56 protein-coding genes and 1 pseudogene (2 of these 57 cut by a window edge) are annotated in these 57,671 nt (G+C 33.8%); 24 read left to right on the forward strand and 33 right to left on the reverse strand.

Features of this window, described 5'->3' with window-relative positions:
* From ACVFVN_RS01245 to ACVFVN_RS01260, 4 genes are all read right to left on the reverse strand, one after another.
* Positions 1 to 18: the beginning of an aspartate aminotransferase family protein gene (locus ACVFVN_RS01245; protein ID WP_165137551.1), read on the reverse strand. 1,179 nt of this gene lie to the left of the window's left edge; only the first 18 of its 1,197 coding nucleotides appear in the window; it begins with the start codon at positions 16 to 18; its stop codon lies off the left edge, out of view.
* 409 nt (positions 19 to 427) lie between these two features.
* Positions 428 to 2,161: an OstA-like protein gene (locus ACVFVN_RS01250; protein WP_456233832.1), complete on the reverse strand. Its 1,734-nt coding sequence runs from the start codon at positions 2,159 to 2,161 to the stop codon at positions 428 to 430.
* Between the two features lie 3 nt (positions 2,162 to 2,164).
* On the reverse strand, positions 2,165 to 2,638 hold the full coding sequence (locus ACVFVN_RS01255; protein ID WP_165133037.1) for a Fur family transcriptional regulator: 474 nt from the start codon (positions 2,636 to 2,638) through the stop codon (positions 2,165 to 2,167).
* A 60-nt stretch (positions 2,639 to 2,698) separates the two neighbouring features.
* A complete protein-coding gene (locus tag ACVFVN_RS01260; protein WP_165133039.1) occupies positions 2,699 to 4,660 on the reverse strand; it encodes a KUP/HAK/KT family potassium transporter in 1,962 nt (653 codons plus the stop codon).
* A 452-nt stretch (positions 4,661 to 5,112) separates the two neighbouring features.
* On the opposite strand from ACVFVN_RS01260, the gene ACVFVN_RS01265 reads away from it, so the two are divergent.
* Positions 5,113 to 5,301 (forward strand): DUF5522 domain-containing protein, encoded by a 189-nt coding sequence (locus tag ACVFVN_RS01265; protein WP_165133041.1) that lies wholly within the window; start codon positions 5,113 to 5,115, stop codon positions 5,299 to 5,301.
* Complete coding sequence (locus tag ACVFVN_RS01270; RefSeq protein WP_456233833.1) at positions 5,298 to 5,828, forward strand: DUF4136 domain-containing protein; 531 nt, start codon at positions 5,298 to 5,300, stop codon at positions 5,826 to 5,828. The genes ACVFVN_RS01265 and ACVFVN_RS01270 overlap by 4 nt, the downstream gene beginning before the upstream one ends.
* Before the next feature lie 41 nt (positions 5,829 to 5,869).
* Here the strand turns inward: ACVFVN_RS01270 and ACVFVN_RS01275 are convergent, their stop codons facing one another.
* A complete protein-coding gene (locus ACVFVN_RS01275) occupies positions 5,870 to 6,709 on the reverse strand; it encodes a restriction endonuclease (RefSeq protein WP_456233834.1) in 840 nt (279 codons plus the stop codon).
* 115 nt (positions 6,710 to 6,824) lie between these two features.
* Here ACVFVN_RS01275 and fabV point away from each other — a divergent pair, with 115 nt between their 5' ends.
* Together fabV and ACVFVN_RS01285 are read left to right on the forward strand one after the other, a co-directional pair.
* Complete coding sequence (gene fabV, locus ACVFVN_RS01280; RefSeq protein WP_456233835.1) at positions 6,825 to 8,027, forward strand: enoyl-ACP reductase FabV; 1,203 nt, start codon at positions 6,825 to 6,827, stop codon at positions 8,025 to 8,027.
* Between the two features lie 117 nt (positions 8,028 to 8,144).
* Complete coding sequence (locus ACVFVN_RS01285) at positions 8,145 to 9,053, forward strand: endonuclease/exonuclease/phosphatase family protein (protein WP_456233836.1); 909 nt, start codon at positions 8,145 to 8,147, stop codon at positions 9,051 to 9,053.
* A 114-nt stretch (positions 9,054 to 9,167) separates the two neighbouring features.
* Here the strand turns inward: ACVFVN_RS01285 and ACVFVN_RS01290 are convergent, their stop codons facing one another.
* From ACVFVN_RS01290 to ACVFVN_RS01325, 8 genes are all read right to left on the reverse strand, one after another.
* On the reverse strand, positions 9,168 to 9,362 hold the full coding sequence (locus ACVFVN_RS01290; RefSeq protein WP_165133052.1) for a cold-shock protein: 195 nt from the start codon (positions 9,360 to 9,362) through the stop codon (positions 9,168 to 9,170).
* Positions 9,363 to 9,383: 21 nt separating this feature from the next.
* Positions 9,384 to 9,812 (reverse strand): cold-shock protein, encoded by a 429-nt coding sequence (locus ACVFVN_RS01295; RefSeq protein WP_165133055.1) that lies wholly within the window; start codon positions 9,810 to 9,812, stop codon positions 9,384 to 9,386.
* A gap of 908 nt (positions 9,813 to 10,720) precedes the next feature.
* Positions 10,721 to 11,020, reverse strand: coding sequence for a hypothetical protein (locus ACVFVN_RS01300; RefSeq protein ID WP_456233837.1), 300 nt, complete (start codon positions 11,018 to 11,020; stop codon positions 10,721 to 10,723).
* Entirely contained in the window at positions 10,987 to 11,412 is a 426-nt protein-coding gene (locus ACVFVN_RS01305; RefSeq protein WP_456233838.1) for a transposase, read from the reverse strand. Before ACVFVN_RS01305 ends, ACVFVN_RS01300 begins: the two co-directional genes overlap by 34 nt.
* A gap of 127 nt (positions 11,413 to 11,539) precedes the next feature.
* Positions 11,540 to 13,030 (reverse strand): tetratricopeptide repeat protein, encoded by a 1,491-nt coding sequence (locus tag ACVFVN_RS01310; RefSeq protein WP_456233839.1) that lies wholly within the window; start codon positions 13,028 to 13,030, stop codon positions 11,540 to 11,542.
* A 124-nt stretch (positions 13,031 to 13,154) separates the two neighbouring features.
* On the reverse strand, positions 13,155 to 15,206 hold the full coding sequence (locus tag ACVFVN_RS01315) for a hypothetical protein (RefSeq protein ID WP_456233840.1): 2,052 nt from the start codon (positions 15,204 to 15,206) through the stop codon (positions 13,155 to 13,157).
* Complete coding sequence (locus tag ACVFVN_RS01320; RefSeq protein ID WP_456233841.1) at positions 15,184 to 15,714, reverse strand: hypothetical protein; 531 nt, start codon at positions 15,712 to 15,714, stop codon at positions 15,184 to 15,186. The genes ACVFVN_RS01315 and ACVFVN_RS01320 overlap by 23 nt, the downstream gene beginning before the upstream one ends.
* A gap of 79 nt (positions 15,715 to 15,793) precedes the next feature.
* The gene (locus ACVFVN_RS01325) at positions 15,794 to 17,875 is read right to left on the reverse strand and encodes a hypothetical protein (RefSeq protein WP_456233842.1); all 2,082 of its coding nucleotides are present in this window, start codon (positions 17,873 to 17,875) and stop codon (positions 15,794 to 15,796) included.
* On the opposite strand from ACVFVN_RS01325, the gene ACVFVN_RS01330 reads away from it, so the two are divergent.
* On the forward strand, positions 17,868 to 18,248 hold the full coding sequence (locus ACVFVN_RS01330) for a hypothetical protein (protein WP_456233843.1): 381 nt from the start codon (positions 17,868 to 17,870) through the stop codon (positions 18,246 to 18,248). The two genes, ACVFVN_RS01325 and ACVFVN_RS01330, sit on opposite strands and share 8 nt — an antisense overlap.
* 219 nt (positions 18,249 to 18,467) lie before the next feature.
* On the opposite strand, the gene ACVFVN_RS01335 is transcribed toward ACVFVN_RS01330, so the two are convergent.
* On the reverse strand, positions 18,468 to 18,998 hold the full coding sequence (locus ACVFVN_RS01335; RefSeq protein WP_456233844.1) for a hypothetical protein: 531 nt from the start codon (positions 18,996 to 18,998) through the stop codon (positions 18,468 to 18,470).
* Positions 18,999 to 19,217: 219 nt separating this feature from the next.
* Positions 19,218 to 19,844, reverse strand: a complete 627-nt coding sequence (locus ACVFVN_RS01340) for a hypothetical protein (protein WP_456233845.1) — start codon at positions 19,842 to 19,844, stop codon at positions 19,218 to 19,220.
* A 399-nt stretch (positions 19,845 to 20,243) separates the two neighbouring features.
* Here ACVFVN_RS01340 and ACVFVN_RS01345 point away from each other — a divergent pair.
* Positions 20,244 to 21,576 (forward strand): annotated as a pseudogene (locus ACVFVN_RS01345) (IS1182 family transposase).
* A gap of 142 nt (positions 21,577 to 21,718) precedes the next feature.
* On the opposite strand, the gene ACVFVN_RS01350 reads toward ACVFVN_RS01345, so the two are convergent.
* The 4 genes from ACVFVN_RS01350 to ACVFVN_RS01365 form a co-directional block, all read right to left on the reverse strand.
* A complete protein-coding gene (locus ACVFVN_RS01350; RefSeq protein WP_456233846.1) occupies positions 21,719 to 21,985 on the reverse strand; it encodes a hypothetical protein in 267 nt (88 codons plus the stop codon).
* A gap of 99 nt (positions 21,986 to 22,084) precedes the next feature.
* Entirely contained in the window at positions 22,085 to 22,450 is a 366-nt protein-coding gene (locus ACVFVN_RS01355; protein WP_456233847.1) for a hypothetical protein, read from the reverse strand.
* A 141-nt stretch (positions 22,451 to 22,591) separates the two neighbouring features.
* Entirely contained in the window at positions 22,592 to 22,987 is a 396-nt protein-coding gene (locus ACVFVN_RS01360) for a hypothetical protein (protein WP_456233848.1), read from the reverse strand.
* 1 nt (position 22,988) lies between these two features.
* Positions 22,989 to 23,528, reverse strand: coding sequence for a hypothetical protein (locus tag ACVFVN_RS01365; protein WP_456233849.1), 540 nt, complete (start codon positions 23,526 to 23,528; stop codon positions 22,989 to 22,991).
* A 231-nt stretch (positions 23,529 to 23,759) separates the two neighbouring features.
* Here ACVFVN_RS01365 and ACVFVN_RS01370 point away from each other — a divergent pair, with 231 nt between their 5' ends.
* From ACVFVN_RS01370 to ACVFVN_RS01400, 7 genes are read left to right on the forward strand one after another with little or no spacing between them, the layout of a single operon-like run.
* Positions 23,760 to 24,416: a MarR family winged helix-turn-helix transcriptional regulator gene (locus ACVFVN_RS01370; RefSeq protein ID WP_456233850.1), complete on the forward strand. Its 657-nt coding sequence runs from the start codon at positions 23,760 to 23,762 to the stop codon at positions 24,414 to 24,416.
* Entirely contained in the window at positions 24,413 to 25,885 is a 1,473-nt protein-coding gene (locus tag ACVFVN_RS01375; RefSeq protein WP_456233851.1) for a phytoene desaturase family protein, read from the forward strand. The genes ACVFVN_RS01370 and ACVFVN_RS01375 overlap by 4 nt, the downstream gene beginning before the upstream one ends.
* A gap of 5 nt (positions 25,886 to 25,890) precedes the next feature.
* Entirely contained in the window at positions 25,891 to 26,727 is an 837-nt protein-coding gene (locus ACVFVN_RS01380; RefSeq protein WP_456233852.1) for a phytoene/squalene synthase family protein, read from the forward strand.
* Positions 26,727 to 27,179, forward strand: a complete 453-nt coding sequence (locus tag ACVFVN_RS01385; RefSeq protein ID WP_456233853.1) for a hypothetical protein — start codon at positions 26,727 to 26,729, stop codon at positions 27,177 to 27,179. Before ACVFVN_RS01380 ends, ACVFVN_RS01385 begins: the two co-directional genes overlap by 1 nt.
* A 7-nt stretch (positions 27,180 to 27,186) precedes the next feature.
* A complete protein-coding gene (locus tag ACVFVN_RS01390) occupies positions 27,187 to 27,648 on the forward strand; it encodes an SRPBCC family protein (RefSeq protein ID WP_456233854.1) in 462 nt (153 codons plus the stop codon).
* A gap of 1 nt (position 27,649) precedes the next feature.
* A complete protein-coding gene (locus tag ACVFVN_RS01395) occupies positions 27,650 to 28,108 on the forward strand; it encodes a beta-carotene hydroxylase (protein ID WP_456233855.1) in 459 nt (152 codons plus the stop codon).
* Complete coding sequence (locus tag ACVFVN_RS01400) at positions 28,105 to 28,803, forward strand: lycopene cyclase domain-containing protein (RefSeq protein ID WP_456233856.1); 699 nt, start codon at positions 28,105 to 28,107, stop codon at positions 28,801 to 28,803. The genes ACVFVN_RS01395 and ACVFVN_RS01400 overlap by 4 nt, the downstream gene beginning before the upstream one ends.
* Positions 28,804 to 29,779: 976 nt before the next feature.
* Here the strand turns inward: ACVFVN_RS01400 and ACVFVN_RS01405 are convergent.
* Both ACVFVN_RS01405 and ACVFVN_RS01410 read right to left on the reverse strand, forming a co-directional pair.
* Positions 29,780 to 31,897, reverse strand: a complete 2,118-nt coding sequence (locus tag ACVFVN_RS01405; RefSeq protein ID WP_456233857.1) for a catalase — start codon at positions 31,895 to 31,897, stop codon at positions 29,780 to 29,782.
* A 33-nt stretch (positions 31,898 to 31,930) separates the two neighbouring features.
* A complete protein-coding gene (locus tag ACVFVN_RS01410) occupies positions 31,931 to 32,500 on the reverse strand; it encodes a YciE/YciF ferroxidase family protein (protein ID WP_456233858.1) in 570 nt (189 codons plus the stop codon).
* Between the two features lie 190 nt (positions 32,501 to 32,690).
* Here ACVFVN_RS01410 and ACVFVN_RS01415 point away from each other — a divergent pair, with 190 nt between their 5' ends.
* The 8 genes from ACVFVN_RS01415 (at position 32,691) to ACVFVN_RS01450 (ending at position 41,657) form a co-directional block, all read left to right on the forward strand.
* Entirely contained in the window at positions 32,691 to 33,221 is a 531-nt protein-coding gene (locus tag ACVFVN_RS01415; RefSeq protein WP_165133318.1) for a pyridoxamine 5'-phosphate oxidase family protein, read from the forward strand.
* Between the two features lie 3 nt (positions 33,222 to 33,224).
* Positions 33,225 to 34,229 carry a ligase-associated DNA damage response exonuclease gene (locus tag ACVFVN_RS01420; protein WP_456233859.1) on the forward strand — a complete coding sequence of 335 codons (1,005 nt, stop codon included), beginning with the start codon at positions 33,225 to 33,227 and terminating at the stop codon, positions 34,227 to 34,229.
* On the forward strand, positions 34,226 to 35,806 hold the full coding sequence (locus tag ACVFVN_RS01425; protein WP_456233860.1) for an ATP-dependent DNA ligase: 1,581 nt from the start codon (positions 34,226 to 34,228) through the stop codon (positions 35,804 to 35,806). Before ACVFVN_RS01420 ends, ACVFVN_RS01425 begins: the two co-directional genes overlap by 4 nt.
* Positions 35,803 to 38,265 (forward strand): ligase-associated DNA damage response DEXH box helicase, encoded by a 2,463-nt coding sequence (locus ACVFVN_RS01430; RefSeq protein ID WP_456233861.1) that lies wholly within the window; start codon positions 35,803 to 35,805, stop codon positions 38,263 to 38,265. Before ACVFVN_RS01425 ends, ACVFVN_RS01430 begins: the two co-directional genes overlap by 4 nt.
* Complete coding sequence (gene pdeM, locus ACVFVN_RS01435; protein WP_456233862.1) at positions 38,262 to 38,909, forward strand: ligase-associated DNA damage response endonuclease PdeM; 648 nt, start codon at positions 38,262 to 38,264, stop codon at positions 38,907 to 38,909. The genes ACVFVN_RS01430 and pdeM overlap by 4 nt, the downstream gene beginning before the upstream one ends.
* A gap of 158 nt (positions 38,910 to 39,067) precedes the next feature.
* Positions 39,068 to 40,324, forward strand: a complete 1,257-nt coding sequence (locus ACVFVN_RS01440) for a putative DNA modification/repair radical SAM protein (protein ID WP_456233863.1) — start codon at positions 39,068 to 39,070, stop codon at positions 40,322 to 40,324.
* An 18-nt stretch (positions 40,325 to 40,342) separates the two neighbouring features.
* Entirely contained in the window at positions 40,343 to 40,894 is a 552-nt protein-coding gene (locus ACVFVN_RS01445; protein WP_456233864.1) for a lipocalin family protein, read from the forward strand.
* Between the two features lies 1 nt (position 40,895).
* Positions 40,896 to 41,657, forward strand: coding sequence for a TIGR03915 family putative DNA repair protein (locus tag ACVFVN_RS01450; RefSeq protein WP_456233865.1), 762 nt, complete (start codon positions 40,896 to 40,898; stop codon positions 41,655 to 41,657).
* A gap of 372 nt (positions 41,658 to 42,029) precedes the next feature.
* Here the strand turns inward: ACVFVN_RS01450 and ACVFVN_RS01455 are convergent, their stop codons facing one another.
* The 9 genes from ACVFVN_RS01455 to ACVFVN_RS01495 form a co-directional block, all read right to left on the reverse strand.
* Positions 42,030 to 42,152, reverse strand: coding sequence for a phage integrase SAM-like domain-containing protein (locus ACVFVN_RS01455; RefSeq protein ID WP_456233866.1), 123 nt, complete (start codon positions 42,150 to 42,152; stop codon positions 42,030 to 42,032).
* Positions 42,153 to 42,432: 280 nt separating this feature from the next.
* Entirely contained in the window at positions 42,433 to 43,104 is a 672-nt protein-coding gene (locus ACVFVN_RS01460) for a hypothetical protein (protein ID WP_456233867.1), read from the reverse strand.
* Positions 43,105 to 43,171: 67 nt separating this feature from the next.
* Positions 43,172 to 47,209 carry a hypothetical protein gene (locus tag ACVFVN_RS01465; protein WP_456233868.1) on the reverse strand — a complete coding sequence of 1,346 codons (4,038 nt, stop codon included), beginning with the start codon at positions 47,207 to 47,209 and terminating at the stop codon, positions 43,172 to 43,174.
* A gap of 334 nt (positions 47,210 to 47,543) precedes the next feature.
* On the reverse strand, positions 47,544 to 48,140 hold the full coding sequence (locus ACVFVN_RS01470) for a hypothetical protein (protein ID WP_456233869.1): 597 nt from the start codon (positions 48,138 to 48,140) through the stop codon (positions 47,544 to 47,546).
* A 572-nt stretch (positions 48,141 to 48,712) separates the two neighbouring features.
* Positions 48,713 to 50,164 carry a hypothetical protein gene (locus ACVFVN_RS01475; RefSeq protein WP_456233870.1) on the reverse strand — a complete coding sequence of 484 codons (1,452 nt, stop codon included), beginning with the start codon at positions 50,162 to 50,164 and terminating at the stop codon, positions 48,713 to 48,715.
* A gap of 596 nt (positions 50,165 to 50,760) precedes the next feature.
* Positions 50,761 to 51,027, reverse strand: a complete 267-nt coding sequence (locus ACVFVN_RS01480) for a heme oxygenase (protein ID WP_456233871.1) — start codon at positions 51,025 to 51,027, stop codon at positions 50,761 to 50,763.
* A complete protein-coding gene (locus ACVFVN_RS01485; protein WP_456233872.1) occupies positions 51,014 to 51,241 on the reverse strand; it encodes a hypothetical protein in 228 nt (75 codons plus the stop codon). Before ACVFVN_RS01485 ends, ACVFVN_RS01480 begins: the two co-directional genes overlap by 14 nt.
* Positions 51,242 to 51,378: 137 nt before the next feature.
* Positions 51,379 to 51,597 carry a hypothetical protein gene (locus tag ACVFVN_RS01490; protein WP_456233873.1) on the reverse strand — a complete coding sequence of 73 codons (219 nt, stop codon included), beginning with the start codon at positions 51,595 to 51,597 and terminating at the stop codon, positions 51,379 to 51,381.
* A 104-nt stretch (positions 51,598 to 51,701) separates the two neighbouring features.
* Positions 51,702 to 52,262 carry a helix-turn-helix domain-containing protein gene (locus ACVFVN_RS01495; protein ID WP_456233874.1) on the reverse strand — a complete coding sequence of 187 codons (561 nt, stop codon included), beginning with the start codon at positions 52,260 to 52,262 and terminating at the stop codon, positions 51,702 to 51,704.
* A 165-nt stretch (positions 52,263 to 52,427) separates the two neighbouring features.
* Here ACVFVN_RS01495 and ACVFVN_RS01500 point away from each other — a divergent pair, with 165 nt between their 5' ends.
* Genes ACVFVN_RS01500 through ACVFVN_RS01510 form a run of 3 tightly spaced genes read left to right on the forward strand, consistent with a single transcriptional unit; the run spans position 52,428 to position 55,888 of the window.
* Positions 52,428 to 52,559, forward strand: a complete 132-nt coding sequence (locus ACVFVN_RS01500) for a hypothetical protein (protein WP_456233875.1) — start codon at positions 52,428 to 52,430, stop codon at positions 52,557 to 52,559.
* Positions 52,560 to 53,579, forward strand: a complete 1,020-nt coding sequence (locus tag ACVFVN_RS01505; protein WP_456233876.1) for a glycoside hydrolase family 130 protein — start codon at positions 52,560 to 52,562, stop codon at positions 53,577 to 53,579.
* Between the two features lie 47 nt (positions 53,580 to 53,626).
* Positions 53,627 to 55,888, forward strand: a complete 2,262-nt coding sequence (locus ACVFVN_RS01510; protein WP_456233877.1) for a glycosyltransferase — start codon at positions 53,627 to 53,629, stop codon at positions 55,886 to 55,888.
* 86 nt (positions 55,889 to 55,974) lie between these two features.
* Here the strand turns inward: ACVFVN_RS01510 and ACVFVN_RS01515 are convergent, their stop codons facing one another.
* The 3 genes from ACVFVN_RS01515 to ACVFVN_RS01525 all read right to left on the reverse strand — a co-directional run.
* Entirely contained in the window at positions 55,975 to 56,169 is a 195-nt protein-coding gene (locus ACVFVN_RS01515) for a cold-shock protein (protein ID WP_456233878.1), read from the reverse strand.
* A gap of 82 nt (positions 56,170 to 56,251) precedes the next feature.
* The gene (locus tag ACVFVN_RS01520; protein WP_456233879.1) at positions 56,252 to 56,515 is read right to left on the reverse strand and encodes an RNA recognition motif domain-containing protein; all 264 of its coding nucleotides are present in this window, start codon (positions 56,513 to 56,515) and stop codon (positions 56,252 to 56,254) included.
* 249 nt (positions 56,516 to 56,764) lie between these two features.
* On the reverse strand, positions 56,765 to 57,671 hold the 3' portion of the coding sequence (locus ACVFVN_RS01525) for a calcium:proton antiporter (protein ID WP_456233880.1). Its footprint extends 191 nt past the window's final position; only the last 907 of its 1,098 coding nucleotides appear in the window; its start codon lies beyond the right edge, outside the window — the gene reads right to left on this strand; the stop codon is at positions 56,765 to 56,767.

Consider the following 57,671-nt stretch of genomic DNA (forward strand, 5'->3'; position numbering starts at 1 on the left):
GAAGAAATTATTTTTGATATCCATTTTAAAATTCTAAAACTTTATGAAGATGCAAATTTACGACCTAGAAATTGAACTAAAAACCAAGTCAAAGCTTTTATCAAAATAATCTTTAAAATTTAGGAGAATTTTTCATTTAATCTTTATGCTGTATGTTTTTAAATCTAAACATTTTTTGTCATTAACGTTACCGAACCTTAGATTCCTCAACTTGCTTTGCTACTTTCGGAGTGACAATATTGAAGTATTATGATTACTAATTGACAATTATAAAATAGAAATCCTAATCTGCGCCCCGGCGTAGGTGTAACTCCTTTTGCGAGAGGCTATGCCGAGCAAAAGAGTGGGAGCCGAAGACGGAAATGGCGCCCAAATAAAAGCCTCATAAATTTTGAAAACTTATGAGGCCAAAGTATGTTTTAAAATATTATCGTTTCTCGCGAACGGGCGTTTTGGGTTTGTTTTTTTCGGCTTGTTTTTGACGTTCTGCTTCTGCCAAGTCGTAAAGTTTGTTGTCGGACTCATAGACAATTTCTTCATAATTGGGCGTATCGAGGAAGATATCTTCCCATTTTTTCGGTCGGTCTTTGGTATTCCAGTTGAAGTCTGGAAAAAATCGTTTTTCGCGTGGCAACATACTCATGGGATAGATGTCGGATTGCGCGCCAATACGGCAAGTCACCGTCTCCAGGCGTTTTTCGATAAAGTCCGCCTCGATCTGTCCGCACACAGCAATGGCCACACCAATGCGGCTCATCTCTTTTGTTTTTTCGTTTTCTTCGTCGGCGTAAGCGATGGATTCGGCATTTTCGACAGCTACGGCTTTTTTGATTTGACCTTTTTCGAAATAAATTCCCATCCATTTGCTTTTGATTTGATGGAACTCGTCTTTCATATTCAGAGAGTCCACTTTGCTAATAGCAAAGGCATTTCCAAGGACTTTTACCGAGTCGATATCTTGCGTCGTGGTGTTCATAAAAACCTTGACCTCATCACCTGTAATCTGCTTGGTTCCTGACCAAAGTATTGGATTTTTCATCAAATGCAAAATGCCATCGGTCTCATTATAAGACATCGAATCGGCGCGTGCTTGCATATTGGTTTTGAAAACGCGAACCTTGTGATAAGCGCGTAGATAGCTTTTTTTCTGATTGGTAGAATCGGGTTTTTGAAAACTTAAAAATCGATCTGCAGAAATATACATGGAGTCTTTTTCGAAAATCTTAACGGCGTAAGGCTTGTTGGTTATCATCGCAGAATCTTTTAGCTCATAGATTTCTGCGTAACCCCCTTTGATAAAACGTTTTTCTTTGGGATCGTCCAGCATGACATTTCCTGTTCCTTTTCCAAAGCCTGTATTTCTGTTATAAACGAGCTCGTCTCCTGTAAGAATTTTTCCGTTGTAGTGAATTCTTGAGTTTTTTCTAAGGTGCGAAATACCTGTTTTCCCATCGTGCTCGCCCAATTCTGTGTAGACATAATTTCCGTAATTCGTTTTACTACGAATGGTTGTAGGTCCAAAGAATTTTGAAAGTTTTGTTGTTTGATTGGTTTTGATATTATCACTTTCTATCGTGTAATCTTTAGCATCAATGGTAGAGTGTCCGACAAAATCGATGTCTTTTGTATTGACATAATAGGTTGCTGACTTGGTGTACATGATGTTTTGTCCATCAGAAATTGTTCCTCCTGTATTAAAATAGGCTGTATTAGGAACACGGTCGTAATATAAAATTTCGGTTTTGATGCTTTGCTTGGGATCGGTCAATACAACATTTCGGCGTGCGATACCACGTTGCGAATTTCCGTCATATTCCATTTCCTCAGCCGTAATTTTGGTACCATCGGCGTTTAGCAATGCAACATTTCCGATGGCTTTCAGGAAATTTTCTTTTTGATATAAAACGACTTTGTCAGCTGTAAGAACCGAACCTTGATGTTCAAATTTAACATTTCCCGAAAAGACAAGATTTCCTTCGTACTGATCGGGTTTTACGCCAGACTCATCGGAGTGTATGTGCTGAACTTTTGACGCTTGTTCCTGTTGGGGCTTGGGCGCAAAAAAAGGATCTCTCGGGTTGTTATTATCAGGTGTCTGCGCGACAATCCGAAACAATCCCGATAGGCTGAATATTAAAAATAATAGAAAAAATTTGTTCATTCCTTATGACTTCTTATGGCCATAAAAATAAAGCGAATGCGTGTCTATTTTAACACCAAAAGCTTGTTCAATAGATTCTTTGATACCTTGAATTCTTGGATCGCAAAATTCAATAATCTCGGCGATTTCCTTATCGGTGCCATCTTTATAAATGACCAAGTGATCGTGTTGTTTATCAAAATAGGATTTCTCATAAGATGATGAACTCAATGTTTTTTCTCCGAATTGATGCTTTCTGATAAGACCTGCATCCAAGAAAATCTCAATTGTATTATAAATCGTCGCTTTGCTGACATGATACTTTTTTTGCATCATAATCAGGTATAAATCATCAACATTGAAGTGATGGTCCAAGTTGTATATTTCTTCTAAAATGGTATAACGTTCTGGTGTATTTCTAAAACCTTTTTCTAAAAGATATTGTCTTAATACATCTTTGATTGTTACTACATTTAGTTCTTTTTGTGTTGTCTCCATAATCGATTCGATAGGACAAAATTACAATTAATTTTTGTAATGATTAGCAAGTCACCAAGTCTAGACTTTTCTAATTTTGTCGTGTACATAACCTTGCTCCAAAAGTGGCGCCGACTCAACAACCACATTGTGAGAGGCTACACCATAGGCTTTGAAATCATTGCTACCCATAGTTCTGACAAAATTATAAACATTCATGATGAGTTTTTCACGGATATTTAATAGATAATCGTTGATATAGACATTGTCGATGATCACAAATTTGAGGTCTGGTGGGATATTATGCGATCGTAATGACGGATAGCTGCTCTTAGAAGGAATCATCTCTTCGTCCATCATATCGTCCAAAACCTGTCCAAAATAATCGCTAATTCTTCGATCGACTTTGAAACCAAGCAAGAAATTTACTTTATAAATCGTACCTGGAAGAATTTCTTCAAGATGGTATTTGAAAGTATAAGGCTCTTCCTGATTAATAACACTTAAGATAAAATAATGATCGGCTCTTTTCGGTTGCGATTTTATAATAGAATAAATAATTTTTGACTCGACTTCGTCTTCTTTTTGGGCGCGGCTGAAGAAGGCTAAATTCGTAGCATATTTGGGAATTGTCTCGTCCAATTTCATATCCATAATAGTGGATACATAATTGTTAAGTTTGACAAATTTAACAAACTGCGTTTTAATTTTTCGACCATTATACCAGCCGTACATACAAATTCCGATGAAACCTGCTAGCAACACAGAAATCCACCCGCCTTCGAAGAATTTAATAATATTGGCACTAAAGAATCCAAGCTCGATGGTTAAATAGGTAACACCAAATAAAGCAATCCAAATTTTTGGCGTTCTTGTTTTGAAAAACCAAAATACCAACAAAATCGTCGTCATCAACATGGTTACCGTAATAGAAAGTCCATAAGCGGCTTCCATTCTACCCGACTCTTTGAAGAATACGACAATAATAACGCACATCAAAAATATTCCCCAATTGATTCTAGGGATATACATTTGCCCTTTGATACCCGATGGATAATCGATTTGTTGATTTGGCCAAAGGTTAATGGACATTGCTTCCGAAAACATGGTAAATGCTCCTGTAATTACCGATTGACTGGCAATAATTGCCGCCGCAGTTGCGATGATAACACCAGGAAGGATAAACCATTCTGGCATAATTCCGAAGAAAGGATTTTTACCATTAAACACCTCATGATAGTTGTTTAGTAACCATGCGCCTTGACCAAGATAATTAAGAATCAACATGGCTTTTACAAAAATCCAACTAATTCTAATATTACTTTTTCCGCAATGTCCAAGATCCGAATAAAGTGCTTCTGCCCCAGTAGTACAAAGAAAAACCGCACCTAAAATAATAATGGCTGAAGGCGAATTATAAATTAATTTTACAGCGTAGATCGGATTAAAAGCCTTTAAAATATAAGGCGCGTCCAAGAGATGATAAAGCCCCAATGTCCCCAACATCAAAAACCAAATCACCATAACTGGTCCAAAAAACTTCCCAATAAAACTCGTCCCAAATTGTTGCACAATAAATATAATAAACAATATAGTTAAAGTAATAGGTACAACTGGCGGATTATGCACCACAAGCTCTAGACCTTCAACAGCCGACATCACGGTTAAGGATGGCGTAATAATACTATCTGCCACCAAAGCAGCAGCACCTATTATTGCAATAATATACAACCATTTCTTACGAATTCGTTTCACCAAAGAATAAAGAGAAAGTATTCCACCTTCTCCTTTGTTGTCTGCTCGCAAAGCTATAATAACGTACTTAAGGGTTGTCTGTAGCGTAATGGTCCAGATAATACAAGACAATGCACCCTCTATATATTCTTCCGAAATAATTCCGCCAGACTTACCAGCATTGATAATAGCTTTCATCACATACAAAGGCGATGTACCGATGTCGCCAAAGACGATACCCAACGAAACGATAACGCCGAAGAAAGAAAGCTTTTTGATGTCTATATGACCACTAGAAGTTTGTGCCATTGTTTGAAAAAATAAAGTGCAAATTTATATTATTTTAGGAACGAAAATACATCTTGTTATTATTTTTTTTCATTAAAAATAAGTATCATTTCAAGTAATTTAAAAAAGACCAAAAGCCTTTGTTTCTCAGATAATTAAAATCCGTTTCATTTTCATAAGCTTCCTTTTCAAAAGATATCGCACGGTAAGCCTGGTATCGATTTCTTAAATAAATAAGGCGCAGAATATATTCTGTAACATATAAAAAGTAAAACGGCAAAATTAACAACTCCAACTGCTGTCGCAGATGTATGCGTTCATGATTAATCAAAACCCGATTCTTACAATCTTCTTTTCTTTGAAGAATAATAAAAGGAAACAAAGTAATCCCCGAAATTTTCATACTTTTGAGAAAAGTTCTTAACACAACAATCATATATCAAAGATATATTTTTTTGAAAACAATTTAACTTATGGCTAAAATTGAAATCAAAGAAAATGAAGACTTTTATTATAACGAGAACGGATACAAAGTTTTCACCGCAACTTTTCACCTCAAACGTGGATATTGTTGCAAAAACGGCTGTAGACATTGTCCTTACGGCTATGATAAAAGAACTGACACATTTTCTAAAGTTAAAAAAAATAACCTCCAGCAATGAAAAAATATCTTTTTATTTTAGGCTTAGCAGTAGCAGGATTGGTAACCTCTTGTAGTCCTTTTCAAGTAAAGTCAGATTATTCTGCCACAGCAAATTTTACAGATTACAAAACTTATTTGTTCCGTACAGATGATTTGAAACTTAACGATCTGGATAAAGATCGAGTGCTTAACGAGCTTTCAAAACAAGTACAGAGCAAAGGATTAACATCTTCGCAAACACCAGATGTAATAATTAATGTAAAAGCATCGCACAAGAAAATCCAAGATATACAATCTTCTTCACCATATGGTATGTATGGCTGGGGCGGTCCTTGGGGTTGGGGCGTAGGCGTTAACAACACCTGGACAAGCAATTATAACAGCGGAACTATCATTGTTGATATGGTAGATGCAAAAACGAACAAACTAATTTGGCAAGGTGTCGGAAGTGGCATTTCGGTAGATTCTCCAAAATCAAAACAAAAACAGATCCCAGAAGTAATTGCCGAAATAATGGCTAATTATCCTCCTCAAAAAGGGAAATAAAAATAAAAAGGCTTCGAGTAAATTCGAAGCCTTTTTGGTGTCTATTCCTCGATTTTGTTCACCAACAATTCTTTAGCTTCCTGCAACATTAATTGTTCACGCTCAGATTTCAAATGAAGTTCTTTCAAAAATTTTGGATTTTCAACCAACTCTTTTACCAAAACACATCCCTTTTCTAGAAGTTTTGTCTTTTCAAACTCACTAATTGTTGTTAAACAAGTTACGGGATAGAGAAGATTGGCATCCACCAAATTCTTTAATCCTTTATTTTTAGGATAATCCCAAGACAACATTCTCAAATTATAATATTCTCCAAAATCTATAGAATCACTCGTAAAATAAGCATTCGTCACCAACCAACCATCTGTAAATCGCGTTGCTTTTCCGAACAATTGATAATCTATCCCCGAAATATCTTTAATCCTCGAGAGCACATACATCGGTGTGGTGACAGATATTTTGGCCTCTCCCGCATTACGAAATTTACATTCCATCCAATAGGTATATTCACCTTTGTGTGCAATGACATCAGCTTCATGCATCACCGCATGACCTTTGATATGTTGGCCTGTTTCAGTTTCGTAACCTAAAGCTCGAAAAACTCTCGAAATCCATTGTTCAAAATAAAATCCAGCAGGCCCCAACTCCAACAAAGCGCGCTTCAGACTATAACGTGCAGCTACCGAATTTGAGACTTTTTTTAAAGCATCAAAAGCCATTTTATAAAGTTCTTTGGTCGTAATTCCTTCAAAACATTTTGGAGTAATTAAACTCACAACTTTATCAATTGCATCTTCGCTAGCGCCTGAGCTTCTAAGAGATTCTTCTAATTTGGTTCGGTCAAACTCCACAAGTTCGCCAAAGTTGTTTTGGATTTTCATTTTAAATATTTAAAAAATTATAGCAATAGGTAATCGTGTTTCATAAAAACTAACAGCTTTAAAACGCGATTAAATGTAAAAATTTACTTAATTTGCATTGTTAAAATTACAAAAAATGATTATCCAACCAAGAACAAGAGGTTTCATTTGTCTTACAGCGCATCCAGACGGCGCTTTGCAAAGTGTAAAAAACCAAATTGAATACGTAAAATCAAAAGGAGAATTAGAAAATGGTCCAAAAAAAGTTTTGGTAATCGGTGCTTCCACAGGATTTGGATTATCTTCTCGTATTGAAGCAGCGTTTGGCTCTGGCGCCGCAACTATTGGTGTATTTTTCGAAAAAGCTTCATCCGAAGGAAAAATGGGAACAGCGGGTTGGTACAATTCGGCTGCCTTCGAAAAAGAAGCTGCAGCAGCAGGTTTGTACGCAAAAAGCATCAATGGCGATGCTTTCTCCGACGAAGTTAAACAACAGACTATAGATTTAATCAAAAAAGATTTAGGCCAAATAGACTTAGTAGTTTATAGTTTAGCCTCTCCTAGAAGAACACATCCTAAAACTGGCGTGGCTTATGCATCGGTGCTTAAACCTATCGGGCAAGCTTTCACCAACAAAACTGTAGACTTCCACACAGGTGCCGTTACCGATATTAGCATTCAACCTGTTGATAAAGATGAAGATATCCAAAACACAATTGCTGTAATGGGTGGAGAAGATTGGAAATTTTGGATGGAAGATCTTAAAAATGCTGGCGTATTAGCAGATGGTGTAAAAACTGTTGCTTACTCTTACATTGGCCCAGAATTGACATTCCCGATTTACAGAAACGGAACCATTGGTCAAGCTAAAAACGATTTGGAAGCTAGCGTTACAACAATCGACAATCTATTAGCTGATATCCACGGAAAATCTTATGTATCGGTTAACAAAGCTTTGGTAACACAATCCAGTTCTGCAATTCCTGTAGTGCCTTTGTATATTTCTTTACTTTATAAAGTCATGAAAGCTAAAGGAACCCACGAAGGAACTATTGAACAAATGGAGCGCCTATTCTCAGAAAGATTATATACTGCAGATGGCAATGTCCCTTTGGACGAAGCTGGACGAATCCGAATTGATGACTGGGAAATGGCAGACGATGTACAAGCAGAAGTTGCAAAACTTTGGGACAGCGTAACCTCTGAAAATTTATCAGAAATCAGCGATATAGAAGGTTATAGAAAAGAATTCTTTAATCTTTTTGGTTTCGAAATGGATGGTATCGACTACGAAAAAGACACCAACGAAGACGTAAAAATCCCGAGCATCGCAGAATAATTCATTATTTATAAAAGCAAAGTCCAATGATTTTTCGTTGGACTTTTTATATTATTAAAACTTTTTAAAAATAAATCTCAGCCTTAAATTTTAAGAAAATTTCTCTAAAAAAATCCCATGCAATCCGAACTCATTTTATTTTACAATGTTGAAAATTTTTTCCCGCCAGACGACAAATCAGATGGAAAAAAAATGTCTGGACTTTTCAATTGGGATGCGTATAAATACAATCTAAAACTCCGAAAAATCAACAATGTTTTTCGCTTGGTCGAAGAAGATTTTGGGAAATTACCATCGGTAATTGGCTTAGCAGAGATTGGTGACATTTGTGTTTTGGAAGATTTAAAAAAAGAAGATTCGCCGATCAAAAATTATGAAATCATTTACGAAAAGTCTAATGATTCTCGAGGACTGAGTGTTGCTTTACTTTACAATCCAGAACGTTTAATTTTATTACAATATAAGCTTTTAAATTTTCCGGCTCAAGATTTTGATACCGAAGAAACACGCGATATTCTTGAAGTTGAATTCCTTTTAAATCATAAAAAGATCCACATTTTTGTTCTTCATCTACCTTCCAAAAGGTTGCAAGATGCAAAAAAAGATTTCCGGGAATATATTTTTGATGGGTTCAAAAAAAGATTAGAACATCTATTTGAGACCAACGAAGCTATAATAATAATGGGTGATTTTAACGAAAATCCTAGCCACGAAAAAATCAAACAACTCTTGCTAGACCGGGATGAAAATCAGGTTTTGGAAAATCCATTTGAGAGTTTTTTATGCAAACATCAATTCACGTCTTTTCATCGTAAAAATGGCGTTGTGTTTGACCAGTTTTTATATTCTAAAACTTTATTAAATGCGTTAAATTATTCGCTATCTGCAGGAATATTTGATCATATCAAATTAAGAAACGGTGACCGAAAAAATAATAAATTCCCATTAAGAACATATTCTGGGACGCGTTATATGGGTGGATACAGTGATCATTTTCCTATAATTTTACAATTGAAATACGACTAATTTATACATCAGCTTTGTTATGTAAAAGCAATTAGGAAAACAAAAAAAAGCCCTAAGAAGGGCTTTTTCAAATAATTTTTATAGTATTTTTCGACGATTTATTTGTCAAAAATATTATGCCAATTGTACGTTTACAGCGTTTAAACCTTTTTTACCTTGTTCAACTTCGTAAACTACTTTATCGTTTTCACGAATATTTCTGCTTTTCAAACCTGAAGAGTGTACAAAAATTTCTTCGCCTCCATTATCTGGAACTATAAATCCGAAACCTTTTTCTTCGTTGAAAAATTTTACTGTGCCTTGTTGCATTGTAATTATAATTAAAAATTGTTATTTTATTAATTCGATATTAACTGCTGAAAAACCTTTTGGAGATTTTTCTTTCTCGAAAGAAACTTTGTTACCTTTTTTTAAAGGGACAGAACAATTGTTGCTGTGGAAAAATACGTTTTCCTTAGAATCATTTTCTGTAATGAAACCATATCCTTTTTCGCTGAAGAACGTAATAAATCCTGTTTTTCTTACATCTTCTTCTTCGATTGGCGTAGCGCCCAAACGTATATCTTCCAGTTTAATTTCTTCTCTCTTTTCTGGAGGTGTAGAAGTTAATCTTCCGTATTCATCAACATAGGTAAATAAATCTTCTAAATCTTTGCCTTTGTTGTTACTTGTTTTACGTTCCTCGCGGCGTAGAGCCTTTTCTTTTTGTTTCTGAACTTTTTTCTTAAAATTTTCCTTTTTTGAGAAAGAATCTGCCATAAATAATTTTAGACTTGTTTTTTGATTAATATTATATAAATTGTTTTCGTTCCACTATTGGCATTATAAGACCAATAAATTGGGAATTTTTTCTTTGGTGTTTCTCTAGAAAACACATTCCGAGAATGATAAACTGGACTTTTTTATTCGCTTTTTTCTGTACTACAAATCCATTCCTATTTTTCGGTTGTTAAACAATTCAGATTACCAATAAAACACCATCTTAAAAGATTGAGTATTAAAATATGGCGGCTGTAAGTGCAAAAACTGTAAGAAAAAAATAGATATTCTAAACTGTAAGAGAAAGCGAAGGCAGAGGCCTGTTTATTATTACGGTGCAAACATACGACAAATAATCAGCATAAGCACTATTTTAATTAATTGATTTTCAAAAAATTACATTTTGCAATTATATCCGAGTTGAAATACTTAGCAAAATTTGACGCAATTTGCTTCAAAAAAATTTGTGAAAAGTAAAAATAAATAATATAATATTTTATGTATATGATTATAAAAATCGCAAATCATATACTTCCTAAGCCTTTACAATATACAATTGGCATGGTAGAAACCTAAAAGAATACCTATAAATTAAACCAAAAACTTTTTTCTCCATTTAGAAACGCTATTTCTACTTATTTTGAAATGTTTTGCTAAATTACTGTTATTTAAGTTATGTTTTTTTTGATAATCTAAAATTTTTAAAACATCAGACTTTTTATAAGAACGGTGTTTGTGGTTATTTTGTACAAAAATATTTAAATCGAAAATTATTTGATTTAGTGCTAAAATATCTAGAGTTGACAAGTTGTCTTTATGAAGAATCTCCTCACACTTCTTTGTTTTTTCTGGATACTTTTTTTCTAAAATATCAGCGAATATCAATTTGTAATTGGGTGATTGGCTGTTCATTTCGCAATTGTATTATAATAAATCACCTTATACTCAGGATTTTCGCCTTTATAGTAGAAGATATTTTTATGCTCTATCCAAAAAATATATTCGGTAAGTGAAATATCAATTACCTTATCTTCTTCGAAAAAGAATGCAATTTCATCTTTAAAAATTCCCCAATGGTAATGGCGATAAAACCAGACTTCGGCATCCGAGTCTTGACAAGCTTTTCCAAAATTGTTTTCCAAATCAAGTTTTGACTGTCCTAAATGTTGATCTACTAATTTTTTGAGTTTCCGTATTTGCTTATCCATTTATAAAGTGTTGTTTTCGGTATTCTGTAGCGTTCCAAGACCTGATTTTTCGTCATTTCACCATTATTAATTTGTTCCAATATAAAATCGATTATTTCTTTGGTGTAGATATTTTTCCGAAATTGTGGTAGTTGACTTTTTCTTTCTTTTGTTTCCGCGGCGGACGGGGGCGAATACAATATCAAATGCTGCGTGTATAAACGGAAAAAATCGTATTCTAAAAGTTTGCTCCACTTCAAGAGCATGTCTGTAGTCAGATTTTCCTCTTCATACATTTTTGATAGTTCTTCCTCGCTACATTTAAAAAAATTGCAAATGCGGGAAATCGACAAATTAATTTCTTCAGTTCTTTGTTGAATAAGTTTCCCGATATGAATATTTTTTAAATCCATATTATTTTTCTTCAAATCAACTAATATTATTGAGTAGAAAGAAATTTTGCACTTACCATTTGTACACTATTTAAAGAAAAAACATCACAAAAGAGGCTTGTGAGGTGATTATTTTTGATTGATAAAATTAGGAGTCTGCTAAACTTTTCAGCCACAACTCCATATTTTCATCAGTAGAAAGATGCAGTTTATTTCGTAAGTTTTGTCGACGGTTACGAACAGTATTGGTCGATTTAAAAGTATATAATGCGACATCTTTTGAGGTAAAACCAAGAAAAAAATAAGCCAACAAAGTAAGTTCTGTCACACGAAGTTTGGGGTCAATCTCCAAAAGTTTTTGAATCAATTCTGGATAGACTTCTCGGAATCGGGTAAAAAACTGAGGGTTATTGTCTTTTGCTAATTGAATAACTTCTTCAAAGGATTCATTTACTTTTTGATGAAGTTCTGACATTCCTTCACCTAAAGCTACAAGCTCTTCTTGCTGCTGCTTGATGATTTCTTTTTTAAAATTTTTACTTTTTACAGCTCTAAAATAATTTATCAAAAGAACTGAAACTAATACTGTCACACCGAAAATAATTCCCCAAAGAATCATTCTACTCTTTGATGACTTTTCCGCCTCTATTTCCATTTGATTTTTCAAAATCTCTTCAACGGCTGTAGAATTGGTCTCAAGTTGCTCTGTTTTTAATTCATTTTGAAGTTCTAAAGCTTTTATTTTATAGTCTTTTGCTTTTTTCTCTTCACCTAATTCTTTATAAACTAAAGCTAGTTTATTATAAACATACGGTATTTCGTTTCTGAAATTTGTTTTATTCAGGATATCCAGAGATTTCTCAAAATATGGCAATGCTGCTTTTGGTTGGTTCCTGTTTAATTCCATATCACCCCAATAGCGATAGGTAAAGGAGATGTAAGGGAAATTGTATTGTTTTGCTATACTTTCAGATTTTTTAAAATAATATTCGGATTTATCAAAGTCTTTTTTATCCGAATAATAAACACCTAACATCCCATAAAGCGTTATAAGATTAGGATATACAAGAGATGAATCTAAGTTCTTGAGTAAATTTTCGTTTTTGTCAAGATAATAATAAAGTGAGTCAATTTTTGCTAGTTTAGTATAATTTACCGCTAGATTTTCATAGGCTAAACTTGTTAAAAAAGCTTTGTCTTTTTCAGATTTAGGAATTAAATGAACAATGTTTAAGCCTTTTTTTTGCTCACTATTGGCGGCATCTATTAGTTGCATTGAAGCATAAATTCTGCTTCTTACGCGGTATATTTCGAACGATAAAAATTGATCCGCAACATTTTTGTTGATGCTTTCTGCTTTTCGTAGAATATCTAAGGACTGTTTATAAGCCATTAACTCAAATAATGCTTGAGCAAGATAAAAATTGCTCCAAGCTTCGCCTTTTATATAACCTGTTTCTTTACTTTGTTCTAAGGCTTCTTGCGCAAATAATGCACTGGATTTCATATCTACAATAGTTGTCTTCGCATATGCAGAATCCAATAAAGCTTCCACCTCGGCAATATCTTTCTCCGAAGGTTTTTGAGCATATATTGCTAAAGTCAGTAAAACTAAAAAAATAGTATATAGTAATTTCATAGTACGATTCCCTACTTGATTTTCAAATTTATTAAACTTATATCGAATAAAATAATCTGATGAACCACTGAAGTCCATCAGATTATTTTTATAAATTTTAAATTATCTGTTACAGAATATTTATTTAATCATTACAACTTTTTTCAATACATTTCCATATACTTCCGTTGTATAACTTCACACATTTGGCATTAGTATCATAAATGAGCATTCCTTCTTTTGTATCTGTAATGGTATTTGAGTTTTGAACTCTGGTAATCACCATTCCTTTTTCTTTTGATTCTAGAGCTATCCAACCATTCGGGATATTCTCTGGCCAAGCAGCTTGTTTTTGCTGAACGGTGATTCCTACTTTGGTATAACCTGCAGGTGTACCTGTTGTTGGTGGTTTGGTGCAATGACAATTAGCAAATTCTGGATCCGTAGGTGATGAGTTGGTCACTACTAGAGAAGCACCTTCCAAATTAGTACAAATAGTACCTCCTCCAGTTGAGATGAAAAATGCATAATACGTCCCTGGACCTACTTGTGTAGGATTGGTAACTTGTGTGCCTGGTGTACGGTGAGGTGTAGTCCACCATTGCAATGTATATCCCGCTGGTACACTGCCTATAAGCCCATTTAAAAGGTTTGCTGTGGTATTTGGACATATTACAATATTTTGCAAGTCTGGATATGGAGGTAAAGGAATTGCACATAAGTTTTTGAATGCTGAACTATTAAATTGAAAAGTAGCATTAAAATTTTCCTGATGATTATTTCCATACGAACCAAACACCTCGTGTCCTATATATCCTAATCTGTATTGACAGTCTTTGAAGATAGAAACAGTATGTCCCCCGGTTTCTACTGCTAATATTTTGTCTGTAGCATTCAAGTTTCCATACATAGACATAGGATCATTATTACCAGCGCCAGCTCCAAGCATATTTCCATCATTCCTTCCCCAACCCCATAATTTACCATCAGTAGTAAGAGCTGTTACTGTAGCATGCGTTTTTCCAGTATGTTCGTTAGGGCTTATCCATGCAATATTTGACATATTAGTTGTACTATTAAACTTTACATTTACCCATGATTTTTTTTCTACATCTGTTGAATAATCTCCTAATTGCTTATTTTTATTATCCCCTAAACTAAACAACTGTCCATCCGTAGTTAGCAAATAATAGGTACTACCTGTTTTAGGATTAGAAGCAGTAAAGTTATTTCTAATCAACCCTATCATCTTAGGCTTAACGCCAACTGGTAATGTAGGTAATTTCATTTTGGTAGCATAAACTCGTGATGCAATACCAGAATTGTCTCCAAGATACGTTTCATCCCCCCAAGTATATATTTCTCCGCTATCAGTTAAAGCCATTAATGCATTTTGATGTCCACGCACCGCTACTACACCTGTTAAATAAGGATTACCAGTTGCGTTAGTTTTTACTCTGTGCCATTTCTTAAGTTCGGTAGCACTGTCTCCCGTACCGTCACCATTTTTATTCCCTTGCCACGAAAGAACCCACGCTTCGCCAGTACAAGTGGTAATAACTAAAGCTGAATAAGTACCAAATAACATTTTTACACTTTCAGGAGTTACATTTGGAGGTAAACCATACTGATTGGCATTAGTAATATGTGAAGTTGTTATCTTTTCCATAGAAAAAGAGGGTTTGATTGAGTTGTGAATAATTATACCAGCATATTTATTTCCAGACACATTCGCAGATCCCCACATATACAATCCTTCCGTAGTCAACAAAGCATATTGGTCATATGATCGATTTAAAGATATATCTTTTGGGTCAGGTGCATAATAACCTTGCGATCCAAGTGCCATTTTAAGCGGAGTCCCGTTGTACTTAAATCCATTGTCAGGATGTACCAATGTAGGTTTATATAGACTAGCATCTCCTGAAGTAGATGATGCATTGGTATTCTGTCCGTAAATCAAAAAGTTACCGTCTTTTTGTTTGATAATACTAGAGTGAAAACCTGATATAAAGTTGTCATATTCAATAGTATTCGGGTCGCTTGTATGGAGGAAGGCGTTGCCATTACAACCGGTAACGCAGTTTTGCGCATAGGTGAAAGTTATAAAAAAGACCAGCAGCAATGCCAAAATTTGTTTTAATTTTATCATTTTGTATTTTTTTTTAAAGTTGTTATTTCCAATAATTCCAAACATTACCATCAAAAACCGCAAGAGCCTTCCCTACGGTATCATAACACATCATGCCTGGATACGGGCTTTTTACGGTAATATGCGGATTGGCTATTTTGGGTAAAATCATAGCTTTATCGGCAGATTCTAAAACCAAAACACCTTTCGCATTACTGGTATTTTTACCAATGATCGCGCCTTGGTTTTGTGAATTCTCAATTGTTGTATTGTTTACAATCTGAGTCTTGTTTCCTGTGTCAGACAGCTCAACCCACGCACCATTTTCGTACATTTTGAGTTTAGCATCTGATTTGTCAAACAAAAAAGTGCCGTTGTTTTGCGTTGTTGTAGTTGCCAAAGCATTGTTGATATTATCTACTGTGGGCAGAATAATTCCGCGAAAATTATCGGTTTGATCATAAAAATCCAAGAGGGCAGAATTGCCATTGACAGCTTCTTTTCCTATTGCTACCTGTGCACTAACCAAATTAGTTACAACTAAGGCTGTTGTTGTAAGAATTATTTTTTTCATGTGTTTTAAATTTAGATTATAATTAAAAAAGACTGGCTGTATTTCTATTAATCCACAACCAGTCTAATATTTTTATTAATTATTCGTTACAACTTCTTTCGAGGCAGTTCCAAGTGGTTCCGTTGTATAACTTCACACATTGGGCATCAATATCATAGATGAGCATTCCTTCTTTAGCTTCCGCAATGGTATTTGAGTTTTGAACTCTGGTAATCACCATTCCTTTTTCTTTGGATTCTAAAGCTATCCAACCATTCGGGATATTTTCTGGCCAAGCAGCTTGCTTTTGCTGAACGGTGATACCTACTTTAGAGTAGCCAGCAGGTGTACCTGTTGTTGCTGGTTTGGTACAGATAGAAGTAGAAATGCTACAAGGGAGTATAGAGCTGCTTGACATCTTTGGCAAGCCAGAAAACCCTGATGAACCACCAGATGCATACCATTGAGAAACAGTACTACCTAACCATGTTCCTCCATTACGTTCTAAATTACCATTGCTTAATTTAATCTTAATGTTAGCTCCTGTTACATTAGCTTTGGATTGAAGATTTCCGTTACGTAGTTCAATACCTGTATTTTCAAAGTACATATTTGTACCGCTTTGTTCAAACTGAAAACTTCCATTATTAACATAAATACAACTATTAACCGAGCAAACACTTGATGTGGCAGTTGTAATCTGAAAATTCCCATCGGTTACGTTAAGATAGCCACCGTTTAAGATTATTTTTGCATTGCCGTTATCAGTTTGGATTTGTCCCGTATTTAATGTGCCTCCATTTTTTACAACTAATATAGAATTTGAGCTAGGTTTAAAATCTCCAGAACGAGTTACGTTATGAGTAATCAATACAGAGTTACCAATTCCAATATTTGTATTCGGGATATTTCCTCCCAACCAAGTAGAAGCTGAAGACCAAGCCCCATTCTTTATGGTCTCGTGGGTATAACTTGTTGGTTCTGGACAGGAAGAACAACTCGTTATAGTTACCGTTACTGTTGCAGATGCATTACTCCAACAATCTGAAGAAGAATAAAACGCATAATATGTTCCTGCTCCAGCAGATGCAACTTCAAATGCTGTTAATGCTGTACCTGTATGATTACTATTAGTATACCATAATAATTCTGCTCCAGTAGGAATTGTACCTGTATGAGCATCATTAAGGTTTACAGTTAAAGACGGACAAGTGTTTATTAAGTTTTTAACCGTTGGTGCCACATAACTATCGCCATATAATCTCATCATTAATAACCCTCCTATTGTTTTTTTTGAAGAATTTGTAGTCAACGTGATAGTTTGCGAACCTGTAACTCCTGTTAAAGAAAACAAGCCTGTAGTAATACCATCATTTTCTGATGTCCCAATAGTCCTATTTGGATCTGACGCGTAGGTACCATTTGCGTTAAACACTGAAGATTTTTCGATAGTATTCCAACTAGATGTTGTTAAGTTTAGCCCTGTATCACTGGAATTTGCTACATATGCAAGTAAAATATTTTTATCCTGAGTAACTCCTGTTGGCTGATTGCCAGACAACATTGGTACAGTTTTTTTATAAGAAGTTAGGTTATCACTACTCCCAAAACTAGCACTATTAACATAACCCACGTCGTAAAAATTATATGAACCATATTGTGAACTATCCATACCTTTTACATAATCAAATAACGCTATTGTTATTTTCACTTCATCTCCTGCATTTTTTGGTAAACTAAAAGATGTTAAATCAAACATATTATTAGAAATAGTTGCCAAAGAACTTTCTGGAAGAAAATAAATGTAATTACAAAGTGTTAAATAATTATAACTGAAATTGTATTGATGTCCAGTATCCTGATCTGCTGATGAGAGAAATGTTCCTTTTGTCATCGTAACTCCTCCATATTTGACGATAGGCATTAAAGTAATATTATCACCTATCGTACCAGTTAATACAGACTCATTATTATCTCCATATGGCGAAGGAGTATCATCTCTTTCAAAAGTCATAAAGAGCATTAAGAATCGCTTACCTGTTCCCGTTTGTGGAACATCGAAGCTAACAGGTGGAAGACCTGCGCTTCCTTTACCAACAGCTGATGTAGTATAACTTTTAATTAATGTTGGAGAAGAATTGCATTGTGGTACAGTATTTACTGAAAGTTCACAAATGGCCATATCTATACCTTTACGAGTATTAAAATTCCCTGTTGCATTAATAGTAACCGATGTGAATGGAGTTGTTGAATGGATACGCACCTGCATGAATCCAGATATGTTATTTGGTTGCGTAGCACTTATTTCATTTCCAGATAAAGCAGAATTACAAGATACTATATTAGTTAATGTTAATGTACCAGAATTAACAGATATAGTAGCTTTTTCATTTCCTTCTATATTTGCAAAAAACAATACTACATCATTAACCGGATTATCAAAAGAGAATGTTGATTTTGCTATTCCATTTTGCCCGCTATCTCCAACATTGACACTAAAATTTGGGTTATATTTTCCTGTAGCGGTACATTTTGTAGAGTTTGACGGGGAATAATAACTGTAGATACTTGAGTTTTGATTTGTAGTGATCGTTGTTATTACACCATTGATATTTTTACTTTGAGAAGCACCAGTTCCAGCAGTGCTACTACCTCCCCAATAATCAGAATCGAGTTGTCCACATTGTGCATGAGCTATTACCGAAATTAAGATCAATAATAAAGTGAATATATGGCTATTTTTTTTCATTTCAATTAAATTTTTTGGTTTAAAATTACTTCCAGAAGTTCCATACACTTCCATCGAACACCGCGAGAACTTTTCCTACGGTGTCATAACACATCATGCCTGGATACGGGCTTTTTACGGTAATATGCGGATTGGCTATTTTGGGTAAAATCATGGCTTTATCGGCAGATTCTAAAACCAAAACACCTTTCGCATTACTGGTATTTTCACCAATGATTGCCCCTTGGTTTTGAGTATTTTCATTTGTTGTATTGTTTACAATCTGAGTCTTGTTTCCTGTGTCAGACAGTTCAACCCACGCACCATTTTCGTACATTTTGAGTTTAGCATCCGATTTATCAAACAAAAAAGTGCCGTTGTTGTGCGTTGTTGTAGTTGCCAAAGCATTGTTGATATTATCTACTGTGGGCAGAATAATTCCGCGAAAATTATCGGTTTGATCATAAAAATCCAAGAGGGCAGAATTGCCATTGACAGCTTCTTTCCCGATAGCGACTTGTGCACTAACCAAGGTAGTTACCATTAAGGCAGCTATTGTAAGAATTATTTTTTTCATGTGTTTTAAATTTATTTATCGTGTAGAAAAAATGGCTGTATTCATATGGTATAAGCCTACTTATTATTTTTTTTCAGTGATATTGCTAGGCTTAGTAATATAAATACGAAAGAAATATATATTCTAATCATAGAAAATATTATTTATACTCAATAAGACATAGAAAAATATTTTCGATGCTCAGATAAATTTTTAATAAATAATATTTAATGATTTAGATTAAACTAAAAAAGGCGGAGCTCTTCCAAGAAGGGAAGTAGAATACTGAGAAGCGTAATGATTGCTGTAATAATAGTTTGGAGCAAGTCCTTTTATAGATGTGAGGAATAAAGTACAGACTGATTGTTTCGCTTCAATAAACTGATTTTGATTTTCATGCTGTGTAAGTACAGACATGTTAAAATGTAATTCTGAAAACGAAAGATGAGCATCAGAATTTCCTTCAGAGAAGTTAATCTTTGGCTGAGGTTGTATTGTTTTCTTTTGAGGAGAAGTTTTACGAGCAAGCGCTTTTTTCTCTTTATTTTTTAAAACATTATCCTTTGTACGCAACTTAGGAGTCGTTTGTGTTGCGGGGATATTTACTGTTTCATAATTACTTTCTTTATCTAAATTGGAAACAACAGTACCAGAAACAACATAAATTTTAGCTTTATTAGGCTTGACTTCGGATTTGCTTATACTTACTAAAGTATCTTTTGCTACATATAAAGTAGCACCATCAGAAATATGGATTTGAGAAAAAGCTGAGTGAAAAACTAGGAGCAAAAATAGACAAAGTCCTTGACGCAGAATTCGGTCAAAGACGTTATATTCTTTTCCATCATTTGTGTTTTTTTTCATCATTTGTGTATCCTGCAATTAGGATGAAACAAATAAATGTAATTATTACAACAAATGAGTAAAAAACAGACTACCATCCTTGCACTATTTTCTCACAAGCAGTTATTTATCAGGATTTTAAATCTTACAAAAGCTTTAATATTTAAAATTTCAAACAGTTTAAAATTATGTGAAATAAAATTATTTAGACTAAAACCTTGTCTTTTGATTTCAAAAAAACATTCTTAAGCAGATATTTGTAAAATACAAATCTTTATTTTTCAAAGACACACTCCAAAATAAACTATTTGACAAAATGAGGCTGTCTCAAAAGTGAGGCAGCTTTTTTTTTATATTTTTCATAAAAAAAGGAAAGCGAAAGCTTTCCTAATTGATGCAAATTGATTAATTGGCTGTGTGTCAATTAAATCAAAGGCAGTCTTTAAAGATTACAAACCCAAAGAAAACTTGCTTTTTCCTCCAAATCTATCGGAGTTGATAGTTCATAAGCATCCTGTGAAAATAGTTTCCAGCATTATTGATGGCTTGGATGTTAAAACATTAATCAAAAATTATAAACCGGGTGGAACTTCGTGTTATCATCCTAAAATGCTGTTGAAACTTTTAGTTTATGGCTACTTAAGTAATATGTACTCGAGCCGTAAAACGGAACAAGCCTTGAAAGAAAACATTCATTTCATGTGGTTTTCTGGGATGAGCCGTCCCGATCATAATACATTAAACAGGTTTCGTAGTGAGAGGTTAAAAAGTGAAATTAAATCCATTTTCACTCAAATTGTTTTGCTTTTGGAGAAGGAAGGTTTGGTGAGTTTGGCAACCACTATTGTGGACGGAACCAAGATAGAAGCTAATGCCAATCGCTATACTTTCGTGTGGGGAAGAGCCATCAAAAAGCATAAAGCAAGGATTGCAGAGCAACTTGAAGAACTCTGGAACTACGCAGAAGAAGTAACCAAAGATGAGCTTCAAAACTCAGAAACTCTAGATTTTAAGGAAGTAGATTCAGAAAAGGTGACTCAAACTATTGAGAAGATTAATGAGGTTTTGAAGAATAAAAAAAGTACCTTCAAAGATTCGTCAAAAGCTGAATTATGCAAAGAAAAACTGGGCTACGAATTTAGAAAAATACAAAAAACAGCAAGAAATATTAGCGCACAGAAATTCCTATTCCAAGACAGATACAGATGCTACTTTTATGAGATTAAAAGAGGATCATATGAGAAACGGGCAACTCAAACCCGCTTACAATCTACAGATTTCTACTAATAAGCAATTTATTTTGCATTATTCCATTCACCCCAATCCAACCGACACCAAAACCTTAGAATCTCACCTAAAAGGCTTTTAAGAAAGCTATGACAAAGTTCCCAAAGAACTTGTTGCCAATGCAGATTATGGCTCGGAAGAAAATTATAATCTTCTACAATCAAAGAAAATAAAGGCTTATGTTAAATATAATTATTTCAGAAAAGACCAAAAATCGGGACAAATAACCACTTCACAAAGCAATCCCAAATTGGCAAGAATCAGAGAAAAAACATTCAAGCTTCTCCAAACCAAGAAAGGCATCAAACTCAGGAAACAACGGTGTCATGATGTAGAGCCGGTTTTTGCAGAACTCAAACACAACAAAAATTTTAAACGTTTCATGCTTCGAGGAAAAAACAAAGTCGAAGTAGAAATCGGCATACTTGCTATTGCTCACCATCTAAAGAAAATGGCAAAAGCAGCCTAAAACAGACTGCTTTTTTAACTTTTTTCTCTCTTTTTTCAAGATTTTAAAAATGTAACCCCTCAAAAAATAAAATCTTATAATAAATAAGAAAAGAGACTGCCCTTTTGAGACAGCCTCATTTAATAACTAATTAACTTAATCCTTAAGGCTTCCAAAAGCTCCACACACTACCATTGTAAACAGCCAATTGCTTTTTGACTATATCATAAGCCATCATAGCTTCGACTGGATTGGTAATATTGGCTAAACCTGCAGCAGCTCCATATCCACCAACCATAGCGCCTTCTCCATGTATACTGGCAAAGGTCCAGCTTGGCTCCAGCCCAGAGTTTCTCTTCATATATCCCTGCGAGTACTGATTAAGAATTGCCTGATGCCCTTCGCTCCATCTTCCATCTGGATTGTTCATTACATAGACGTAAGGACTAAAAGATGCATAAGTCTTCTACAATTTATCCATCCCGTCCATTTTCATAAGTTCGGTATACTAGAAGATTCGAACAATTATCTATTTGTTCTGCTTAATACCATATTCAAGTTTTCTCTTATCAAAAGCAAAAGGTAGTTTATCAATTGACCAGCCTTCTGTTTCGTCAATATTTTTATTTTTTAAACTATCTTTTACATCATAAGCATCTAAAATTAAAAAACCATTTTTAATGTTTACTGAATCATAGACTACAAGATATTTCCGAAAACGAACTAAATTACCATCATCATGCCCTGTCATTAAACCTTTTTGAGCGTAAAATTGATAGTCATAACCACTACCAGCTCCTTTGTTAAAATATTGATTTGATGAAACTACTCCTATTGTATATTTTAGATTGAATAATATATTAGAGCCTATACTTGGTACGTAAGCACTAATCACCGTTTGTTTTAAATCTATTTGACCTTTTATAGTGGATTGTGCAACTATATCTACTGTTCCCCTTATAATAACAGCAGTTGTTGTATATCCAGCTACAAACGGCGCAGCAGCATAAAAAGAATCTATGTCATTCTCGTTTTATTATTTATATTCTCTCACATATTTTTGTATTAATAACGTATCTATTTTGAAAGGCACTTCATTATATTTCCATTCATTATTATTTTTATATTTTTTTTCAATAGGATACATTAAAAGCAACGCACAATTTTTTGGATTTAAAGAGTCATAAATAATCAAATATTTATCACCAATTAATACATCCTTCTCACTAATTGAGTTTTTATATTTCCTTTTTTGGACAATATACTCATAATCACGAGTACTACGACGACCTTCTAAATATTCATCAACTACGACTGCTGTCGTAAATTTTGAGTTTTTAATAATATTTTGACTGGTAATACGAGAATTAATAAGTCCAAAAATGATTATCAGAAATAGAGGAATCCAGTAAATAACATTTTTATTTTTCATACTATTTATTTTCATCAATTAATCTTCCCATCAAATTATTATACATACCTTGAATAGCATCCGTTCCCAAAAAACTTCCTAATATACTATTCCCATTTTTTCCTGCGATTTCTCCAACTCTTCCAAATTGGTATCCTATGATGCTTACTCCTAAATTAGCAATATTAACTCCCAAATCTGATTGAAACTTACCTTTAATTGTTGAAATACTAAAATTATATGCATTACTCGATATTAAAGAAATTTTGGCAGTAGGAGAAAAAGCACTTATTCCTGTTTGTGCCCAATCTACATCTCCTCTTATCGACTTTTGAAGAACACCATCAATAGCACCTCTCACTATACTCCCTTGTGTATAGGTGCCTAGCGTCCCGTAACTACCTAAAGTAGTAAACCCTACCGCAACAATCGGCGCAGCTGCCATTCCTCCAAATAGGTAATAAAATCCATCTGCAGAGCGGGCGGCTTTCGAGCGACTAACAGCATCATAATATCTGTAACGAGATTCATTAATCGCAGTTTTAGAATTCCAGCCATCCATAAAATTATTTACATGATCAATATAACCAAAATTTAGCCTATATTTTGTGTGGTTAACATCCCAAATATAGATAATCTTTCTTTCAAGCAAAAGATAAGCAGTTATAAGATTCGTTTTCTCCTACCACCTAATAATTAAATAGTCCAAAATGACTAAACAATTAAATAAAAGTATATTTATATTCTTTTATTACAATAAAAAGGTATATTTGTACTCTAAAATACTTTCAGAATGAATTATCTTTTAATCAAAGAGATCATAAATTTAGTTGAGGAATTTGAGACTGAAACAAAAAACAATCCTGTTTTTGAAGCATCTGTTGATGGTTTTAAAAGCTGGATATCGAAAAATAATAACACTATCGTTACTGAACCCACTTGGGAAGGAAAAGAAACGGGAAGAAGTGCGGAAAGTTATATTAATACTTTGATTGTTCATCTGAACAGATATGCGAAAAGCTATTCCAAGTCTGCCATTATTGGGTCGGGTTTTTCTACGCAGGAAGATTTCATTTACCTTATTAATTTAAAAGCATTTGGCGAAATGTCAAAAATAGATTTAATAAAAAAAAATGTACATGAAAAACCCGTCGGAATGCAGATTATCAATCGTTTGATAAGTCAGGGTTGGATTGAACAACGCAATTCTAAAAAGGATAAACGCAGCAAAGTGATTTCCATTACGAAAACAGGTCTTCAATCCTTAGAAAACATTATGGATAAAATACGGCAAGCAACTACCATCGTTACTGGAAATTTATCGCAAAATGAAAAAATGGAATTAATACGCTTACTCGATAAACTTGATAATTTCCACCAAAACATTTATGATAGAAATATTGAAACAGAGAATTTATTGGAAGAAGCGTTTAAAAATTTAAACAAATGAAAAAAAAGGTAGCTATAATAGGTTCAGGATTTTCTGGATTATCGGCCGCTGCTTATACAGCAAAAGCAGGCTATGAAGTCCATGTGTTTGAAAAGCACAATCAACCTGGGGGTAGAGCAAGACAATTCACCACAGAAGAAGGATTTGTGTTTGACATGGGCCCCAGTTGGTATTGGATGTCTGATATTATGGAAGATTTTTTTGCTGATTTCGGCTACCAAACTTCTGATTTTTTTGATCTGATTTCCTTAAACCCTCAGTTTGAAATGATTTTTTCCGATGAGAAAATGAGTATTCCTGAAAATTTCGAAGAGCTAAAAATCCTGTTTGAAAAAACCGAAAAAGGCGCTGGAGTTCAATTGGAGAAATTTATGCAATCGGCAAAGTACAAATACGAAGTTGGAATGCAGGATTTTGTTACAAAACCTTGCCACAGTTGGTTAGAATTTTTATCGCCTAAAATTGCTAAAAGCGCATTGAAGCTAGATTTACTGACAAATTTTAGAAGCTATGTCGGCAAATATTTTAAAGATGAAAAATTAAGAACGCTGATGGAATTCCCTGTTATTTTCTTAGGTGCTTCGCCCCAAAATATTCCTGCTTTGTATAGTTTGATGAATTATGGCGGTTATGCGTTAGGAACTCATTATCCGATGGGAGGATTTTATCAATTAGTATTAGCGATGCAGCAGGTAGCAGAAAAGCAAGGAGTTATCTTTCACTTTAATAAAACGGTTGAGAAAATCAATACAAACAATAACAAAATAACTTCTTTGCAAATAAACGGTGAAAATATAGCTTTTGATACCGTGATAGCTTCTTCAGATTATCATCATACCGAAACGCTTTTAGATGAAAGTTTAAGAAATTACACACAAAAATATTGGCAGAGTAGAACTTTTGCCCCCTCCAGTTTAATATTCTACTTAGGGATTAACGAAAAAATCCCTCACCTCAAGCATCATACACTATTTTTTGAAAACGATTTAGACGAGCATATTGATTGTATTTATGGAGAAAAAAGATGGCCCAAAAATCCCCTATTTTATGTTTGTTGTCCATCTAAAACAGATGATAGTGTTGCTCCTAAAGGAAAAGAAAACTTGTTTTTATTGATGCCTTTGGCTATAGACATGCACGACGATGAAGCCATTAGGGAGAAGTATTTGAGAGAAATGCTTTCTAGAATTGAAAAACATACAGGAATTAATGCTTTGGCTTCCAAAATTGAGTACCAGAAAAGTTATTGCGTAAACGACTTTGTGCAAGATTATAATGCCTACGGCGGGAACGCATATGGCTTGGCAAATACGTTGCATCAAACAGCGGTTTTGAAGCCAAAAATGAAAAATAAAAAGTTGAACAACCTTTTTTATACTGGTCAGTTGACCGTTCCTGGCCCTGGCGTTCCACCGTCAATTATTTCGGGGAAGATTGTAGCAAACGAAGCAACCAAATTTAAGAAATGAATAATATGAAACAACTATTTGACGAACTTTCTTACTCAGTAAGTAAGATAACAACGCAGAAATACAGTACGAGTTTTTCTTTGGGAATTTTGGCATTAAAACCTTCGATCCGCAACGCTATTTATGCAATTTATGGCTATGTGAGATTGGCTGATGAAATTGTAGATAGTTTTCATGAATATGATAAAGAAAAATTGCTAAAAAGACTGAGAATGGAAACTCAAAACGCCTTAGAAGAAAAGATCTCACTTAATCCAATTTTACAATCTTTTCAGGAAATAGTGCATAAGTATCATATTGATCCCGTTCTTATCACTCAATTTCTCAATAGTATGGAAATGGATTTACAAAAAATTGATTACAATTCAGAATTGTACCAGGACTATATTTTTGGTTCTGCTGAAGTTGTAGGCTTGATGTGTTTACAGGTTTTTACCGAAGGAAAAAAAGAGAAATTTGAAGAGCTAAAACCTTATGCAATGAAATTAGGCTCTGCTTTTCAAAAGATAAATTTTCTAAGAGATCTAAAAGATGATTATCAAATTTTAGGCAGAACCTATTTTCCCAATGTTGATATGGGTGTTTTTGATAATTGCATAAAGTGTCAAATTGAAAAAGAAATAGAAGAAGAATTTAAAGAAGCATTAATTGGCATCAAAAAACTTCCAAATTCGTCTATGTTCGGTGTGTATTTGGCGTATAAGTATTACATCTCCTTGTTTAAAAAAATCAAAAGCAAAACTTCCTCAGAAATATTAAATAAGCGGATTAGAGTGTCCAATTCCCAAAAAGTTTTTGTTGCTTTTAAAAGTTATGTACGTTATAAAGTAGCTATTTTATAATGAAAGTTTTTATATCACTTCTATTGGTTTTTATGATGCTAGTTCCTTATAACAATCCAGATATAAATTTAGTAAGAACAAACTACAGTATAGCCGTTCAGGATAAAAATTTGTGCAAAAGGATGATAGAAGAATTAGAGCAATCAAAAGAAAAATCAGCGGTATATTTAGCCTATCTGGGCGGTTATCAAACGATTTGGGCCCATCATGTTTTTAGTCCGATGAGCAAATTTAGTACTTTTAAGAAAGGAAAGAAAAACATTGAATTAGCGATCAGTAAAGAGCCTGAAAATGTTGAAATTAGATATATCCGGTTTACGGTTCAAAAAAATGCACCTTCTTTTTTGGGTTACAACGGCAACTTAAAAGAAGATAAGGATTATATGATTAAAAATAAAAACAATGTGCAATCGGAATTAATTCAAAAAGATTTAGAAAAACTCTTAAAATGAATAGGTTATGAAGCGACAATTATACAGAGAACAGCAATTGAATTGCGAATTACAAACCGCTTGGGATTTTTTTTCATCACCGATGAATTTGCCAAAAATAACCCCAAAAGATATGGCATTTACCGTGTTGTCGGAACAAAGCACCGATAAAATATTTGAAGGAATGCTAATTGATTACACGGTTTCGCCATTGCTTGGCATTCCTATGAAATGGAAAACAAGGATTACAGAAGTAATTCCTAATAAGTGTTTTACGGATTTTCAGGAAAAGGGGCCTTACAAATTATGGAGCCATCACCACGAATTTATACCCAACGAAAACGGCGTTTTAATGATAGACAAAGTGGATTATGAATTGCCTTTCGGAGTTTTAGGAAATCTTGCTCACCGTTTATTTGTAAAAAAGAAATTAGATAAGATATTTAATTACCGTTTTCATATTTTAGAAAAACTATTCAACAAAAAATAAAATGGAAATATTAATTGTAATACTTGTTTTTACGCTTATGGAAGGAGCCACTTGGCTTATTCACAAATATATTATGCACGGATTTTTATGGGTTTTACACCGAGATCATCATGACCACAGCAACAAAGGTGATTTAGAAAAAAACGATTGGTTTTTTGTCATTTTTGCGGTGCCCACTATTGCGTTGATGTACTTTGGATCATTAGAAAATTTCAATTATTTATTTTTTATAGGGTTGGGTATTATGCTCTATGGAATGGCTTACTTTTTTGTACATGATATTTTTATTCATCAACGGATAAAGTTTTTCACACACACCAAAATCTCTTATTTTTTAGCACTTCGCAGAGCTCACAAACAACATCACAAACATTTAGGAAAAGAAGAAGGCGAATGTTTTGGATTTTTATATGTGCCGTTTAAGTATTTCAAAATGTATTTAAAATCGGCGAAATCATGATGGCTTATACTTACTCACTCATATTGTTTTTCACGATCATCATTTGTTTTATAGCATCTTTTGACAAAAGAATTCAATTCCATCATCAATTTGGTTCATTCCTAAAAGCTTCCATCATTGTTGCTATTCCCTTTATCGCTTGGGACGTATGGTTTACGGCTCACGGAGTATGGTGGTTTAATACAAATTACACTCTTGGAATTTCATTTTTGGGTTTGCCTTTGGAAGAAATTTTATTTTTTATTTTTATTCCGTTTTCTTGCATTTTCACCTATTACACCATTGACAAATATTACAATTGGGAAGTTTTAAGTGCTTTTAATAATCTATTGGTCTTTGTAAGCATTATTATTTTGTCGGTTGTAGGTTTATTGCATACAGATAAAATTTACACCCTTATTACTGCCATAGTTACAATACTTGTACTGATCTATTTGCACTTTATTGCCAAAGTAAATTGGCTGACTAAAGCATCTTTGGTTTTCACGCTTCTTATGCTTGGTTTTTTTCCAGTTAATGGGATTTTAACCGGGAGTTTTATTGAAAATCCGGTTGTTAATTATAATCCAAAAAACTTTTTGGGAATCCGAATGTTTACCATTCCCATTGAAGATGCCGTTTATGGATATACGCAATTTCTTTTGGTGCTTTATTTCTTTAAGAAATTTCAGACACAGAAAAATAAATTAAAATAAAACAGAGCCTTAAAATACGGAACGGAATAGCTATTTTAGAACCTTAATTATAGGCGAAATGTATTATACGAGCATATTCAACGGTCAAAAAATGGCTGTGTATCTCCCGAATATTTTTTTACTGCTATTGGATAGGCCTTTTCCCTATAAGATTTGATTTATTTTGTACTTTATTTCGGAATAAGTTTATTAAATATGGATATAAAATAAAAAATACCGTAAAGCTAGCCAGTTTGTATTTTTTCTTTCGTGGTTTGCCAAAAGCATTTGGATAATCGTCTGATACATGACTACACTTTAGCTTCGGTTGTTTTAGTAATTTTATTTTTTACCGTTCCGAAAATTGTAATATAAACAAGATGGAAAAATCGATCATGAAAATATTAGTCAAGTAAATAATTATGCAAGAATAAAGTTTTAAAAGATAATTTCAAATCTAAAATGCTCAATTCCAAATTATTGATTGTTTTATCATGTATTTTGAATATAGAAACTTCACTAAATTTTCACAAATGCTGTTTTTAAGGAAATAAACTAAAAATAAATAGGCAAAATTTAGCATGTACATGTGAAATCTATCAATGATTATCGTTAAGACTAGAAAATGCTATATATTTAATTTACAGAAATATAGAAATCAAAAATAGAACAAATACAATTTCTATATTATCTATAAAAAATACCTAAGCCTTTATCCATCGACGTACGCCACGACGAAATTTCAATACAAATTTAGAAAGAAATCTGTTGCAGCAGCTTAATCTTATGCTACATTTATACGCCTTTACTGTATCTCAGTAGCTTTATTTTAGATTCTGCATCGGAGACTAAGTTTAGAGAAAACAGAAATTTAAAGGAAAAGCGAAAACAATTTTTTCTGATATAGGTTTCAGATTTTTTCGCAAAATTTCCAAGTCAATCAGAGATTAATTTCCCTAGTCAAAAAATGATAAATCATCACTTGTGTTTTTAATTGTTATTTTTCCATATCTAGCTCACGTTGCCAATAACGGTGTTTTTTCATGAGATCAATCAACTGTGTGGTCCATTCTTTAGCATCTTTTTCTTGAATGATTCCTTTATCCACTTTTATATCAGACTTTTCTATTAATTTTTCAGTTCCTGAGGCAAAAGCAATGGCCTTGCAGTGCATAAATGCATCTTTTAACCATTCAAAATAATCAGGATTATTATAAAGCGTATCAACCGATGGTCCATTAGGGGTGTACAATGCGTCATACAGTACAGATGCATCAGTTTTATACGTGTTTTTGATAGTGGTAGTTTCTCCTTCTTCAAATTTTAAAGCCCCCACTTTTTCTCCAATGAGTACAGCTTCAGCCCCTTCATTTTCTAAAATTGTTTTCAAAGCATCTATACTTTTTTTCGAAACTCCGTCTGCTACCAAAAAAGCTACTTTTCTGGTTGCGATACTCCCCTCACCGTCTTTCACTTTCATGCTAAGCGCTTCAGATTTTTCAACCTCTAGCTTTTTGCCTTCAATAGGATAATTAGGGTGATTCTGACGAGCAAATTGCAATGTCAATTCATCTAAATCTTTTGGCGGCGTAATGTTTAAATTCTTTCCGACCTCTGACGCTAATTTGGGATCAATTTGATTAAGAATAGCGACTTGTCTTTCTCTAATTTTGGTATCTTTTACTTTAGACAATTCAAATGATAAAGCTTTAATGATGTGCAATTGTTCAATTTCCGATTGAGAATTAAAAAACAACCTCGCCTGAGAAAAATGGTCTGCGAAAGAATCTGAACGCTCACGCACTTTTCTAGCATTTATTTTTTCCTGATGCGATTGAAAACCCGTTTCACCTTTTAACATAGCATGATAAGGACATCCCGAAGCTTGGCTGTTTGGGAAATAAGAAACATTTCCTTTCAATATATCTATCCTAGAACTTCCATCTTTTTGATTGTTGGATTTTTGGTTTACAGATCTATTGATTGGAATTTCGTGGAAATTACCACCCAAACGATAATTTTGCGTGTCCATATAAGAAAAAATTCTTCCTTGCAATAGAGGATCATTAGAAACATCTATTCCTGGAACCAATCTGCCTGGATCAAAGGCTGCCTGCTCCGTTTCTGCGAAGAAATTTTCTGGATTTTTATTCAAAGTCATGGTTCCTAAAATTGTTACAGGAACCAATTCTTCGGGCACCAATTTTGTAGGATCCAAGATATCGAAGGAATATTTTAATTCATCCTCTTCTGGAATCAATTGTACGCCCAAATCCCATTGTGGAAAGTTAGCCTTGTCGATATTTTCCCACAATTCTTCGCGATGAAAATCTGAATTGTAGCCCGAAATTTTTTGGGCCTCATTCCAAGCTACGCCATGAACTCCCAATTTGGGTTTCCAATGGAATTTCACAAAAGTGCCTTTTCCTTCTTTATTCACCAATTTAAAACTGTGAACTCCGAAACCTTCCATCATTCTTAGAGAACGTGGTATTGCACGGTCCGACATTATCCACATAATCATGTGCGCAGATTCTGGAATTAAAGAAATAAAATCCCAAAACGTATCATGTGCGGAAGCCGCCTGAGGAATTTCCTTATTGGGCTCTGGTTTTACAGCATGTACTAAGTCTGGAAAATTCATGGCATCCTGTATAAAAAACACAGGAATGTTGTTTCCTACCAAATCATAATTGCCTTCCTCGGTATAAAATTTTACCGAAAATCCTCTTACATCTCTCGCTAAATCTGTAGAACCTTTGAAACCTGCAACCGTTGAAAATCTTACGAACACTGGTGTTTTCACTCCCATTTGAAGAAACTGTGCAGTAGTATATTGCGAAATATCGGCTTTCATCTCGAAAACGCCATGAGCTGCACTTCCTCTCGCATGTACCACACGTTCCGGAATTCTTTCGCGATCAAAATGCATCATTTTATCGAAATAGATATGATCCTGTTGCAAAGACGGCCCTCTATTACCAACCTTCAAAGAGTTGTTATTGTCATAGATAGGAACGCCGTCATTGGTGGTTAATATCTTCCCTACATTATCAGTCAGATGCTCCTCTAGCTGATTAGTTTTTATATTATTTTTATCTGTATTTTTTTCCATAATTAAGATTTTAGTGTTGTGTGTGTGCGTGTGTTATTTAGCTTTAATATTAATTTCAGAAGTAGCTAATTTCGAAAGTAATTTGTCCGCATTTTTTTCTTGCTTTAAGATAGAATTAAGCAATTTTTTGGCTTCCGTATGTTTTAGTAATCCCGCATAAGAAATCATAGTTCCATACGATGCAATTTCATAGTGTTCGGCTTTTTGACAAGCAGCTATAATACCTGCATCACGCACTGCTCCAGGCTGTGTTTCTTCTAAAACACCTTTACCCTCTTCTATAATACCTGCCATGGCATCGCATTTTTCTTCTTCATCTTTTATTCCAATAGATTTGAATACTGCTTTTAATATTTTTATGTGTTCAGCAGTTTCCTTTCGATGGTCATCGAGTGCTTTTTTCAGATGGGTTGAGGTTGCATTTTTAGACATTTTGGGTAAGGTTTTGTACAAGGCATTCTCTGCCCATAATGCATCTTTCAGACAACTTTCAAAAAGATCATCCAAAGTTGTAGCGGCATCTTTCTTAGCTGCTATTTTTGAGGTTGATTTTTTAGAAGGCGATTTTTTCCCATTTGACATGGACTTCTTGGTTACTTTCATAATTTATCATTTAAAAGTTTAATTTATGACGAAACTGTGGAATACACAGTGGAATTAATGGAATATAAAATATCCTCATTATCAAAAAAAACATCAATTAATGTGCCGAAAAAATGAATTTTTGTTAACAAAAACATAATTTAAATATTAATAATTTAAATTACTAAAGGCATAGTAATTGTAGGGTAAAATGAAAATTAACAATATGGGAAACGCACAATCTCCAACAGAAAATCTTAGTGGAACTAAGGCTATCAGTAAAATTAAAGACATTGCAGAGGGGGCAGGTACGTGCTTCTTCACAACCTTAATTGGTGAAAATTCTTCGAGCAGACCAATGGCCTTACAATCAGTAGATGAGCAAGGAAATCTCTGGTTTCTGAGTGATATTACGTCGGACAAAAATCAAGAAATTGAACACGACAATCATGTGGAATTGTACTTTATGAACAATTCAAAATATGAATATATAATGGTGAAAGGAAATGCTGTTGCTACTCAAGATAAAACTTTGATAGATAAATATTGGTCAAATTTTGCCAACGCATGGTTTGAAGGCAAAGACGACCCCAATGTTAGCCTTATAAAGGTTACCCCCAAAGAAGGATATTATTACGAAACTAAAGAAAATAAAATAGTAGCAATGTCTAAAATGCTTTTCTCCGCGGTCACGGGAAGTAGTATAGAAGATGGTGGTGTGGAAGGTCAATTGAATCTATAATTAATGCTGCTAAAATTCACTTCTAAAGGCATTTACTGTATTCCTGGAAAATTTTATATAGACCCTTGGAAACCAGTTGATTTAGCTGTTATCACTCATGGTCACGCCGATCATGCCCGAAGTGGAATGATAAAATATTTATGCCATCACTTTACCAAACCTATTTTATATTCAAGAATTGGTAGTAACATTGAATGTCAAAGTGTGGAATATGGAGAAACCCTCAATATTAATGGGGTAAAAGTTTCCCTTCATCCCGCTGGTCACATTATTGGTTCAGCACAAATTCGCATGGAATATAAAGGCTATGTTTCCGTCATTTCTGGTGATTATAAAATTCAAAATGATGGTATTTCCACCCCTTTTGAATCTGTAAAATGCAACGAGTTTGTCTCTGAAAGCACCTTTGGACTTCCCATCTACAACTGGCTTTCTGTGGAAGAACAAGAAAAACAAATGCGCAACTGGGTACAACAGAATAAAGCTAATGGTAAAACCTCCGTATTTATCGGCTATTCTTTAGGTAAATCGCAAAGAATTATGAAAGCTTTGGAAGGTTTGGATGAATTGAATGTGCATTATTCCATCGCAAAGCTCAATCAAGCCTATAAAAGTGTTGGTGTAAATCTACCCGACTACAAAACCATCGATTTACGAGAAGATAAAAAACATCTGGACGGAAAAATTGTATTACTTCCACCCGCTCTCATTGATAATCCTGCCATGAAGAAAATTCCCAATTTGGCGTATGCCATTTGTTCAGGATGGATGCAGATTCGAGGAGCCAGACGTTGGCGAAGTGCAGATGCAGGTTTTGCCATAAGCGATCATGCCGATTGGCAAGGTCTCATTACTGCCATCAAAGCTACGGAAGCGGAAAAAGTACATATCACACACGGACAAACCGCTGTTTTTTCAAAATATTTGAATGAAATTGGAATTTTTGCTGATGAAGTGAAAACCGAATACGGAAATGATGAAGAAACTCCAGAATTAGAGTCAGAATGAAAGATTTTGCCATTTTAATAAACGCTTTTGATAGCACTAATAAAACTTCCTTGAAACAGGAAGCTATTTTACGTTTTTTGGATGAAGCGAGCTCGCAGGATAAATTGTGGTTTTTGGCTTTGTTTACGGGTAAAAAGCCCAAGCGGAATGTCAATTCTACTTTTATGAAGCAATGGGCGATGGAAGTGGCAAATATTCCTGAATGGCTCTTTGTTGAAAGCTATTCTTCCGTTGGAGATTTGGGAGAAACCATTTCACTTTTGCTTCCCGAACCTAGTCATAAAATTGAACTTTCTCTTTCGGAATGGATGGAGAAAATTATGGCATTAAAAGACTTTTCGGAAGATCAAAAAAAACAGTTTGTATTAGAGGCGTGGAGAAGTTTAAATTCCATTGAGCGGTTTATTTTTAATAAATTATTAGGTGGAAGCTTTAGAATTGGTGTTTCCTCCAAAACTTTAATTAATACCTTAGCTAAATACTATCAATTGGATGCCACAGCCGTTGCACATAGCATTATGGGCGATTGGAATCCGCAAGAAATTGATTTTGATGCTTTAATAAAAGGCGAATATACCGACACCAATTTATCAAAACCTTATCCTTTTTGTTTGGCGTATGCTTTGGAAAAAAAATTGGAAGATTTGGGTTCCGAAGACGAGTGGCAGGTGGAATATAAATGGGACGGAATCCGAGGACAAATGATTAAAAGAAAGGAGGAAATTTTCATTTGGTCTCGTGGTGAGGAATTGGTCACTGCACAATTTCCTGAAATTGAAGATGAACTCAAAAGCTGGAAAGGAAATTTTGTTTTGGATGGTGAAATTTTAGCATTTAAAGACAATTCCGTACTCAATTTTAACGAATTACAAAAACGTTTGAACAGGAAATCTTTAACCAAAAAAATGTTGGAAGAAATTCCCATAGTGGTTTTTGTATATGATTTATTGGAGTTTGAAGGTGAAGATTATCGTGAAAAGCCACTTAGTTTAAGACGAGAAAAATTAGAAAATCTTCTTCAAAATAATCCTTCAGAAAGAATAGTTCTTTCAAAAATTATCAATTTTAAAAACTGGAATAATATTCCTGAAATTCGGGAAAAATCTAGAGAAATTAACAGCGAGGGTTTAATGTTAAAAAAAAATTCTTCTCCGTATCACACGGGCAGAAAAAAAGGCGATTGGTGGAAATGGAAAATAGATCCTTTAACTCTTGATGCCGTGCTTATTTACGCCCAAAAAGGGAGCGGCAGAAGAAGTGCTTATTACACCGACTACACTTTTGCCGTAAAAAAAGAAGGTAAACTGGTCACTATTGCCAAAGCGTATTCCGGCTTAACGGATAAAGAAATTCAGGAAGTCAGCAAATTTATTTCTAAAAATGTATTGGAGAAATTTGGTCCCGTAAGAACCGTAAAACCCGAACTCGTTTTTGAAATCGCTTTTGAAGGAATTGGCTACAGCAGTCGTCACAAATCGGGAGTAGCATTGCGTTTTCCAAGAATTGTGCGTTGGCGAAGAGATAAAAAAGTAGACGAAATAGATGATATTGAAGACATTAAAAAACTGATAACGTGACCCAAAAATTTGAGCAATCCGAAGGTTTTCAAATCATCCAAAAATGGTTGAATGAGAAAGGAATGTCGCCATTTTCTTTTCAGAAGGAAACATGGCAACGCTTTTCTAATGGTTACTCTGGAATGGTGATTGCGCCAACAGGTTTTGGGAAAACTTATTCCGTATTCATTGCGATACTCATCGATTTTTTTAATCAACCCGAAAAATATAAATCAGGTCTAAAACTGCTTTGGGTCACACCACTCCGTTCATTAGCAAAAGACTTGGCAAGAGCCATGCAAGAAGCCATTGACGAAATTGGTTTAGATTGGACAGTTGAAGTGCGAAACGGCGATACCGATCCCCAAATAAAGCAACGACAAAGCAAAATCATGCCCGATATTTTGCTCGTAACTCCCGAAAGTTTGCATCTGCTATTAGCTCAAAAAGACAATCAAAGATTTTTTAAAAATCTAAAATGTATCGCCGTTGATGAATGGCATGAGTTGTTGAGTACCAAACGTGGCGTCATGGTGGAATTGGCTTTGGTTGTTCTTAAACATCGCAATCCACTCATTAAAATTTGGGGAATCACAGCAACCATTGGAAATCTTGATGAAGCTTTAGAAGTTTTGATTCCCAATTCCCATAAAAGAACAAAAGTGGTTGCCAAAGAGCAAAAGAAAATTGAAATCCTCTCCGTATATCCGCCAGAAGTTGAAATTTTACCTTGGGCAGGGCATTTGGGCGGGAAATTAGTGAATGAAGTCGTACCCATTATTCTGAACTCCAAATCTACTTTGGTTTTTACCAACACTCGAAGTCAGGCAGAAATGTGGTATCAACTTTTGTTGGAAGTCTATCCTGATTTCGCGGGTCAAATTGCTCTTCATCACGGTTCTATTGATGTGGATTTGAGAAATTGGGTGGAAGAAAATCTTAGTAATGGAATTTTAAAAGCCGTAGTTTCTACCTCGTCTTTGGATTTAGGTGTGGATTTTAAACCTGTGGACACCGTCATTCAAATTGGTTCTAGTAAAGGTGTTGCGAGGTTTATGCAACGTGCAGGAAGAAGCGGCCACTCCCCTTTTGAAACTTCAAAAATCTATTTTGTTCCCACTCATTCTTTAGAAATTATTGAAGCTGCAGCGCTTAAAGAAGCAGTTAAAAATAAAGTGATTGAAAAACGTGAACCCTTTGTTTTAGCATATGATGTTTTGGTTCAATTTCTAGTTAGTTTAGCTTTAGGCGGCGATTTTTATGCGGATGAAATGTATCCTGTTATCCAAAAAACCTTTGCTTTTTCTGAAATGACTGAAGAAGAATGGCAATGGTGCATTTATTTCATCACACAAGGTGGAAAAACAGGAAAAAACTATGAAGAATTTCATAAAGTGGTAAAACAAGATGATGGAAAATTAGTGGTTGAAAAAAGGAAAATCGGAATGCTACACCGCATGAATATTGGCGTTATTGTAAGTGATTCCATGTTGAGGGTGAAATTTCTCTCTGGTGGTTATATTGGGATGATAGAGGAATATTTTATATCAAAACTACATAAAGGTGATAAATTTATTTTGGCCGGTCGGGTTTTAGAATATGCAATGCTAAAAGAAATGACGGTTTATGTAAAATTATCCAGCGGAAAAGCTATCACTCCCAGTTGGTTGGGTGGAAGATTGCCTCTTTCTTCTAATCTCAGTTTTTTTTTAAGGAAAAAATTAGCCGAATCTTTATCTCCAAACTCAAGGGAAAAGGAACTGAAATTTTTGCATCCTTTATTGGCTAATCAAAATGAAAATTCCCACATTCCCAAAGAAGATGAATTTTTAGTGGAGCAAATAAAAACCAGAGAAGGCTATCATCTCTTTTTTTATCCATTTGAAGGACGTTTGGTGCATGAAGTGATGTCTGCATTATTGGCATATAGAATCTCAAAATTATACCCCATTAGTTTCTCAATGGCGATGAATGATTATGGTTTTGAATTGTTTTCTGATCGGGAAATTATATTAACAGATGAAGAGCTGAAACAGGTTCTTTCCAGAGAAAATCTGATGCAAGATGTGGTTAGTAGCGTAAATGCTGCTGAAATGGCGAAACGGAAATTTAGAGATATTGCCGTCATATCGGGATTAGTGGTACAAACAATGCCAGGAAGACAGATCAACAATAAATCTTTACAATCCTCGTCGGGAATTATATTTTCTGTTTTAGAAGAGCACGATCCCGAGAATTTATTATTGAGACAAGCTTACACAGAGGTTTTTAATCAGCAATTAGAAGAAGGACGGTTAATCGCCGCATTTGACAGAATAGAAAAAAGTAAAATTATTTACATACATTCGGATCGATTTTCACCACTTAGTTTCCCTATAAAAGTGGATAGTTTGCGTCAATCTTTATCCAGTGAAGATTTGGCAACGAGAATAAAAAAAATGCAAGAAGCCAACATAAAAAAGAAAAGTAAAACAAAATGAATCTCGTAGAAAAAGAAATTATCATCCGTAATCATCATTTTGTACTTACTAACCAGAGAGCTTTGTTCTGGAAAAATGAAAAAAGTTTAATAATTTCCGATTTGCATTTAGGAAAAACTGCGCATTTCAGAAAAAATGGAATTGCATTACCTGCAGATATTATTCATCAGGATTTGCAGCGGCTGTCTTATTTAATTGAATTTTATATCTGCGAAAAACTCATTATTGTTGGTGATTTTATCCATGCGGGGAAAAATTCAGAATTTGAAATTTTCAAAACTTGGAAAATGCAATTCCCCAATCTCAAAATTATTTTAGTAAAAGGTAATCACGACAAAATTTCTATTGAAACTTTGTACAATTTGGGCGTTTCTGAAGTTTATAAACGACTTAGAATAGATGATTTTATTTTCAACCATGAAGACCTTGAAATGCAAGACTTTTTTGTGATTTCAGGTCATATACATCCTGGAGTAAGCCTGCAATCGACTGTGAAGAAATTTTTAAAATTTCCATGTTATATTGTTTCCGAAGACAAACTTATTTTACCCGCTTTTAGTTCGTTCACAGGTTTGGATACACAAGACTATTATCCCAATGCACAAAAATACATCTTTGATGATGCTTGTATTTTAGCATTGTAAATCGTTTCAGCTGTACATGTTTTTATATAGGTTTTCTGTTCTTAAATGTTTTCCTTTTTCATTTATAATGGTGAAAAATGACACAAAAAGCAACTACTTTCTAACATCTGTTTGGCTTAATTTTGGTTAATTTTACATCTGATAATTAAAAAAATACCATGGATCGTATTCAAGAAAAATTAATGATATTGGCAGATGCTGCCAAATACGATGTAAGCTGTAGTTCTAGCGGAGGAAAACGCAAAAATAGTGGAGGTATTGGAGATGCTTCGGCATCAGGAATTTGTCATACGTATACAGAAGATGGGAGGTGTGTTTCTTTGTTAAAAATCCTTCTTACCAACCATTGCATTTACGATTGTGCCTTCTGTGTTTCCAGAAAAAGTAACGATGTAAAAAGAGCTGCTTTCACCGTTGATGAAGTGGTAGAATTGACGATGAATTTTTACCGCAGAAATTATATTGAGGGACTTTTTCTAAGTTCAGGGATTTTCAAAAGTGCAGATTATACCATGGAGCGATTGATGCGTATTGTGAAAAAACTTCGTGTGGAGGAGAAATACAATGGGTATATCCATCTTAAAACCATTCCTGGTGCTAGCGAAGAGCTTATAAAAGAAGCTGGATTATATGTCGACAGAATGAGCATTAATCTTGAAATGCCTACAGAAGCTGGATTGAAGTTGGTAGCTCCAGAAAAAAATCACGATAGTGTAAGAAAACCTTTGGCTTTTGTTCAAAATCAAATTCAAGAAATCAAATCGGAATCAAAATTAATAAAACATAAACCCTTATTTGTACCTGCGGGGCAAAGCACGCAGATGGTAATTGGCGCAACGCCAGAAAATGATTTTGAAATTATGAGTGTTGCCGACGAGTTTTATAAAAATTACAATCTGAAAAGAGTGTATTATAGTGGCTACATCCCAATAAATTCAGAAAACACCATACTCCCTCAAGTGGGAACGCAACCTCCATTAATTAGAGAAAACAGGCTATACCAAACCGATTGGCTTTTAAGATTTTATGACTTTAAATTGGATGAAATTCTTAACCCAACCTTCACCAATCTAGATATGGATATTGATCCAAAATTAGGATGGGCACTTAGAAATCCGTATTATTTCCCTATTGATATTAATACGGCCAGCTATCAAGAAATTATACGAATTCCTGGCGTGGGAAGAAAGTCTGCAATGAAAATGATTCAAAGTAGAAAATTTGGAAAATTGCGTGAGTATCAGGTAAGAAAAATGGGCATCAGCTTTAATAGAGCCAAATTTTTTATGGTATGTGCCGATACGTCTTTTGAAATGGGAGAACTTGCTCCGTTGAAGATAAAATCTCTTATTACTTCACCCTCTAAAAGTAAATATAAAAGTAATGTACCAAGTAATCAGCTTAGTTTATTCTAAGCTCGTAAAATATAAATTATGAAAAACAAAAATTTAAAATATGCCCTATTTGCAATAACTACCTTGGGCATTACCGCAATTACCATAGCATGTTCTACAAAAAAAGGGAAAATGAGTTCTAAAGTAGTTGTAGTTCAAAACTTTGATGTTAATCGATATGTGGGCCAATGGTATGAAATCGCAAGGCAGGATTTTAAACATGAAAAAGATTTAAAAAATGTTACAGCAAACTACTCCAAACGAGATGACGGTAAAATTGCAGTTGTTAATAAAGGCTATAACTATGTCAAGAATGAATGGGAAGAAGCCCATGGAAAAGCAAAATTTAATGGTCCAAAGAATAAAGGAGCATTAAAGGTTTCATTTTTTGGCCCATTTTATTCGGAATATAATATTGTGATGATGGATCCTGCGTATGAAACCGCACTTATTTTTGGTGAAAGCACGGATTATATTTGGATACTTTCTCGAAACAAAACTATTCCTGAGGTGACCAAGCAAAAATTTGTAGCCTACGCCAAAGAGCAGGGTTATGATATTAAAAAATTAGTGTGGACCATACAAGATTAGGATGATTTATACTTTTGATGGCAGTTATTACGGCTTTCTTTCGGTGGTTTTTGAAAGTTTCGAAAGTAAAAAATTTGATGTAAAACCTCTTCTATCTAGTAATTTCACAGCAGAACTCTTTGAAGAAGTTTATGATGTAGTTACGGATGATATTAAAGCAAAAAGAGTCTTAAAGGGATTAAAATCCAAATTAAAATCTACCGAAGTTCTCAATATTTTTAAAGTTTTTTTGTCGGAAGATGAAGCTGTATGGCAATCCCTTATCTATTGTATCCAGCAGATATTTCTAGGTAACGAAAAAATATTGACCAATTTTGGAAACTTTCATGTATTAAAATTCGACCAAGCCCTTACCCGCGTGAATCGAGAACGACACAGAATGAAGGCATTCATCCGTTTTCAGAAAAGTTCAGATAATATGTTTCATTGCATGATTGAGCCGGATTTTAATGTATTGCCACTTATTGCAGAATTTTTTAGAAATCGTTATACAGATCAAACTTGGTTGATTTATGATATTAAGAGAAACTATGGTCTTTTTTACGATTTAAAAAGTGTTTCCGAAGTTACTTTATCTCCTGTTCAGCAAAATGCATTATCTAAAACTGATGCTACAATACAGCTGGATGACATGGAAGAAAAGTACCAGAATCTTTGGCAGCAGTATTTTAAAAGCACCAATATTGAAGCCCGCAAAAATATGAAACTACATCTGCAACACGTCCCACGAAGATATTGGAAGTATTTGACGGAGAAAAGCTAGTAAAATTAATAGTTAATTCTTATTTGAGAAAAACACTCAGTTAATTTAAGATTTTTAGTAGAAAAAAACTCTTTATTATGAAAAATCACATTGTTGGGTTGAAAAATGATTTTTTAATGAAATAAATATTGACAATTAATAAAATTGTGAATCGAAAAAATTAATATAGAGAAAGTAAGCTCAAAATCCAAATCACATCATGCAGAAATTTCCCTAAGATAGTCGTTTAGTTTTTAATTACTAGGTAATGGCAAAATTTTGTTTTCGTTAATACATTTTGTAAATTTTGAAATCAAATGCTCTGCTTGTGGTAATAATTGAATTATAGCCTCAACAAGGTCTTCAATAATATATTCGTTTGAAAGTCAGATATTAATATATGTTTTTGAAATTTTTAATATACATGGCTGGTGTATTGTTCTCGCACTTATTTATTGTTGGCAAATATACTTCATAACTAACGATAAATGCAGCACTGACATCTCTAACACCCATATCTGAAACTTTCTATTGGTGTTTGAAAAAATTAATTATATGCCCTAATAAAATCTCGCAGCGCCCCTATATTCCATGTGCGAAGCCAATACTCAACACAGATTGCATTTGTTTATTATGGTTTTTAAATATATTTATTAAAATTATTTCCTTTTCTTCTTTGCCTAAATATTGAGTTTTTAATATTTATGAAGTAATGATTGGAGAAAAAATCTTGATTAAAAATACAAACGCAGATTTATCTTCTGCGTTTGTATTTAATAGCTAATTAACTTAATCCTTAAGGCTTCCAAAAGCTCCAGACTGTACCGTTGTAAACAGCCAATTGCTTTTTGACTGTATCATAAGCCATCATTCCTGGTGCTGGATTTTTGATATTAAGATGTGGACTTGCTACTTTGGGTAATACCATCGCTTTGTTGGTATCGGTAAGAACCAGAATGCCAGCTGTTGTATCTGTTGCACCATTAGCCCCAATTGCCGCTTTTGCATCAGAACTCTCTTTTACATTATCCTGCAATGAACTGTTGATTGATACAAAATCTGCTGGACTGTTTACGGTAATAGCGGTATTAGAAGTATTGGTATAGGTTAACGGAAAACTTGGAGCAGTAAGGCTAAACCAAGCGCCGTCTTTACGGTATTTGACTTGCTTATCCGACAAGTCAAAAATAATTGTTCCATTTGCTATCGTGCCTTGCATTCCTCGATAACCAGCGCCCGTTGTTGCATTATATGCTATAGGTTGGTTATTAACTGTAGAAGCCCAAGGTAAGACCAAGCCTTTTTTGTTATCGGCTTTATCATAAAATTCTAATGCAATACTAGGATTGGTAATTGTATTAGCGGGTTGTATTTTGCTCAGTTCCGATTTACCTATTGCCACTTGAGCAACCGCTGAAAATGATAAACCTAATAAGCCTATTGCGAGTATATTTTTTATATTTTTCATGTAGATTGTTATTTAATCCTTCAAGGTTTAAAAAACCTTGAAGGATGGTTAAATAATTTTATAGTCATTAATCAGGACAAGCTGGCGTGATAATACAATGCCATGCCATAGCTGCATCACCTTCTTTCAATGTATAAATCTTGAGACATTTAGCCTCTGTATCATACACCATCATAGCTTCGACTGGATTGATAATATTGGCTAAACCTGCCGTAGTGGCCACTCTGTTCACTACAAAACCTTTTTCTTTGGATTCTAAAACCGTCCAAGCGCTCTCTCTTACCATTAGCCAATTGCCATTGTTGTCCCCTGCTCTACCCAAAGCTGTAATACCTTGCTGTGAAGGATAGGAATTTCCTGAATCCAAAATACCAGGTTTGAAGCAGAAGCATTGATTGGCGCTCGAATTTTGCGAATCTCCTAGACTTTGTCCGCCGCCGTTGGTATAACCCGTTGGCGGTGTGGTAAAGGTTGGTACTCCATTAGCATCTACTGTATTTCCTAAGTTTTGGTTAGGTGTTTGGCTAGCAATTATTCCTGTGACTGAATGTAGATCAGCATTGGTAAAGTTAGCGCCACCTTCGATAGCATCGGGACAGCCATCGCCATCAGAATCGAGATCTAATCGGTTAGGTATTCCATCACCATCGGTATCGCATTCAACACTACCAAATAATTTGAAATCGTCATGGGAAATAGGAGTTGTATTATTCCCTGAAACATTATAAAAATAAACTCTAAATTTATATGTTATGCCCGCTTCTAAATAAAGTACTCCATTGTTAACAGCAACTTCAAAATCTTGTGTTATAGTAGGGTTAAAAAGTTTATCGCCATGCACCAAAACATTTGTGGCAAAATTATCTTTAGACATTCTTACTGAATAATGATAATTGGTTGTAGAAACTCCAGTATTTTGATAATATCCTATGTTTTTTATTCCAATATTTTCAATGGTATGGATTGTATATTCCACATATTCATTATTGACTATTGCACTAGATTCGTTTAAAGCATCTATTCCTGATATTATTTGATAATTATCAACGGCATGTATAGTTCTGGTTAATCCCGCACCCACTGTACTAGGTTGTCCAGTTAAAACTCCCGGATCTGGGTCTGCATTGTAATTTCCAGTATTAAACCAAGTTACTATATTGTACACGGGTTCTGAACATTCATTAGAATCTAAAATACCGTCATTGTCATCATCTAGATCACAAACATCCGCAATACCGTCGCCATCAGAATCTAAGCCTGTACAAGGGATAAAGCAATTTGTATATTCTGGATCTGTTATTGTATAGTAAGAAACTTTAACTTCTACTCCTTCTAAATTTGTACAATGATTAAAATTAGCGTTCCAATAAAATACATAGTATGTACCAGGTCCAATTGCAGTAACATCATTAATTTTATTAGCAGCAATACGAGTTGGTGTAGTATACCACTCTACGGTATAGCCTGAAGGAGTAGTACTTAAAATAGCGTCTGCTAAATTACTTGTGCTTCCTGGACATATTTTTATATCTTTTACGACTGGATAAGGAGGTAGAGGTAAAGCACATAAATTAGATAATTTAGCACCATTAAATAAATAAACAGAAGTTGATACAGAATTGCCATTAGCATAGGCTCCACTTTGATTATGACCTATGTATCCTAGTTTATAATCACAATCTTTAAAGATCGTAGAAATATGCCCACCTGTTTCTACAGCCAATATCTTATCATTAGGGTTCAAACCTCCTGTCATATAACGAGGATTAACTCCTTTCAGAAAACTGTAACCCGTATTTACTGATGTTGCTGCTCCATTATCATCACCAAAGCCTAATGTACTATAATGATTAACTCCCCATGACCATAGTTTACCATCGGTAGTTAGAGCTTGTACAACAGCTATACCAGTATCGTCATGTTCGTTTGGACTAATCCAAGCAATATTCGTCATGTTGGTTGTAGCATTGGCTGATTTTACATTTATCCATACAAGACTTTCTGGTGTTGTAGTTCCATCAGAAAATATTCCCAATTGTTTTTTATCATTCGCACCCAAACTATATAAATTTCCGTTTGTTGCTAATAAATAGTATGAATTATTTCTTGTTGTTCCTGGATTCGTACTAGTCATCCCAATCATTTTAGGAATAACACCTGTTGGTAAAAGCATTTTGGTAGCAAATAGCTTATTAGATTTTGCATTCCCATCGCCTAAATAAACATCAGATCCCCAGGTGTAAATTTCTCCTAAATCAGTCAAAGCCATCAATGCATTGGTTTGCCCCCTAACAGCAACTACTCTTGTTAATGGAACAGAACTATTTATCATTACTCTATGCCATATTTTAGCATTAATATTTGTTTGTGCAGAACCATCTCCATTTTTATTACCTACATCAGATAGAACATAAGCATCTCCTGTACACGTTACAATAGACAAGGTCTTATAGGCACCAAACATCATTTTTACATCTTGCGGATTAACGCCTGCAGGCAAACCATAAACATTGGCACCTGTTATATTAGTATTGTCAATTTTATTAAAAGCATCGTTCGCTTTTATTCCTGTACTCAATAAAACACCAGCTTCTCCCCAAGAATACAAACCAGTACTTGTCAGTAAAGCATATTGGGCTTTTTTAGAAGAGCTAAGTGCTGTCCCCATTGCAACCTTTAAAGATGTTCCTGTATACGTATATCCATTTGCTGGAGAAAGTTCTGTAGGAGTCGTTAAATTATCAACCCCGTTTGCTGCTGCACCTTGTCCCCAAATAAGATAATTACCTGAAGTTTGTTTAGCAATTGAACCATGATAGCCGGAAATTAAATTATCGTATTCTATCGTATTAGGATCCGATGTGTTAAGGAAAGTATTGTCATTACAATTACCCGACACACAATGATTGGTAATATTTTTTGTTTCAAAAACTATCTCATTTTGAGAATGGAAAGTCATACCATAGTTTGAAAAATCTCCAAGCTCGGTCCCATTTCGAAACGCCGTATAGCGCCAGGTATAAGTCTGTCCCAACATTACATTAAATGCAGTAGTAGCATTAGTAGGATTTGCGAATAAATCAATATTAGCAATCGGTTTTACGAAAGACCCAACTTCATTGCTGGCAAAATTATTAGAATATACTTTAATTGACTCACTTTTAACTCGTACATCTGGAGGTAAGTTATTTATATAATTTCCAATAGTAATCTTAAAAGTACCTAAGGCTTCTAAATCAGAGTTTTTTAATTGTTCCGTAAACCAGTGGTCTGTATTAAGAAGAGACGAAGAGCTAAAAGTTGTACTATTTCTGTTTTTTAAAGGCAAATTTCTGTACCATGAATTGGTGTTAGTAGTTGGATCTTGCAGATTAGCACGAACGACAAGGGCAGAACTTGTAGCAGAAATTACATATTTTGAAAGAGTCTGGTTCCAACCATTAGTACTATAACTTGGTTTAGTATAAGTTACTGGTAAGGTAAAAGAATTCCCAATTCCTGGTATCGCAATGTCACCAGACTTTAAAGTAAATACAATATTGATTATTCCGTTTGATATTGAAATAGGATTGTTGAGCGCAATAGTAGCATCCGTATCCATTTTATATGTCGTTGTTGTATAATCTGCTACATTTCCACTATTAATATTGGTATTTCTTGTATAACTATTATTGCTTAAGTCTAGATCTGTTTGTCCTGATTGGAAGGATACTGTGGCTGTATTTGAAATAATTCCAGATGTTCCTGCCGTACCCCCTATTGAAAAAACCACCGCACTGCCAGAAGGTAAAGAAGGTATCAGAAGTCCTCCACTTTGCAACTGCGAAATACTAACGGAAGATGGACATAAAGACGAGCCTCCATTTCCTGCACCCGCCTTACAAGTAATTGAAGTGGCATTGAAATTTCCAAAACTAGGTACTTTTACTAAAACATTAGTAGCAGTAGTAGGGCCATTATTGGATACATAAATTTTATAGGAAAAGGCTTGATTTGGACTAACTGCTGTTGGGCTTTCCACATTAACAGCAATATCTGTCTGTGCATATATTATGGTTGTTAGTATAACCAAAATAAATGCATAAATTTTTTTTAAAATTATCATTTTTTTGTGTGTTTATTTATGATGTATCTTTTAAAACTATTATTTAGACAATAGAAAGCTAATAGATACTTTTTAACAATATTGAATAACTTCTTATGTATTATTCTTAAGCTATAGAATTAATATCATATTTATTAGTCTGAAAGATATTATTCAAATAATATAAAAATTAGTGCATTTTTTTCGTTCATGTTTTATTTATGCAAGCTATAATAATGAGCAATTCTAATTACATCCCTCACTATAACCAACTAAATAACAGACACTTAAAATATTTGCACTTTCTTGATATTTATATAAAACTGAAGAATATTTAAAGTTATTGTAAACTTTATTATATGTATAAAACGGGAGGCGGTCTAACCAATAATTGATTTCTCAAACCGTCTAAAATAATAAGCGGATTATTATAATGAAAAGAAGACGTCTCCAAATAATTTCGCGAAAGTATTAATCTTAAAAATACCCTAGAAAGTGCTTTATCTGAATAAACAAAAGAACAGATCGCAAAACGGTCTATATTTTTTGCATTTATAAAAGTTTGAGAAGGATAAGAATTTCTATAGACACTATTTTCTTTGTTAGTTTTAGTAATGGTTTTTTCTTTCTTCGGTAATTTTGATATATACTTAGTTTCTTTTTTCGTTACCCTAGATTTAGATGCCTGCTTTTTCATTACAAGCTTAGAAGTATGGTCAACTATAATAGTTCCTTCTGTTAAAAATATCCCATTATGCTCTCTTACTTCAGACATTTCATAATCTTGAGAACTATACAGCGTGGTATTTTCTTGTATATATAAGCTTGTACTGTCAGAAACAGTAGTATGAGCATGTAAGCTACACGAAAGGATAAGAAACTGCACAACAAAAACCATCTGTACAATTACAGGTGGTTTTTTGAGATTACATACTTTCTCTTTTCTCATCATTTGTTATGTCCTTTAAGTTTTTTAATTCTTAAAACCCATATTGCAAAAATACATTTCAAATGGGGGTATATAATAACTTCCACCTATCACACAGATAACACAAATTATAAATCACTGATCTTTAAGCTATTACAAATCGCCCAAGCCCCCAATTCTTTTTTAATTAATAAACTTTCCTTATAAAAACATTCTTGCTTCAATTATTAATTTATGATTAAGCTGGTATTCTTTAGAGTAAATATTTTAGAATTTCAGTAAAGTACATTCGTTTGTTATATTTTTCTGATTATCAGTAATTAACAACAAACTGAAATATCAATTGAATTTTATCATTTAACTACGTTCTGTTCGAGCAAGCTCTTGTGTCGACGAAGGAGAAACCCAAAGTTCAACGTAGTTAAATCTCTTGTTTTAAAGAGATTCCTCAATCCGCTTCGTTTCTTTCGGAATAACAAACTGATTATTATGACAAATAGCGGACAATCACATATATTTTTAAAAAACTTACTCAGAACTTTAAAATATCAACTAGTTAAAAATAAAGCTATGTACGAATTGGTTAAGGAAAAAAGCTACGCCAATGCCCTTATCCATTGATACAAGTCAATATTAGAATCAATATATAATTTTTTTCGAAGTCGGTTCTTTCTTATTTGAACAGCTCTAAGTGTCACAAAAGTATATTCCGCTATGTCCTTAGATGAAAAGTTCATATAAAGCATAGCACAAAAACTCAATTCGGAAGATGTGAGTTGGGGGTAGGATTTTTTTAGAGCATCAACGAATTCTGGGTAGGTTTCACTAAAAATTATAAAAAATTCTGGTGCATTTTTTTTTGCCAAATTTATGAGCTCTTCAAAGTTATTATCCAAAATTTTCCCTTCTAATTCTTGAATCCTAAGACTACTATTGCTAATAACTTTTCTTTTTTCCCTTAATCTCATTTTATATTTATTAAGTGTTTTTCTATTATATAAAAAATATATAATCATGAAAAACAATAACAAACCTCCCAACGCCCAATATTTCCATAGTAATTTTTGAGAATCACCTTTTTCCTTTTCCAAAAGATAATCTAATACTTGCACATTAAGTCGCTTATTGTCATTTTCATAAAGGCTATTCAGCGCTTGATACTTTTCATAATGATCTATAAATTTCGCTCTGTTCTTGCTTTTATAAATCTGACTTAATTCAAGATGTAGCTCTTGCTCAACATTGGGCATGCCTAGTTTTTGTGCATTATGCAATGCGCTTTCATAATGTAAAATCGCTTTTTCAAAATCTCCCAATTTAGAATATAACAGACCATATATCTCATCTGTTGAGAAACTATATGGTATTTGATATTCATCAAGCATTTTTTTTGATTTTGTCAAATAAAACTGTGCACTATCTATTTTATTCTCCTCAATAAAAACCTTACTTAACTGATTATAAACTGTAATATATGAGATAGCTTCATTTTTAGGCTCAAAATTTGATAATAAGACACGAGCTCGATTAAGATTTACAAGGGCAGAGTCCCTATTATGGCTACGCTGATACAATTCTGAAAGATTTTGATATCCCCATAATAAAACAAGATTTTTTTTATATTCATCTGTTAGCAATCGTCCTTTCTCCAACTGTTTTCTAAACTCTAGATCAGCTTTACTATCAAATTTCAAGTAAGAATAAAGCAAACCTTTTATCCGATGCGTTTCAATTACCATTTCTTTATTACTTTCAAAATCTAGATGAGACTCGGCTTTTTTTATATACTCTAAGGACTTGGCATACTGTCTGGTTTCTAACAATACTTTAGCTATAAAAATATTGGATTTAATAATACCATTGGAATACGAAATTTTTTCTGAAACCTCCAAAGCTTCATTAGCTTTTTTTAAAGATTCTAATAACTTAATCTTTGCAAATGCATCATGAGATTCTTTTAGTTTTACATCTACCTTTTCAATACTACTATTTTGAGAACTAAAAAACTGAAAGAATAAAACAAAAAACAACAAAATTAATTTCGTCATAAACATGTATTTTATTACAAAAAATTATACATTAAAGATATAAAATATTGTCACAAGTAAATTCACCGCAAAAGTTCAATTTTGTAGATTTTTAACTACAAGATATAGGTGAAATTAAATTTCAATATAGCATTTACTAAATTGCTAATTATGTTAAGTTTTAAGGTCTACAAAAAAGACCAGACTGTGCAAACTACAATTTATAACATTGCAAATTCCTGAAATAGGTTGACTAAATATTGTCAAGCTATGGAACAGCAAAACCATCTATAACAAAGCTGGTTTTTATCCATATGAAATTTCGAATGTTGTATCTTAAATTTTCTAAGGATGCTAAAGTCTTTGCTAGAAAGATTTATCTATTATGAATTGGGATAAAAAAATGGGTTGTTATAGGTCGCCATGTGCGAGCAGTACGCGCGCATCAACTAGGGAATGTAGTTAATAACATTCAGAAAATCTATTTAATAAGATGTCAAACAATTGCAAGACAAAGAAGTATTATAAAATTGGATAACAATTGTAGGAATTAGCTTCTAAACGTCCAAAGAAAGCTATGTAAATTAGGAAAAAAAGCGAAGCTTTTAGTTTGTAAATTATATCACATCATCATTCTGAGTGGTTGTAAAATGATGTTCAATAACCTCTATGGAGGTATTGCATAATTCTACCAATTGGTCATCATCGTAATTTTCAAAATTAAAATCGTCCGGAACATCAATACTGTATTCCGTAATTTTTTCTGTGTTGATGATGTCAATTCCCATTATGTCATTTAGGGAGGTAAGCATACATCCATCTCTAAGCAGAGGTATTTTTTGAGTTACAGAATTTTTAAATCGGTATAACTTAACTGTTTTCATAATTTTTGTGGTCTTTCATGAAAGTAATGAGTTGCATCCTAATAGAAGCAAGATATTGTTTGAGATCTTGCACTGTAATACCTTTCTCTCTTCTAGACAAAAACAAAGGTGTTTCATTCAATAATAAATATAATTCGGGATACGAATACTGGATTTTATCCGTCACCTTAAAGATTTTTTTTGTAAGATTTTGCAGATTATCTGGTGGTTTCATATTTTGTATCTTTAAATGAAATATAATAATGTTGACTTTTTCAATTAAAAAAGGACAGGACTTTATAAGTACCTGTCCATTTTCTATTAAAACCCTTTAAAACATATGTACTATTTCTCTAGATTTTAATATTCTCATTATGAAAGTTGAGAATTTTGGATAATAGTAATTACTTCTTCACGATTTTTACTTAGTTTATTTTCTAATCTTCCCAACAATTCATTTTCTTTTCCTTTTTCAAACACCAGATCTGAATCTTTAAGTTGTGAATATTTTTCTTTTAATTGTTTGGATTGCTCTTTCCAGTCTCCAGTTATTTTAAAAGTCTCTTGAACTTTATTGTGATTTGTATTCATTAGTAGATATTTTATGTAACAGAATTATTACTATCCAAAGGTGATATTTTAAAAACTTATTCTGCTATGCATTTCATTGTTAGATTTACATATATCCCACATTTTCAAAGATCTTCTAAATTTTTAAGGCGTTTATACTTCAATTGCTTATAAAATGATGGAGAAAGTCCAGTGATTTTTTTGAACTGGTTAGAAAGATGCGCAACACTGCTGTAATTGAGTTTATAAGAGATTTCGGTAAGATTAAGTTCATCATACAAAAGCAGTTCTTTTACCTTTTCTACCTTATGGATGATGATGAAATGCTGCAGCGTCATCCCTTTCACTTCGGAGAATGTATTGGCGAGATAGGTATAATCATAACCAAGCTTCTCACTGAGATAATCCGAGAAATTTTCTTTCGGTAACGATTCGGAATAATGGATCATTTCTGTGACCGCATTTTTTATTTTCTCAATCAGAATACTTTTTTTATTATCTAAAAGTTCGAGACCTGTTTTCAGAAGATTTTCTTTTAAGATTTCTCTTTGCTCTGTAGTAATATCGTCCAATAATTCTACCACGCCCAAATCCACTACAGCATTTTTGATGTTGAGTTTTTCAAGTTCCTGATGAACCACCATTTTGCAGCGCAGGCTTACCATATATTTTATATATAATTTCATAATCCTTTACTGTATTTAAGTCCGCCAATCAATATGTTGACAGCCACTCATTCAAAGTTAGTTCTTTAAATTTTAATGTCTGTGATTTATGTAACAAAATGAAAGACTATTACAAAGCTTTAATATTTTAATAGATGATCTTTACGAATAACAAAATTTAAAATAATGTCTAGACAAAAAGAAGGTAAAAAGAAATCCGATAAAACTGCTCCCCTAAAAACTGCAAAGGAAAAACGGGAAGACAAACAAAATAAAAAGAAAGATAAAGAAAGCGAGAGTCGCAATGCTGCAACCTAAATGGTAAGAATAAAAAAAGAGGGAATTCTACTCCAAAAAACTGGACTAGATTTCGAGAATGAAGGCGTTTTAAATCCTGCGGTAATTAAGGAAAACGGAAAAATACATTTGTTCTACCGTGCAGTTGCCAAAGGTAATTTTTCAAGCATTGGGTATTGCCTATTATCGGATCCGCTTACCGTAGAAAAACGATTGAATGCACCGATTATCGTTCCAGAAAGTACAGAAGAAAAACACGGTATTGAAGATCCTAGAATAGTAAAAATTGAAGATATATTTTACCTTACCTACACCAGTTATGATGGCATCAATGCTTTAGGAACATTAGCGACTTCAAAAGATCTTAAATCCTGGAAAAATAACGGAATTATAGTTCCAAAAATTTCTTACGAAGCGTTTAAGATTTTATCAGAATCAGAGGGTTTAATACCTGATAAATATAGAAGATACAACGAATTTCAAATTAGCCACCCCAACAGTGATCCTGTTTTTTTATGGGATAAAAATCTAATTTTCTTCCCTCGAAAAATAAACGATAAATTTTATTTCCTTCACAGAATAAGACCTGACATTCAGATTGTGTGTGTAAAAAATATCGAAGATCTGAATCCTGAATTCTGGCAAAATTATTTTTTGCATTTCAACGACCATATTCTTTTATCTCCAAAATATGACCACGAGTCAAGTTATATCGGAGGCGGTTGCCCGCCCATAGAAACAGAATATGGCTGGTTGATGATTTATCACGGTGTTTATGATACCGTTAATGGTTATGTTTACACTGCTTGTGCCGCTTTATTAGATATTAATAATCCTAAAATTGAAATTTCCAGACTTTCTTACCCGCTTTTCAAGCCAGAAGAAGAATGGGAACTTCACGGAGAAGTGAATAATGTCTGCTTCCCCACAGGAACTGTTGTAGAAAACGATACCCTGTACATCTATTACGGAGCCGCAGACGAAAGAATTGCCGTAGCCTCTCTTAGTATGTCAAAATTATTGAAGGAACTGATGATGTAGGCGATATCATGATGATTCGGTAAGAATTATCAAAAAAGAAAATTACAATGAACAAAAATAATAATAAAGACGCGGAGGATAAAGAAATAGCACAATCTTCAAAAAACCGAAAACACAAAATATATCATAAACCTGAGATTGTCTTCATCAGTTCTTTTCCTCCAAAGGTGTGCGGGATTGCTACCTACACCCAAGATTTAATACAATCTCTTCAGTCGAAATTCGGAGAATCCTTCAAAGCAAGCATTTGCCCAATGGGAACAGAAGAAGAAAACTTTGAATATAAAGAATTTACCCAATACAAACTGAACACTTCCGATGCGGTCGCCTATATGGAGCTTGCCGTAGAAATTAATAAAAATGATAATATTCAGTTCGTCATGCTTCAGCACGAATTTGGCTTTTTTAATGAAACCAAAAGTGGGCTGTATCTTTTACTTAGGAATTTAAAAAAAGAAGTCATCATTACCTTTCATACCGTCTTACCCAAGCCTAATCAGGAATTAAGGGAAAAAGTAAAAGAAATTGCAGATTTTTCTAAATCCATTATTGTGATGACCAGTATTTCTGCTGATATCCTTTCCAACGATTACAATATTCCTCTCGAAAAAATTACGGTAATTCCTCACGGAACACATCTGCTGCCTTTTACCGATAAAATTGCTTTGAAAGAAAAATATGGTCTTAAAGACAAAAAAGTCCTTTCGACATTTGGATTATTAGGATCAGGAAAAAATATTGAAACCACACTGAAAGCTTTACCGGAAATTATCTCTAAAAATCCAGATGTTATTTTTTTAATTTTAGGCAAAACACATCCTGCAATAGCGAGAAATGAAGGAGAAAAATATCGTGAACATTTGGAAGATCTTATGTGCAAACTACACTTGGAAAACCACATCCGCTTTATTAATGAATATCTTCCCTTGCCAGAATTATTAGAATATCTGCAGCTTACCGATGTTTATCTTTTCACCTCAAAAGACAGAAATCAGGCCGTGAGCGGCACTTTTTCCTATGCCATTAGTAGCGGATGTGCTATTGTTTCTACACCGATTCCGCATGCTTTGGAAGTATTAAAAGAAGACACCGGAATTATCATTGATTTTGAAGCGCCCGAACAATTGACGCTTGCAGTAAATACTTTATTGGAAAATGAAAACAAACGGGAAGTATTACATGCAAAATCTTTGGAAAAAATGGCTCCTACAGCTTGGGAGAATTCATCTATTCTACACGCTTTGTTATTCCAAAAGTTAGGTAAAAATACTATAAAGCTTCATTATACTTTACCTAATATCAACCTTGGTCACATACAAAATATGACGACAGATTTCGGGATAATCCAGTTTTCAAAAATCAGTAAGCCGGATATCAATTCGGGTTACACATTGGATGATAACGCGCGGGCGATGATTGCTATTTGTCAGCATTATGAAATCAGTAAAGACAAAGCAGATTTGCAGTTAATTTCAATTTATTTAAATGTTATCAAATTTTGCCAGCAAAAAGACGGAAGTTTCTTGAATTACATCGATAAACAAAAACAATTCACTAAACAAAACTATGAAACCAATCTGGATGATTCCAACGGCAGAGCAATTTGGGCGTTAGGCTATTTAATATCGTTAAAAGAAATTCTGCCTCAAGAATTTTCTGAAACTGCAGAAAAGATCATTCAAAAAAATCTTGTCTGGGCACAAAAAATTCATTCTACCAGAGCAATGGCTTTTATGATAAAAGGATTCTACTATCAGAATTCCGAAAAGACTATTCCTTTATTAAAAGACTTGGCTGAGCGTCTCGTGAAAATGTACCAGCATGAAGCGAAAGACGATTGGCATTGGTTTGAAAGCTATCTAACTTACGGAAATAGTGTATTACCAGAAGCTTTACTCTGTGCTTGGATTATTACCCAAAATGAGGTTTACAAAAAAATTGCAGAGGAATCTTTCCATTTTTTACTATCTAAAATTATGGTTGATGATAATATAAAAGTGATTTCCAACAAAGGCTGGCTACAAAAAGAAAATACCGAAAACAATCCGCCAATTGGCGGGGAACAACCTATTGATGTTGCTTATACCATTTTGGCACTCTCTACATTTTACAAGGTATTTGAGGATGAAAAATATGCACAGATGATGAAAAATTCTTTTAACTGGTTTTTAGGAAAAAATCACCTCAATCAAATTATCTATAATCCTGCAACTGGTGGTTGTTACGATGGTCTTGAAGAAAAAAACGTCAACCTTAATCAGGGCGCAGAATCTACAATCAGCTATCTAATGGCGAGACTTTGTTTTTGATTTGCTATTTCAAACAAAAAAAGCCCCTTGCAGGGCTTTCCAAGTGATATTTACAATCACTTTTTCGATAATATATATGGAAAATATTATGCTAATTTCACGTTAATCGCGTTTAATCCTTTTTGACCTTGCTCCACTTCAAAAACTACTTTATCATTTTCATGAATTGTTCTGCTTTTTAAACCTGAAGAGTGTACAAAAATGTCCTCACCTCCGTTGTCTGGAGAAATAAATCCGAAGCCTTTTGCTTCATTGTAAAATTTTACTGTGCCTTGTTGCATTGTAATGTTATTAAAAATTGTTATTGTATTATTTAAATTGAATAGTATCTACTATTCACGAAGAATATTCATTAGAAAATATTCACATCGAAGTCTTTGTTATATTGTTTTGCTTTGCTTGGTTTACGATAATGAAATAGCCGTCTACATCGAAACCATTAAGTTTGTCAATCGCATTTTCTGCTTCTTTTTGATCAGGCATTTCTATAAAACCGTATCCTCTAGACTTACCAGAATGTTCTTTGGTTATAATTTTTGAAGAGCCTACAACACCCAATGGTGTAAAAAGATCTTGTAGTTGTTTCTCAGTGGTCTGATGGTTCAGATTGCCAATATAAATATTCATCTGTAAAAGAATTTAAAGTTAAAAAATTGGCGGCTGAAAAAGCAAAAACTGTAAGAAAAAAATAGATATTCTAAACTGTAAGAAAAAGCGAAGGCAGGAACCTGTTGATTAATTATGGTACAAACTTACAACAAATAATCGGTATAACCTCATATTTAATTTATTGATTTTCAAAAAGATATTAATAACTTATGCAATAAAGCTAAAAGGCTGATATTTTTATTAATGACCTCAGTAAGGAAATAATGTTTAAGGAATCACAATCGTAAATAAATACATCAAAAAAATAGCGATCAGGACAAATCCCTGCATTATGTTGGTCTTTCCCGTTGCCAGAGAAATGGTAATAATGAATAGAGATAATCCTAATAAAATAGTGGACTTGATGTCAATTCCCAAAGTCATCCGGATTCCTGTAATCACAGATGTAATGGCAATTACTGGAATACTAAGTCCTATACTTGCCAATGCTGAACCAAAAGCCAGATTCAAAGAAGTCTGGATATGATTATTTCTGGCGGCTCTATAGGCAGCCATTCCTTCTGGAAGAAGTACAATCCCAGCAATAATTACCCCGACAAGTGATTTTGGTGCGCCTGCCCATTTTACGATATATTCCACGTCTTTTGAAAGTAACTTTGCTAACAAGACCACAATTCCCAAACAAAGAATCAAAAAAAGAATACTGATATACATTTCTTTTTTTGAAGGTTTTTCAGGGAGAGGAATTTCGTCATTGTTTTCCAACAATTTATTCTCAGGAGAAATAAAATAACTGCGATGTCTTATAGTCTGCATCATTGTAAACCCCAAATATAATCCTAAACAAATCAATGAAACAAAGATTAACTGTATCCACGTATATTCACCGCCATTATGACTAATCGTATAATTGGGTAATATCAAAATAAAAAAAATAATCGACGTAAGTGTAATAAGTGCTGTACTGACGCCCTGAAGTGTAAAATACTGTACTTTGAATTTTACAGATCCTACAATAATACAACTTCCGATAATTCCCGTCAAAATAATCATAATTGCAGCATATACCGTATCTCTTGCAAGTGTAATGGTTTCTAGACCTTTTGCCCCCAACATAATGGAAATAATCAACGCTACTTCTATTACCGTGATGGCAAATGCCAGAAGAAGAGTT

The organism is Soonwooa purpurea, from assembly GCF_053891095.1.

What these genes read in the sequence shown, in the direction of transcription:
- ACVFVN_RS01370 (WP_456233850.1), top strand. Translation starts at nt 23,760, where the DNA reads ATGAATTATCTTTTAATCAAAGAGATCATAAATTTAGTTGAGGAATTT.
- ACVFVN_RS01465 (WP_456233868.1), bottom strand. Translation starts at nt 47,209, where the DNA reads ATGATAATTTTAAAAAAAATTTATGCATTTATTTTGGTTATACTAACA.
- ACVFVN_RS01305 (WP_456233838.1), bottom strand. Translation starts at nt 11,412, where the DNA reads ATGGATTTAAAAAATATTCATATCGGGAAACTTATTCAACAAAGAACT.
- ACVFVN_RS01295 (WP_165133055.1), bottom strand. Translation starts at nt 9,812, where the DNA reads ATGGCAGATTCTTTCTCAAAAAAGGAAAATTTTAAGAAAAAAGTTCAG.
- ACVFVN_RS01390 (WP_456233854.1), top strand. Translation starts at nt 27,187, where the DNA reads ATGAAGCGACAATTATACAGAGAACAGCAATTGAATTGCGAATTACAA.
- ACVFVN_RS01340 (WP_456233845.1), bottom strand. Translation starts at nt 19,844, where the DNA reads ATGATGAAAAAAAACACAAATGATGGAAAAGAATATAACGTCTTTGAC.
- ACVFVN_RS01425 (WP_456233860.1), top strand. Translation starts at nt 34,226, where the DNA reads ATGAAAGATTTTGCCATTTTAATAAACGCTTTTGATAGCACTAATAAA.
- ACVFVN_RS01300 (WP_456233837.1), bottom strand. Translation starts at nt 11,020, where the DNA reads ATGGATAAGCAAATACGGAAACTCAAAAAATTAGTAGATCAACATTTA.
- ACVFVN_RS01460 (WP_456233867.1), bottom strand. Translation starts at nt 43,104, where the DNA reads ATGAAAAATATAAAAAATATACTCGCAATAGGCTTATTAGGTTTATCA.
- ACVFVN_RS01385 (WP_456233853.1), top strand. Translation starts at nt 26,727, where the DNA reads ATGAAAGTTTTTATATCACTTCTATTGGTTTTTATGATGCTAGTTCCT.
- ACVFVN_RS01325 (WP_456233842.1), bottom strand. Translation starts at nt 17,875, where the DNA reads ATGGCCATTTGTGAACTTTCAGTAAATACTGTACCACAATGCAATTCT.
- ACVFVN_RS01320 (WP_456233841.1), bottom strand. Translation starts at nt 15,714, where the DNA reads ATGAAAAAAATAATTCTTACAACAACAGCCTTAGTTGTAACTAATTTG.
- ACVFVN_RS01490 (WP_456233873.1), bottom strand. Translation starts at nt 51,597, where the DNA reads ATGAATACAAATCACAATAAAGTTCAAGAGACTTTTAAAATAACTGGA.
- ACVFVN_RS01285 (WP_456233836.1), top strand. Translation starts at nt 8,145, where the DNA reads ATGCAATCCGAACTCATTTTATTTTACAATGTTGAAAATTTTTTCCCG.
- ACVFVN_RS01510 (WP_456233877.1), top strand. Translation starts at nt 53,627, where the DNA reads ATGAACAAAAATAATAATAAAGACGCGGAGGATAAAGAAATAGCACAA.
- ACVFVN_RS01445 (WP_456233864.1), top strand. Translation starts at nt 40,343, where the DNA reads ATGAAAAACAAAAATTTAAAATATGCCCTATTTGCAATAACTACCTTG.
- ACVFVN_RS01410 (WP_456233858.1), bottom strand. Translation starts at nt 32,500, where the DNA reads ATGAAAGTAACCAAGAAGTCCATGTCAAATGGGAAAAAATCGCCTTCT.
- ACVFVN_RS01270 (WP_456233833.1), top strand. Translation starts at nt 5,298, where the DNA reads ATGAAAAAATATCTTTTTATTTTAGGCTTAGCAGTAGCAGGATTGGTA.
- ACVFVN_RS01515 (WP_456233878.1), bottom strand. Translation starts at nt 56,169, where the DNA reads ATGCAACAAGGCACAGTAAAATTTTACAATGAAGCAAAAGGCTTCGGA.
- ACVFVN_RS01470 (WP_456233869.1), bottom strand. Translation starts at nt 48,140, where the DNA reads ATGATGAGAAAAGAGAAAGTATGTAATCTCAAAAAACCACCTGTAATT.
- ACVFVN_RS01505 (WP_456233876.1), top strand. Translation starts at nt 52,560, where the DNA reads ATGGTAAGAATAAAAAAAGAGGGAATTCTACTCCAAAAAACTGGACTA.
- ACVFVN_RS01335 (WP_456233844.1), bottom strand. Translation starts at nt 18,998, where the DNA reads ATGAAAAAAATAATTCTTACAATAGCTGCCTTAATGGTAACTACCTTG.
- ACVFVN_RS01360 (WP_456233848.1), bottom strand. Translation starts at nt 22,987, where the DNA reads ATGAAAAATAAAAATGTTATTTACTGGATTCCTCTATTTCTGATAATC.
- ACVFVN_RS01405 (WP_456233857.1), bottom strand. Translation starts at nt 31,897, where the DNA reads ATGGAAAAAAATACAGATAAAAATAATATAAAAACTAATCAGCTAGAG.
- ACVFVN_RS01315 (WP_456233840.1), bottom strand. Translation starts at nt 15,206, where the DNA reads ATGTTTGGAATTATTGGAAATAACAACTTTAAAAAAAAATACAAAATG.
- ACVFVN_RS01500 (WP_456233875.1), top strand. Translation starts at nt 52,428, where the DNA reads ATGTCTAGACAAAAAGAAGGTAAAAAGAAATCCGATAAAACTGCTCCC.
- ACVFVN_RS01275 (WP_456233834.1), bottom strand. Translation starts at nt 6,709, where the DNA reads ATGAAAATCCAAAACAACTTTGGCGAACTTGTGGAGTTTGACCGAACC.
- ACVFVN_RS01265 (WP_165133041.1), top strand. Translation starts at nt 5,113, where the DNA reads ATGGCTAAAATTGAAATCAAAGAAAATGAAGACTTTTATTATAACGAG.
- ACVFVN_RS01475 (WP_456233870.1), bottom strand. Translation starts at nt 50,164, where the DNA reads ATGACGAAATTAATTTTGTTGTTTTTTGTTTTATTCTTTCAGTTTTTT.
- ACVFVN_RS01375 (WP_456233851.1), top strand. Translation starts at nt 24,413, where the DNA reads ATGAAAAAAAAGGTAGCTATAATAGGTTCAGGATTTTCTGGATTATCG.
- ACVFVN_RS01260 (WP_165133039.1), bottom strand. Translation starts at nt 4,660, where the DNA reads ATGGCACAAACTTCTAGTGGTCATATAGACATCAAAAAGCTTTCTTTC.
- ACVFVN_RS01365 (WP_456233849.1), bottom strand. Translation starts at nt 23,528, where the DNA reads ATGGATGGCTGGAATTCTAAAACTGCGATTAATGAATCTCGTTACAGA.
- ACVFVN_RS01420 (WP_456233859.1), top strand. Translation starts at nt 33,225, where the DNA reads ATGCTGCTAAAATTCACTTCTAAAGGCATTTACTGTATTCCTGGAAAA.
- ACVFVN_RS01380 (WP_456233852.1), top strand. Translation starts at nt 25,891, where the DNA reads ATGAAACAACTATTTGACGAACTTTCTTACTCAGTAAGTAAGATAACA.
- ACVFVN_RS01400 (WP_456233856.1), top strand. Translation starts at nt 28,105, where the DNA reads ATGATGGCTTATACTTACTCACTCATATTGTTTTTCACGATCATCATT.
- ACVFVN_RS01455 (WP_456233866.1), bottom strand. Translation starts at nt 42,152, where the DNA reads ATGGGTGTTAGAGATGTCAGTGCTGCATTTATCGTTAGTTATGAAGTA.
- ACVFVN_RS01395 (WP_456233855.1), top strand. Translation starts at nt 27,650, where the DNA reads ATGGAAATATTAATTGTAATACTTGTTTTTACGCTTATGGAAGGAGCC.
- ACVFVN_RS01255 (WP_165133037.1), bottom strand. Translation starts at nt 2,638, where the DNA reads ATGGAGACAACACAAAAAGAACTAAATGTAGTAACAATCAAAGATGTA.
- ACVFVN_RS01440 (WP_456233863.1), top strand. Translation starts at nt 39,068, where the DNA reads ATGGATCGTATTCAAGAAAAATTAATGATATTGGCAGATGCTGCCAAA.
- pdeM (WP_456233862.1), top strand. Translation starts at nt 38,262, where the DNA reads ATGAATCTCGTAGAAAAAGAAATTATCATCCGTAATCATCATTTTGTA.
- ACVFVN_RS01520 (WP_456233879.1), bottom strand. Translation starts at nt 56,515, where the DNA reads ATGAATATTTATATTGGCAATCTGAACCATCAGACCACTGAGAAACAA.
- ACVFVN_RS01485 (WP_456233872.1), bottom strand. Translation starts at nt 51,241, where the DNA reads ATGAAACCACCAGATAATCTGCAAAATCTTACAAAAAAAATCTTTAAG.
- ACVFVN_RS01290 (WP_165133052.1), bottom strand. Translation starts at nt 9,362, where the DNA reads ATGCAACAAGGCACAGTAAAATTTTTCAACGAAGAAAAAGGTTTCGGA.
- ACVFVN_RS01495 (WP_456233874.1), bottom strand. Translation starts at nt 52,262, where the DNA reads ATGAAATTATATATAAAATATATGGTAAGCCTGCGCTGCAAAATGGTG.
- ACVFVN_RS01330 (WP_456233843.1), top strand. Translation starts at nt 17,868, where the DNA reads ATGGCCATATCTATACCTTTACGAGTATTAAAATTCCCTGTTGCATTA.
- ACVFVN_RS01310 (WP_456233839.1), bottom strand. Translation starts at nt 13,030, where the DNA reads ATGAAATTACTATATACTATTTTTTTAGTTTTACTGACTTTAGCAATA.
- ACVFVN_RS01450 (WP_456233865.1), top strand. Translation starts at nt 40,896, where the DNA reads ATGATTTATACTTTTGATGGCAGTTATTACGGCTTTCTTTCGGTGGTT.
- fabV (WP_456233835.1), top strand. Translation starts at nt 6,825, where the DNA reads ATGATTATCCAACCAAGAACAAGAGGTTTCATTTGTCTTACAGCGCAT.
- ACVFVN_RS01250 (WP_456233832.1), bottom strand. Translation starts at nt 2,161, where the DNA reads ATGAACAAATTTTTTCTATTATTTTTAATATTCAGCCTATCGGGATTG.
- ACVFVN_RS01480 (WP_456233871.1), bottom strand. Translation starts at nt 51,027, where the DNA reads ATGAAAACAGTTAAGTTATACCGATTTAAAAATTCTGTAACTCAAAAA.
- ACVFVN_RS01350 (WP_456233846.1), bottom strand. Translation starts at nt 21,985, where the DNA reads ATGAACAATCCAGATGGAAGATGGAGCGAAGGGCATCAGGCAATTCTT.
- ACVFVN_RS01415 (WP_165133318.1), top strand. Translation starts at nt 32,691, where the DNA reads ATGAAAATTAACAATATGGGAAACGCACAATCTCCAACAGAAAATCTT.